53 protein-coding genes (2 of these 53 only partly in view) are annotated in these 57,464 nt (G+C 63.9%); 35 read left to right on the forward strand and 18 right to left on the reverse strand.

Going from position 1 to position 57,464, the window contains the following annotated elements:
• Together der and FJ967_RS20785 are read right to left on the reverse strand one after the other, a co-directional pair.
• Nucleotides 1-1,072, reverse strand: the 5' portion of a protein-coding gene (gene der / locus FJ967_RS20780) for a ribosome biogenesis GTPase Der (RefSeq protein ID WP_140733691.1). It extends 362 nt beyond the left edge of the window; only the first 1,072 of its 1,434 coding nucleotides appear in the window; it begins with the start codon at nt 1,070-1,072; its stop codon lies off the left edge, out of view.
• 60 nt (nt 1,073-1,132) lie between these two features.
• On the reverse strand, nt 1,133-1,798 hold the full coding sequence (locus tag FJ967_RS20785) for a tetratricopeptide repeat protein (RefSeq protein ID WP_140733692.1): 666 nt from the start codon (nt 1,796-1,798) through the stop codon (nt 1,133-1,135).
• Nucleotides 1,799-1,991: 193 nt separating this feature from the next.
• Between FJ967_RS20785 and FJ967_RS20790 the strand changes: the two genes are divergently transcribed.
• A complete protein-coding gene (locus tag FJ967_RS20790) occupies nt 1,992-2,996 on the forward strand; it encodes a polysaccharide deacetylase (protein WP_140733693.1) in 1,005 nt (334 codons plus the stop codon).
• Between the two features lie 30 nt (nt 2,997-3,026).
• On the opposite strand, the gene sbmA is transcribed toward FJ967_RS20790, so the two are convergent.
• From sbmA to FJ967_RS20805, 3 genes are all read right to left on the reverse strand, one after another.
• A complete protein-coding gene (gene sbmA, locus FJ967_RS20795; RefSeq protein WP_140733694.1) occupies nt 3,027-4,286 on the reverse strand; it encodes a peptide antibiotic transporter SbmA in 1,260 nt (419 codons plus the stop codon).
• 114 nt (nt 4,287-4,400) lie between these two features.
• Nucleotides 4,401-5,561 (reverse strand): YbfB/YjiJ family MFS transporter, encoded by a 1,161-nt coding sequence (locus tag FJ967_RS20800; protein WP_140733695.1) that lies wholly within the window; start codon nt 5,559-5,561, stop codon nt 4,401-4,403.
• A gap of 72 nt (nt 5,562-5,633) precedes the next feature.
• On the reverse strand, nt 5,634-5,858 hold the full coding sequence (locus tag FJ967_RS20805; RefSeq protein ID WP_140733696.1) for a hypothetical protein: 225 nt from the start codon (nt 5,856-5,858) through the stop codon (nt 5,634-5,636).
• A gap of 96 nt (nt 5,859-5,954) precedes the next feature.
• Here FJ967_RS20805 and FJ967_RS20810 point away from each other — a divergent pair, with 96 nt between their 5' ends.
• The 3 genes from FJ967_RS20810 to FJ967_RS20820 are packed head-to-tail and all read left to right on the forward strand — an operon-like array spanning nt 5,955 to nt 8,585.
• Entirely contained in the window at nt 5,955-6,947 is a 993-nt protein-coding gene (locus FJ967_RS20810; protein ID WP_140733697.1) for a LysR substrate-binding domain-containing protein, read from the forward strand.
• Nucleotides 6,944-8,200, forward strand: coding sequence for an aminopeptidase (locus FJ967_RS20815; RefSeq protein WP_140733698.1), 1,257 nt, complete (start codon nt 6,944-6,946; stop codon nt 8,198-8,200). Before FJ967_RS20810 ends, FJ967_RS20815 begins: the two co-directional genes overlap by 4 nt.
• Nucleotides 8,201-8,222: 22 nt before the next feature.
• Nucleotides 8,223-8,585: a DUF488 domain-containing protein gene (locus tag FJ967_RS20820; protein ID WP_140733699.1), complete on the forward strand. Its 363-nt coding sequence runs from the start codon at nt 8,223-8,225 to the stop codon at nt 8,583-8,585.
• Between the two features lie 33 nt (nt 8,586-8,618).
• On the opposite strand, the gene FJ967_RS20825 is transcribed toward FJ967_RS20820, so the two are convergent.
• On the reverse strand, nt 8,619-8,966 hold the full coding sequence (locus tag FJ967_RS20825) for an ArsC family reductase (protein WP_140733700.1): 348 nt from the start codon (nt 8,964-8,966) through the stop codon (nt 8,619-8,621).
• 153 nt (nt 8,967-9,119) lie between these two features.
• Here FJ967_RS20825 and FJ967_RS20830 point away from each other — a divergent pair, with 153 nt between their 5' ends.
• From FJ967_RS20830 to FJ967_RS20840, 3 genes are read left to right on the forward strand one after another with little or no spacing between them, the layout of a single operon-like run.
• On the forward strand, nt 9,120-9,692 hold the full coding sequence (locus tag FJ967_RS20830; RefSeq protein ID WP_140733701.1) for a dihydrofolate reductase family protein: 573 nt from the start codon (nt 9,120-9,122) through the stop codon (nt 9,690-9,692).
• Nucleotides 9,689-10,045 carry a metalloregulator ArsR/SmtB family transcription factor gene (locus tag FJ967_RS20835; protein WP_140733702.1) on the forward strand — a complete coding sequence of 119 codons (357 nt, stop codon included), beginning with the start codon at nt 9,689-9,691 and terminating at the stop codon, nt 10,043-10,045. Before FJ967_RS20830 ends, FJ967_RS20835 begins: the two co-directional genes overlap by 4 nt.
• Nucleotides 10,042-10,521 carry an SRPBCC family protein gene (locus FJ967_RS20840; protein ID WP_140733703.1) on the forward strand — a complete coding sequence of 160 codons (480 nt, stop codon included), beginning with the start codon at nt 10,042-10,044 and terminating at the stop codon, nt 10,519-10,521. Before FJ967_RS20835 ends, FJ967_RS20840 begins: the two co-directional genes overlap by 4 nt.
• Nucleotides 10,522-10,617: 96 nt before the next feature.
• Here the strand turns inward: FJ967_RS20840 and FJ967_RS20845 are convergent, their stop codons facing one another.
• Nucleotides 10,618-10,971, reverse strand: coding sequence for a nuclear transport factor 2 family protein (locus tag FJ967_RS20845; protein ID WP_027034151.1), 354 nt, complete (start codon nt 10,969-10,971; stop codon nt 10,618-10,620).
• A 188-nt stretch (nt 10,972-11,159) separates the two neighbouring features.
• Between FJ967_RS20845 and FJ967_RS20850 the strand changes: the two genes are divergently transcribed.
• Entirely contained in the window at nt 11,160-11,864 is a 705-nt protein-coding gene (locus tag FJ967_RS20850) for an SOS response-associated peptidase (protein WP_140733704.1), read from the forward strand.
• A gap of 438 nt (nt 11,865-12,302) precedes the next feature.
• Here the strand turns inward: FJ967_RS20850 and FJ967_RS20860 are convergent, their stop codons facing one another.
• The 6 genes from FJ967_RS20860 to FJ967_RS20890 all read right to left on the reverse strand — a co-directional run bounded on the left by FJ967_RS20860 (nt 12,303) and on the right by FJ967_RS20890 (nt 18,534).
• Entirely contained in the window at nt 12,303-13,730 is a 1,428-nt protein-coding gene (locus FJ967_RS20860) for an aldehyde dehydrogenase family protein (protein ID WP_140733706.1), read from the reverse strand.
• A 39-nt stretch (nt 13,731-13,769) separates the two neighbouring features.
• A complete protein-coding gene (locus FJ967_RS20865) occupies nt 13,770-14,855 on the reverse strand; it encodes an ABC transporter ATP-binding protein (RefSeq protein ID WP_140733707.1) in 1,086 nt (361 codons plus the stop codon).
• On the reverse strand, nt 14,845-15,453 hold the full coding sequence (locus FJ967_RS20870) for a cupin domain-containing protein (RefSeq protein WP_140733708.1): 609 nt from the start codon (nt 15,451-15,453) through the stop codon (nt 14,845-14,847). Before FJ967_RS20870 ends, FJ967_RS20865 begins: the two co-directional genes overlap by 11 nt.
• Nucleotides 15,454-15,732: 279 nt before the next feature.
• Nucleotides 15,733-16,803 (reverse strand): ABC transporter substrate-binding protein, encoded by a 1,071-nt coding sequence (locus FJ967_RS20880; RefSeq protein WP_140733709.1) that lies wholly within the window; start codon nt 16,801-16,803, stop codon nt 15,733-15,735.
• A gap of 28 nt (nt 16,804-16,831) precedes the next feature.
• The gene (locus FJ967_RS20885; RefSeq protein ID WP_140733710.1) at nt 16,832-17,653 is read right to left on the reverse strand and encodes an ABC transporter permease; all 822 of its coding nucleotides are present in this window, start codon (nt 17,651-17,653) and stop codon (nt 16,832-16,834) included.
• The gene (locus tag FJ967_RS20890) at nt 17,650-18,534 is read right to left on the reverse strand and encodes an ABC transporter permease (RefSeq protein ID WP_140733711.1); all 885 of its coding nucleotides are present in this window, start codon (nt 18,532-18,534) and stop codon (nt 17,650-17,652) included. Before FJ967_RS20890 ends, FJ967_RS20885 begins: the two co-directional genes overlap by 4 nt.
• 209 nt (nt 18,535-18,743) lie before the next feature.
• Between FJ967_RS20890 and FJ967_RS20895 the strand changes: the two genes are divergently transcribed.
• The 7 genes from FJ967_RS20895 (at nt 18,744) to FJ967_RS20925 (ending at nt 26,695) form a co-directional block, all read left to right on the forward strand.
• Nucleotides 18,744-19,901 (forward strand): fumarylacetoacetate hydrolase family protein, encoded by a 1,158-nt coding sequence (locus tag FJ967_RS20895; RefSeq protein ID WP_140733712.1) that lies wholly within the window; start codon nt 18,744-18,746, stop codon nt 19,899-19,901.
• A 120-nt stretch (nt 19,902-20,021) separates the two neighbouring features.
• A complete protein-coding gene (locus FJ967_RS20900; protein ID WP_140733713.1) occupies nt 20,022-21,560 on the forward strand; it encodes a sugar ABC transporter ATP-binding protein in 1,539 nt (512 codons plus the stop codon).
• Nucleotides 21,557-22,585: an ABC transporter permease gene (locus tag FJ967_RS20905; protein WP_140733714.1), complete on the forward strand. Its 1,029-nt coding sequence runs from the start codon at nt 21,557-21,559 to the stop codon at nt 22,583-22,585. Before FJ967_RS20900 ends, FJ967_RS20905 begins: the two co-directional genes overlap by 4 nt.
• Before the next feature lie 224 nt (nt 22,586-22,809).
• On the forward strand, nt 22,810-23,745 hold the full coding sequence (locus FJ967_RS20910) for a substrate-binding domain-containing protein (RefSeq protein ID WP_140733715.1): 936 nt from the start codon (nt 22,810-22,812) through the stop codon (nt 23,743-23,745).
• A 116-nt stretch (nt 23,746-23,861) separates the two neighbouring features.
• A complete protein-coding gene (locus FJ967_RS20915) occupies nt 23,862-24,848 on the forward strand; it encodes an ABC transporter permease (protein ID WP_140733716.1) in 987 nt (328 codons plus the stop codon).
• A 3-nt stretch (nt 24,849-24,851) separates the two neighbouring features.
• Nucleotides 24,852-25,643: an ATP-binding cassette domain-containing protein gene (locus FJ967_RS20920; protein WP_140733717.1), complete on the forward strand. Its 792-nt coding sequence runs from the start codon at nt 24,852-24,854 to the stop codon at nt 25,641-25,643.
• A 29-nt stretch (nt 25,644-25,672) separates the two neighbouring features.
• Complete coding sequence (locus tag FJ967_RS20925) at nt 25,673-26,695, forward strand: LacI family DNA-binding transcriptional regulator (protein ID WP_140733718.1); 1,023 nt, start codon at nt 25,673-25,675, stop codon at nt 26,693-26,695.
• Between the two features lie 292 nt (nt 26,696-26,987).
• Here FJ967_RS20925 and FJ967_RS20930 read toward each other — a convergent pair whose 3' ends face one another.
• Nucleotides 26,988-27,578 carry a TetR/AcrR family transcriptional regulator gene (locus FJ967_RS20930; RefSeq protein ID WP_140733719.1) on the reverse strand — a complete coding sequence of 197 codons (591 nt, stop codon included), beginning with the start codon at nt 27,576-27,578 and terminating at the stop codon, nt 26,988-26,990.
• 123 nt (nt 27,579-27,701) lie between these two features.
• On the opposite strand from FJ967_RS20930, the gene FJ967_RS20935 reads away from it, so the two are divergent.
• From FJ967_RS20935 to FJ967_RS20945, 3 genes are read left to right on the forward strand one after another with little or no spacing between them, the layout of a single operon-like run.
• Nucleotides 27,702-28,079 carry a hypothetical protein gene (locus FJ967_RS20935; RefSeq protein WP_246675327.1) on the forward strand — a complete coding sequence of 126 codons (378 nt, stop codon included), beginning with the start codon at nt 27,702-27,704 and terminating at the stop codon, nt 28,077-28,079.
• Nucleotides 28,073-31,249, forward strand: coding sequence for a multidrug efflux RND transporter permease subunit (locus FJ967_RS20940; protein ID WP_140733766.1), 3,177 nt, complete (start codon nt 28,073-28,075; stop codon nt 31,247-31,249). Before FJ967_RS20935 ends, FJ967_RS20940 begins: the two co-directional genes overlap by 7 nt.
• Before the next feature lie 15 nt (nt 31,250-31,264).
• The gene (locus tag FJ967_RS20945) at nt 31,265-32,419 is read left to right on the forward strand and encodes an efflux RND transporter periplasmic adaptor subunit (RefSeq protein WP_140733720.1); all 1,155 of its coding nucleotides are present in this window, start codon (nt 31,265-31,267) and stop codon (nt 32,417-32,419) included.
• Nucleotides 32,420-32,463: 44 nt separating this feature from the next.
• On the opposite strand, the gene FJ967_RS20950 is transcribed toward FJ967_RS20945, so the two are convergent.
• Nucleotides 32,464-33,372 (reverse strand): LysR substrate-binding domain-containing protein, encoded by a 909-nt coding sequence (locus FJ967_RS20950; protein ID WP_140733721.1) that lies wholly within the window; start codon nt 33,370-33,372, stop codon nt 32,464-32,466.
• 100 nt (nt 33,373-33,472) lie between these two features.
• Between FJ967_RS20950 and FJ967_RS20955 the strand changes: the two genes are divergently transcribed.
• The 9 genes from FJ967_RS20955 to FJ967_RS20995 all read left to right on the forward strand — a co-directional run bounded on the left by FJ967_RS20955 (nt 33,473) and on the right by FJ967_RS20995 (nt 45,689).
• Nucleotides 33,473-34,261, forward strand: coding sequence for a 2OG-Fe(II) oxygenase (locus FJ967_RS20955; protein WP_140733722.1), 789 nt, complete (start codon nt 33,473-33,475; stop codon nt 34,259-34,261).
• Nucleotides 34,262-34,378: 117 nt separating this feature from the next.
• Nucleotides 34,379-35,071, forward strand: a complete 693-nt coding sequence (locus tag FJ967_RS20960) for a GntR family transcriptional regulator (protein WP_140733723.1) — start codon at nt 34,379-34,381, stop codon at nt 35,069-35,071.
• Between the two features lie 34 nt (nt 35,072-35,105).
• Entirely contained in the window at nt 35,106-36,215 is a 1,110-nt protein-coding gene (locus tag FJ967_RS20965; RefSeq protein ID WP_140733724.1) for a mandelate racemase/muconate lactonizing enzyme family protein, read from the forward strand.
• On the forward strand, nt 36,212-37,396 hold the full coding sequence (locus tag FJ967_RS20970; RefSeq protein ID WP_140733725.1) for a mandelate racemase/muconate lactonizing enzyme family protein: 1,185 nt from the start codon (nt 36,212-36,214) through the stop codon (nt 37,394-37,396). The genes FJ967_RS20965 and FJ967_RS20970 overlap by 4 nt, the downstream gene beginning before the upstream one ends.
• Before the next feature lie 242 nt (nt 37,397-37,638).
• The gene (locus FJ967_RS20975) at nt 37,639-39,297 is read left to right on the forward strand and encodes an ABC transporter substrate-binding protein (protein ID WP_140733726.1); all 1,659 of its coding nucleotides are present in this window, start codon (nt 37,639-37,641) and stop codon (nt 39,295-39,297) included.
• 135 nt (nt 39,298-39,432) lie between these two features.
• Entirely contained in the window at nt 39,433-41,793 is a 2,361-nt protein-coding gene (locus tag FJ967_RS20980) for a molybdopterin guanine dinucleotide-containing S/N-oxide reductase (RefSeq protein WP_140733727.1), read from the forward strand.
• 2 nt (nt 41,794-41,795) lie between these two features.
• Nucleotides 41,796-42,749 carry an ABC transporter permease gene (locus FJ967_RS20985; RefSeq protein ID WP_140733728.1) on the forward strand — a complete coding sequence of 318 codons (954 nt, stop codon included), beginning with the start codon at nt 41,796-41,798 and terminating at the stop codon, nt 42,747-42,749.
• Entirely contained in the window at nt 42,746-43,624 is an 879-nt protein-coding gene (locus FJ967_RS20990; protein ID WP_140733729.1) for an ABC transporter permease, read from the forward strand. The genes FJ967_RS20985 and FJ967_RS20990 overlap by 4 nt, the downstream gene beginning before the upstream one ends.
• Nucleotides 43,617-45,689 (forward strand): ABC transporter ATP-binding protein, encoded by a 2,073-nt coding sequence (locus FJ967_RS20995; protein WP_140733730.1) that lies wholly within the window; start codon nt 43,617-43,619, stop codon nt 45,687-45,689. Before FJ967_RS20990 ends, FJ967_RS20995 begins: the two co-directional genes overlap by 8 nt.
• A gap of 22 nt (nt 45,690-45,711) precedes the next feature.
• Here the strand turns inward: FJ967_RS20995 and FJ967_RS21000 are convergent, their stop codons facing one another.
• Nucleotides 45,712-46,614, reverse strand: a complete 903-nt coding sequence (locus FJ967_RS21000; protein WP_140733731.1) for a LysR family transcriptional regulator — start codon at nt 46,612-46,614, stop codon at nt 45,712-45,714.
• A 113-nt stretch (nt 46,615-46,727) separates the two neighbouring features.
• Between FJ967_RS21000 and FJ967_RS21005 the strand changes: the two genes are divergently transcribed.
• From FJ967_RS21005 to FJ967_RS21035, 7 genes are all read left to right on the forward strand, one after another.
• Nucleotides 46,728-48,383, forward strand: coding sequence for an ABC transporter substrate-binding protein (locus FJ967_RS21005; RefSeq protein ID WP_140733732.1), 1,656 nt, complete (start codon nt 46,728-46,730; stop codon nt 48,381-48,383).
• A gap of 2 nt (nt 48,384-48,385) precedes the next feature.
• Nucleotides 48,386-49,276: a DUF427 domain-containing protein gene (locus FJ967_RS21010; RefSeq protein ID WP_140733733.1), complete on the forward strand. Its 891-nt coding sequence runs from the start codon at nt 48,386-48,388 to the stop codon at nt 49,274-49,276.
• 83 nt (nt 49,277-49,359) lie between these two features.
• A complete protein-coding gene (locus FJ967_RS21015; RefSeq protein WP_140733734.1) occupies nt 49,360-50,124 on the forward strand; it encodes an SDR family oxidoreductase in 765 nt (254 codons plus the stop codon).
• A gap of 453 nt (nt 50,125-50,577) precedes the next feature.
• A complete protein-coding gene (locus tag FJ967_RS21020; protein WP_140733735.1) occupies nt 50,578-51,552 on the forward strand; it encodes an ABC transporter substrate-binding protein in 975 nt (324 codons plus the stop codon).
• A 78-nt stretch (nt 51,553-51,630) separates the two neighbouring features.
• The gene (locus FJ967_RS21025; RefSeq protein ID WP_140733736.1) at nt 51,631-52,710 is read left to right on the forward strand and encodes a glycine betaine/L-proline ABC transporter ATP-binding protein; all 1,080 of its coding nucleotides are present in this window, start codon (nt 51,631-51,633) and stop codon (nt 52,708-52,710) included.
• Nucleotides 52,707-54,686: an ABC transporter permease subunit gene (locus FJ967_RS21030; RefSeq protein ID WP_140733737.1), complete on the forward strand. Its 1,980-nt coding sequence runs from the start codon at nt 52,707-52,709 to the stop codon at nt 54,684-54,686. Before FJ967_RS21025 ends, FJ967_RS21030 begins: the two co-directional genes overlap by 4 nt.
• 71 nt (nt 54,687-54,757) lie before the next feature.
• Entirely contained in the window at nt 54,758-55,567 is an 810-nt protein-coding gene (locus FJ967_RS21035; protein WP_140733738.1) for a hypothetical protein, read from the forward strand.
• Nucleotides 55,568-55,753: 186 nt separating this feature from the next.
• Here FJ967_RS21035 and FJ967_RS21040 read toward each other — a convergent pair whose 3' ends face one another.
• Both FJ967_RS21040 and FJ967_RS21045 read right to left on the reverse strand, forming a co-directional pair.
• A complete protein-coding gene (locus FJ967_RS21040; RefSeq protein WP_140733739.1) occupies nt 55,754-57,112 on the reverse strand; it encodes an NAD(P)/FAD-dependent oxidoreductase in 1,359 nt (452 codons plus the stop codon).
• Nucleotides 57,109-57,324 carry a hypothetical protein gene (locus tag FJ967_RS21045; RefSeq protein ID WP_140733740.1) on the reverse strand — a complete coding sequence of 72 codons (216 nt, stop codon included), beginning with the start codon at nt 57,322-57,324 and terminating at the stop codon, nt 57,109-57,111. The genes FJ967_RS21040 and FJ967_RS21045 overlap by 4 nt, the downstream gene beginning before the upstream one ends.
• Before the next feature lie 50 nt (nt 57,325-57,374).
• On the opposite strand from FJ967_RS21045, the gene FJ967_RS21050 reads away from it, so the two are divergent.
• Nucleotides 57,375-57,464, forward strand: the 5' end (the start) of a protein-coding gene (locus FJ967_RS21050; protein ID WP_140733741.1) for an XRE family transcriptional regulator. 636 nt of this gene lie beyond the right edge of the window; the window shows 90 of its 726 coding nt (coding positions 1-90); the start codon lies at nt 57,375-57,377; the stop codon falls past the right edge of the window.

Genomic DNA, 57,464 nt, shown 5'->3' on the forward strand with positions numbered 1-57,464 from the left:
GTACGGCCTGGATGCCGCGCACCTGCGGCAGCAACCGTTCGGTCTTCTCGCGCAATTCCGCCAGAAGCTCCTGCGGGTTGTCGATCAGGTCCCATTTGTTGAAAGCGATGACCGGCGCCCGGCCCTCGCGGATGATCAGGTCGGCAATCTGCAGGTCCTGCTTCTCGAACGGAATGGTGGCGTCGAGCACGATGATGACGATCTCGGCGAAGCGGATGGCGCGCAGGCCATCCTGCACCGACATCACTTCGAGCTTTTCATGGATCCTGGCCTTGCGGCGCATGCCGGCCGTGTCGAACAATTTTATGAGGCGGCCGCGCCAGTCCCAGTCGACGGAGATGGAATCGCGCGTGATGCCCGCCTCCGGTCCGGTCAGCAGCCGCTCCTCGCCGATCAGCGCGTTGATCAGCGTCGATTTGCCGGCGTTCGGCCGGCCGACGACGGCGATGCGCATCGGCTTGGTGTCGTCATAGGCAGGCGCATCCTCGGCATCGGGGTCGGCGATGTCCTCGCCGATCAGCACTTCGCCGGCGGCGGCCTCCTCGTCGTCCTCTTCGTCTTCGCCGAAAGCGCGCTCCTCGCCAAGCGCCGCGATCACCGCGTCGCGCAAATCGGGCATGCCCTGGCCGTGTTCGGCCGAAACCGGGATCGGCTCGCCAAGGCCGAGCTCCCAGGCCTCCAGCATGCCGCCTTGCGCGCCGCGCGCCTCGGCCTTGTTGGCGACAAGCACCACAGGCTTGCCGGATTTGCGCACGATCTCGGCAAAGGTCCTGTCGTCCGGAAGCAGGCCGGATTTGGCGTCGATGGTGAAGAAGATCAGATCCGCCTCGCGGATCGCGATCTCGGTCTGCGCGCGCATGCGGCCCGGCAAGGTCGAAGCGCCGGCATCCTCGAAGCCGGCGGTGTCGATGACATCGAAATGCAGATCGTAAAGCTTGGCGGCATGGACGCGGCGGTCACGGGTGACGCCCGGCGTGTCATCGACAAGCGCCAGCTTCTTTCCGACCAGCCGGTTGAAAAGCGTCGATTTGCCGACGTTAGGCCGACCGATGATGGCGACTTTGAAGGTCATTCGGCCCTACATCTTCCATGCCTGTGTGCCCAAAACCGCAGCGCGCTTTTGGGCACCATATCACGACGCGTTGCCCGAGCCGCGGATCAGCTCGGACATCAAGGTCGCCCGCTCGCGCGTGTTGCGCGGGGCGCCGTCATCGGCGGCGATCTGGTCGAACAGTTTCAGCGCGTCCTGGGTCTTGCCTTCCTTCCAGGCGGCGAGGCCGAGCGCCTCGCGCGCCGTGTGGCGCAGCGTGTTGGTGTCCGAGGTCAGCGCCTCGACGCGGCTCGACACGTCGGCGAAGGAGCCGTGATCGACGAGCAGGAGCCCCGCCCGCAGCCGCGCCATGTCGCGCAGGCCCTGGGGGATGGCGGTGTCTGCCGCGACCTCGTCGAAATCCTTGACGGCGGCATCGACATCGCCCTTGTTGGCCTTGACGGTCGCGGCACGCATGCGCGCGAGCAGCGGATAGGCGCCGTAGCCATCCTTTTCCAACTGATCGAGCGCGGCCAGCGCCTCATCGTTCTTGCCGTCATTGGCAAGCTTCAGTGCCTGCGAGAAAGCATCGCCGGAGCGGTTGGCGCGCGTCTCGTCCCAATAGCGATAGCCGACAAAGGCCGCGGTGCCGAGCACCACCAGGGCTGCGATGACAATCAAGGCCGGGCCGAAACGGTCCCACAGCTTCTGCGCCTGTTCGCGGCGGATCTCGTCATTGACTTCGCGGATAAAACTGTCGTCGGACATCAATCAAAACCATTCCTGCCCCGGGCCGGGGCGGTTCATGAGCCCGCGTTTTAGCGAAATTTTGTCGGCATGGAAGGGGTTCAACCGGAAAATCGGCTATTCCCGGGGCAAACACCGGAAAAGCGCAATCGCACAGGCGCCACATTTGCACGATAGCCGGCTTGCTGACCGTCCGGAGCCTGTAATTTTGCCCATGCCTCGTTTGTCCCGCGTCGTTGCGTTCTCGCTTGCCTCGCTCGCCACCGCCGGCGCGGCGCTGGCCGATCCGCCCGCGCCACCGTCGCCGGCGAGGCCAAAGCAGGTGGTCATCATCTCCTTCGACAGCGCGCGCGACATTCCGCAATGGAAGCGCAGCCGGGCGCTGGCGCAGCGCACCGGCGCGCATTTCACCTATTTCCTGTCCTGCGTCTTCCTGCTGTCGCCCGAAACACGCGGCCAATACACGGCGCCTGGCAAGACCGCAGGCAAGTCCAATATCGGCTTTGCCGCCTCCAGACAGGAGGTGGCCGACCGGCTGGAACAGATCGGGCTTGCCGCCCATGAGGGCCATGACATTGCCAGCCATGCCTGTGGCCATTTCGACGGCAAGGACTGGACGAAGGCCGACTGGCTGAAAGAATTCGGCTCCTTCGAGCATATTCTGGAGAACGCCTACGCGATCAATGGCATTGCGCCCGAGCCAAAGGGCTGGCGCGATTTCGCGCGGCATGCCGTAGTTGGCTTTCGCGCCCCTTATCTGTCGACCAGCAAGGGTCTCTACGAAGCCTTGCCGGCTGCCGGCTACGTGTTCGATGCCAGCGGCGTTTCGAAGGGCCCCGTCCAAGCGCCGACCGTCGGCGGCATTACGCGCTTTTCACTGCCGCAGATCCCCGAAGGCCCGAAATCGCGGCCGGTGATCGCCATGGACTACAATCTCTATGTCAGGCATTCCGGCGGCTTCGAACGACCGGGCAAGGCCGGCGAATTCGCTGACCGTACTTATCAGGCGTTCCGCGCCGCCTTCGACGCGCAATATCAGGGCAAGCGCATTCCGCTGGAACTCGGCTTCCACTTCACGCTGATGAATGACGGCGCCTACTGGACCGCGCTGGAGCGCTTTGCCGGCGAGGTCTGTGTCAAAGCTGATGTCGAATGCATCAGCTTTCGCGACTATGTCGAGCGGCGGGATGGCGGGAAGCAGGGCTCCGTCGGCGGCTGAGCCGCCGACCCGGGTTTGCTCAGAGCATTCTCAAGCCGGATCCTCGGCGCCCTGCCTTGCCAGATAACGCTGATCGATATCGGGCAGCGGCTCGCCCAACAGCGTCGCCTCGAAGGCGCGCAGGCGCTTGTGAACCGATTGCAGCTCGACGATGGTCGACCATGAGGTGAGCAGGAACTGCAGCGAGCCCGTCACCTTGCCGAATGCGTTCGATATCTGGTTCAGCGCGCCGAACGTGATCTTGTGCGCGACCAGCGACGGCCCGAGAATCAACAGCGAGAAAATGTTGTCGGCCTGGAGGTAGGTGTACCGGACGACGTTGAAATAGATGTAGTGGAAATAGAGCCTGAAATAATTGTGCCGGACATTGGCGAACAGCTCGGCGGTGGTGGCGGGCTGTGCCCTGTCCTCATGATCCTCGCCATAGACCAGTTCCTTGCGGTAGGCGGCCTCGACGCGCTGATTGCGGAACTGCAGTCCCGGGAGTTTCAGGCCCGCGATCATAACCGAGATCGTGCCGAACAGACACCAGGCCAATGCGGCAACCACCAGCGGCTGCGGGATCGCGCCGATGATCGGCAACTCGCTGATATGGGCCTGCAACTGGATCATGACCGGCAGGAAGGCGATCAGCGTCATGATCGACTGGACGAAACTGGAGCCGAGATCTTCCATGATCTGCGAGAACCGCATCGTGTCTTCCTGGATACGCTGCGAGGCGCCCTCGATATGGCGCAACCTGCCCCAGTTCGCGATGAAGTAATTGTTCATCGCCGTGCGCCAGCGGAAAATCCAATGGCTGACGATGAAGGCATTGACCACCTGCACGTTCATGCCGACCAGCGCCAGCCAGGAGAAGTCGGCCAATCCTGTGTAGAACTCCGCGTTGGTCGACTTTCCGGTCCCCGACATCAGCCCTTGGACATAGTCAAAGAACGGGCCGTACCAGGCGTTGACGGCGACGCTGACCTGCACGTTGAAATAGATGAAGAACAAGATGACCGCCGTCATCAGGATCGACCAGCGCTGCCACGGATGCGGCGAATACCAGCTCCAGAACGCGTAGAAGATGCCGACGCAAAGTGCGAAATAGATGTAGAACCAGAGGAACGGTTTCGACACCAGCACAGCGATGCCGATGATGGGCGGCGCATCGGCGGCCGCCGGCGGCAGGCCTATGAGGCTCCCCAGTTGCTCCCCGCCGAAAAACCAGAACAGGATTGCCGCAAGGCTCCAGATGGCGGCCGAAGAGAAGAAGAGCTTCGGCTGCGGGAAGAAGGATACGAACACTGTGGCGAATTCCTCGATCTATGCGCAAATCAGCTGGGTTCAGCGGGCATAAGGTCACACATTAGGGGGAAAGAAAATGCCTGCCCGATGCCCGATGCCGAGCAAGACTACAAATCATGGCGATTTTGGCGCGGCCGACCATGTGACGACGCCCGAGACGACCAGGACCGCGGCGGCAACGATCGAGGCGAGGAAGAAATCACCCGAGGCCTGGGCCAGAAGCCCGGCCGCGATCGGGCCGATGATCTGACCAACACCGAAAGAGGCTGTCATCAAGGCGAAAACGCGCCGGGGTGATCTCGGCGCCTGCTGCCGTGCGGCCTGCAAGCCCAGTGCGGTGACCGCGATGAAGGTGCCGCCGAGCAGGACGCCGCCGAGCAGAGGGCCCGTGCGTCCGCCGGCGGCGACGCTCGCGGTTACGCCGACAACTTCGACAAAGCATCCCAGAGCATAGGCGGCGTAGAGCCCGATCCGCGCCGCTATCTTCTGCCACAGCCAGACCGAAGGGAAACCGGCAAGACCCGCAACCATCCACACCATGGCCTCGAAGACACGGCTGCCGCCGCCCTGCCGCACGATGGCGACGAGGAAGGTCGCCGTCACGACATAGCCGAAACCGAACAGACCGTAGGCGACGATCACTTTCGTCAGCGATCGGTCCTTCGGCAGCGCCGGCTCACGAACGGATTCGCCGTTGGTAAGCGGGCCCTGGTTCGCCAGCAGCGCCACGGCGACAAAGCCGCAAGCCGAGATTGCGCCCGACCACAGCCAGCCCTGCGCCCAGCCGGCGTGTTCGGTGACCAGCAGCGCCATCATCGCCGCCGATATCGCGATGCCGAGGCCAACGCCGCCAAAATGCCAGGCCTGCAGGTCGCCGCGCCCGGCCGCCGCGATATGACTGAAAACGATGCTGGCCATGAACACCATGACGAAGGCGCTCGCCAGACCGGCCACGAAACGGATGGCGATGAAGGCGGCCATGGCGTCGGCCAGTCCCATCAAGGCGGCCAACACGGCGCTGGCCCCGAGGGCGGCCAGCATCAGCAGACGTTCGCGTCCATGCGCCCAGTTGCCCGCCGCCACCAGCGCGCCGACGAGGTAGCCGAGATAGTTGGCCGAGGCGATCCAGCCGGCATCGGCCGGCGACAGATGCAGCTCTTCCATCATGCCGGGCAGGATCGGCGTGTAGACGAAACGGCCGATGCCCATGGCAACAGCCATGGCGATCATGCCGGCGGAGGCGTAGCGCAGCGCAGTCGATGGGGCCGATGTCATTGCAGTGCACAATAAATGTGCGGGCGGTTGAAACAATCCGCCTTGTGTTAGGCCAGTGCCGGGATCGCTCGCTCAGCAGCGCCCGCTGAAGCCAGCGTTTAGGGAAATCGTCTCATGCACGGTCCGGCGCGCCGTCAAGCGGAACGGCACATCGCCTAGCTCACGCTCCGACATCGCGTTCAGCGCGGGATGCGCAAGCGGGTCGGTCAGCCACCTCAGCGTGTCGATCTCCGAGCGCGTGTCATCCGGCGGAACGGCGGCGAACAGGACCTTCAATGACGACAACATCCTCAGCATCTGCGGCTCCGCTGGCCTGGCTCCCGATAGACAAAGTCGGCCGTTTCAGCACGTCTTTCAATTGAGATTTCGGATGGAAAGGTTTAGAAAATCTCAATGGCTCTGCTCAATCGCGTTCATCTCAACGGCCTGCGCGCCGTGGAAACCGTCGCCCGTCTCGGCTCGCTCGCGACTGCCGCCAGCGAACTCAACGTGTCGGTCAGTGCCGTCAGCCAGCAGATAAGCCGCACCGAAAAACAGCTTGGCCAGGCGCTGTTCGAGCGCACGGCAAGCGGCCTTGTGCTGACCGAGTTCGGCGCCGTCTTCGCGGCCCGCCTTGGCGCTGGATTTCGCGAGCTTTCCCAGGCCGTGGCACTGGCCGACGAGGCGACCCAGTGCACGCTGGTTGTTTCGGCGGCACCTGCCTTCGCCTCGAAATGGCTGCTGCCCCGACTATCGCGGCACTTCGACCGCCATCCCAACGTGCTGCTGCGCATCGATGCCTCGGTGCGGCTGGCCAATCTCGACCACTCCGACATCGACATCGCCATCCGGCTTGGCGACGGCAAATGGCCGGGCGGCAAGGCGGAACTGCTGTTGGCTCAGGAGGTATTCCCTGTCTGCGCGCCCGTCATCGCACGAAAACTGAAGTCGATCGGCGACCTTGCCCAAACCTGCGCCATCACCGACGAGCGGGCAATGATCAACTGGGAAAGCTGGTTCGCGGCCGCCGGCGTTCCACCGGTTACCTTCCAGAAGGGCGCCCGCTTCACCGATCCGATGCTGTGCCTGGAATCGGCGATCGCCGGCCACGGCGTGATGCTGGGCTGGCAATTGCTGGCGGCGGACGCGCTGGCCGACGGGCGGCTGGTGGCGCCGTTCGGAATCCGCGCCCAGAGCGGACTCGGCTACTGGCTGGTGACCTCCGCCAGCAAGGCCGAAAGCCGCAAGGTCCGGGACTTCAAGGCCTGGATCAAGGAAGAGATCGCGGCGACGATGACCCAGTTCGGGTCGGCCGGTGCCGACCCCACCGGCGCGATCGCGGTGGAAAGCCGCGCGGCATCGGCCTATGTTCAACCGGATATCCCACGACGACAGGCAGGATCATGACCACACATTCGCGCGGCGTTTCCGCAACCATCGACCCGGTGAAGCTCGACAGGCTGGCGGAAGTCGCCATCAAGGTCGGGCTGCAATTACAGCCCGGACAGGATCTGGTGCTGACCTCGTCGATCGCGGCGCTGCCGCTGACCAGGCGTATCGTCGAGCATGCCTACAAGGCCGGCGCCGGGCTGGTGACCCCGATCTTCAACGATGACGAAATCACGCTGGCGCGCTTCCGCTATGGCGCCGACGCCGGCTTCGACCGCGCCGCCGGCTGGCTCTATGAAGGCATGGCGAAGGCCTTTTCCAACAACGCCGCCAGGCTTGCCGTGCGCGGCGAGGATCCGTCGCTCTTGTCGGCGCAGGACCCGGCAAAGGTGGCGCGCGCCAACAAGGCGAATTCCATGGCCTACCAGCCGGCGCTGGAAAAAATCACCGGCTTCGACATCAACTGGAACATCGTCGCCTATCCCGATCTAGCCTGGGCCAAACAGGTATTTCCGGGCGAGCCCGACGATGTCGCGGTGGTCAAGCTCGCCGACGCCATCTTCGCCGCGTCGAGGGTGGATGTCGAAGACCCGATCAGCAACTGGACGGCGCACAATGCGGCACTGCGCAGCCGCACCGCATGGCTGAACGGCCACAATTTCCACGCGCTGCATTTCACCGGGCCGGGCACCGACCTGACGGTCGGTCTGGCGGACGGCCATGAGTGGATGGGCGGCGCCTCGACCGCCAAGAACGGCGTCACCTGCAATCCCAACATCCCGACCGAGGAGGTCTTCACCACGCCGCATGCAAGGCGCGTCGAGGGCCACGTGTCGTCGACCAAGCCGCTGTCCTACCAAGGCACACTGATCGACGAGATCTCGGTGCGCTTCGAGGGCGGGCGGATCGTCGAGGCCAAGGCGTCGAAGGGCGAGGACGTGCTGAAGAAGGTGCTCGACACCGACGAAGGGGCACGGCGTCTGGGCGAAGTGGCGCTTGTGCCGCATTCCTCGCCGATCTCGGCCAGCGGTCTGTTGTTCTTCAACACGCTGTTCGACGAGAACGCCGCCTGCCACATCGCGCTCGGCCAGTGCTATTCGAAATGCTTCGTCGACGGCGCCTCGCTCAGCCAGGACGAGATCGCCCAGCGCGGCGGCAACAAGAGCTTCATCCATATCGACTGGATGATCGGTTCTGACAGAATAGACATTGACGGCGTCAACAAGGACGGCAGCCGCGTGCCGGTGATGCGCAAAGGCGAATGGGCCTGAGCAGCCCCACCGCGGAGGAGCGATGGCCTTGGAGGTCGCGGTCAAGCGTATCTACGAAGCACCCGCCAAGGCCGATAGCCAGCGGGTGCTGGTCGATCGCATCTGGCCGCGCGGCGTCAGCAAGGTGGACGCCGCGCTTGATCTCTGGCTGAAGGAGATCGCGCCGAGCGACGAATTGCGCGCATGGTTCGGGCATGAGCCTGCGCGCTGGGCGGAGTTTCAGAAGCGGTATCGGGCAGAGCTGGACGGCAATGACGAGGCCGTGTCCCGACTGCGTGCGCTGCTCGGCGGGGGCAAGGTGACGCTGCTCTACGGCGCGCATGACGAGGCGCGTAACAACGCCGTGGCGCTGGCGCAGTATCTGCAGAGCCGAGGCTTCGTCTGATCTCCCCTGGAGATTGGCGGCTTGGCCTGCCTGCTACTTCACTGTCGTCTCATAAACTTCCGGCTTGAACCCAACGAATATCTGATCGCCGACCTCGAGCACCGGTCGCTTGATCATCGTCGGCTTGGCCAGCATCAGTTTTTTCGCTTTCTTCTCGTCCAGCCCGGCCTTGTCCTTGTCGGACAGTTCGCGGAAGGTCGTGCTGCCCTTGTTGAGCAGCTTTTCCCAGCCGACCTTCCCGACCCAGCCGTCCAGCCGTCCGGCGTCGATCCCTTCGGCCCGGTAGTCGTGGAAGCGGTAGGGCACGTCGTGGCCTTCCAGCCAGGTGCGCGCCTTCCTGATCGTGTCGCAGGTGGTGATGCCGTACATGGTGATCGTCAAAGGCGTGCTTCCCGTGCTGACAGTCGAATCTGCGGACAGCCTAAAACCGCCCTTCCCGCTTTGCCAGCATCCCGACTGCGACCAGCGCATTTTTAGGGCTTGTCAATACTAAGGAATTTTCCTAAGTATTGCAAAAGCGAGAAAGGAAAATGAATGGGCAGGATCGTCGTATCCGAACTGGTCTCCGTCGACGGCGTCATGGAGGCGCCCGGCGGCGAGCCGGGCTTCCGGCACACCAACTGGGTCGGCAAGCGGCACGAGGCCGGCATGATCGACTACAAATTCCAGGAGGTTCTCGACCATGAAGCATTGCTCATCGGCAGGGTGACCTATGACAGCTTCGCCAGCGGCTGGCCGACTTACGAAGGCCCCTTTGCCGACCGGATGAACGGCATGCCCAAATATGTCGTCTCCTCGAAATTGAAAAATCCGGCATGGAACAACACCACCGTGCTGCAAGGCGAGCCGATGGAGGCCATCCGCAAACTCAAATGGGAGATGAAAGGCGACATCGTGGTTGGCGGCAGCCGCAGGCTGGTCAACGCGTTGAAACAGCACGATCTCGTCGACGAATACCGGCTGATGGTATTTCCGGTCATCCTCGGCAGCGGCGCGCAGCTGTTCGACAGGACCGAGGACGCGACCGACCTCAAGCTGGTCGACACGCGCTCCTTCGCTAATGGCGCCGTGGTGCTCACCTACCATGTGGAGAGGACATCGCCATGACCAGTCTGCAGCACGCCACGCCGGCATTGCCGCCGATCGACGGCATCTTTCGCGCGCTGGCCGATCCGACGCGGCGGCGCGTCGTGGAAAGGCTGAACCGCAGTCCCGCTTCCGTCAGCGAACTGGCCCAGCCTTTCGAAATGGCGCTGCCGTCCTTCATCGAACATCTCAAGGTGCTCGAAGGCTGCGGGCTGGTGCGTTCGGAAAAGATCGGCCGCACCAGGACCTATCAGCTCGCGCCCGAGCCGTTGCAGCTTGCCGAAAACTGGCTGGCCGAACAGCGCGCGCTGTGGGAGCGCCGCCTCGACCAGTTCGACGCCTATGTGATGAGCCTCAAGGAGCAGGAAAAGTGAGCTATCCCTTCAAGATCGACCCGAAGCTGGACCTGACGCTGGAGCGCGTGCTCGACGCGCCACGCGAACTCCTGTGGCGGGCGATGACGGTGCCGGAGCACGTCAAGCAATGGTTCACGCCCAAACCCTGGATCGTCAGCGATTGCGAGATCGACCTCAGGCCCGGCGGCCTGTTTCGCACACGCATGCAGTCGCCCGACGGCAAGGAGGTCAATGACCGCCGCTGCTGCTATCTCGAGATCGTGCCGAACGAGCGGCTGGTGTGGACGGATGCACTGCTGCCCGGCTACCGGCCCTCGGGCGAGCCGTTCATCACCGCGGTGATTTCCTTGCAAGCTGACGGCAACGGCACGCGCTACACCGCCACCGCCATCCACCGCGATCAGGCGACCCGCAACAATCATGAAGAGATGGGCTTCTTCGACGGCTGGGGCACCGTGGCCGACCAGCTTGAGCGGTATGTGAAGACAATTTGAGCCGCCGCATGATGGCCGGTATTGTCCCGGCCATCATGCCTGGCTTTCCGACCTGGAGCGCAAAGAGCGGGCACGCGGTCGATGAGCCTCGCCAGGTCAATAGTAAAAACGCTCTTCCGTGATCTTGCCGTTCTTGACCGTGTACAGGCCGACCTCATCCATGGTGACACGCTCGCCGGTGGCCTTGGGCGTTACGTCGAACTTGAAACGCACGGCGAACTGGTCGCCGTTGACGTAAGGGCCCTCGACCGAACCACCGTGGACTTCGTGGTTCTCTTGCCACCATTGGCCCTTCTGCTTGAGAGCCTCCTTGCCACGGGCCACGGCCATCGGCCCTTCCATGGCTTCGTAGCTGACGATATCGTCGGCATTGTACTTCTCGCCCGCACCGGCGTGATCACCCTGCTGGAGCAGTTCGGTGAAATCCTTGGCAATTTCGGCGATGGTCATTTCTGGTCCTCCTGTTAAGACGCCCTGCAGGTAGGGAACAAGCTGCCTGTCCGCCACGCCCGGCCGGTTGGTTGCTGACAAGGCGCTGTCAGGACGATTGATATAGCGCCGCTGTGCGACGGCGGTTTGAGTTAGCGCCCACAGCGACTGCGGTTGCAGACACCGGCCAATTCCGCGATGCTGGGTGCATGTGCAACTTGTACAATATCACGACGACGCAAGAGGCAGTCCGCCAATGGGCGCGCACACTGCGCGACATCAGCGGCAATCTTGAACCGTCGCTTGATGTCTATCCAAATCAGCCGGGCCTTGTCGTTCGCAACACGATGGATGGAGAGCGTGAGCTGGCGAAACTGCTTTGGGGTTTGCCAACGCCGCCTGAGCGCGTGAAAGGCAAGGCGGACTACGGCACGACGAACGTTCGCAATCCGCAGTATTCTCACTGGCAGCAATTTGTCGGCGTCGAGAATAGATGCGTCGTTCCAGTGACCAGCTTTGCCGAACCCAGCCCTACCGTCAGTGACAGAGACCCGGAAACCGGCATCCAGCGAAACTACTGGTTTGCGCGCAACGACAACTTGCCTTTGTTCTTCTTCGCCGGCTTCTGGACCCGTTGGCAGGGCGTGCGCAAGGTTAAGGATGGCCCTGGCGACTTCGAATTGTACGCCTTCATGACGACCAAGCCTAACAACTTAATTACGCCGATCCATGAAAAGGCTATGCCCGTGATCCTAACCACGCCGGAGGAAACCGAGCAGTGGCTGACAGCACCTTGGGCAGAAGCACGGCACTTGCAGCGGACGGCACCTGATGAGGCTCTGGTCATTGTGGATAAACCGGCAACGCAGATCAAGTTTCCAAAACAGACGCCAGCCCAAGGGTCCCTTTTCTAGGCTTCCATCTAATCGTCATCTCGCCAGATCACCCGGCGAACCATGCGGATACCGACAAGGCGTCTGACTCGAATTTTTAGGCGTTCCGCAGCGCTTGGCAGTATGATTCCGGCGTCGAGCTCACGCTCCTTGCAGCGTTCGCATCGCATATGCCTTTCGATGTCCCAAAAGGGAATGTCACCGACAAGCTGAGCGAGGTCGCCGGGTAGGTAGTGCCGGGTTATGTTGCAGGTCCTGCATCGCACACGGATGAGCTGGCCGACTTCGTGCGCCAGGCACAGGGTCTGCACATTTCGGCGCGGTCGGCTGCTGAGTTCCGGCATATGCTGATCTAGGAATATTTACCTATCTTAGTCAATTCGTACTTAATTCCATATCCTGTTGTCCACTGCCGGCGGAAGGACCTTATGAGACAACCGCCGGCAGTTTGATCCTACCCTATGCCCCGTAGCCGATGATGCCTTTGACTTCGAGGAAGTCATGGATCGCCCAATCGGCGTATTCGCGGCCGTTGCCCGACTGCTTGTAGCCGCCGAAGGGGGCGAAGGTGTCCCAGTCGGGATAGTTGATCGAGACTTGCCCGGCGCGCAGCTGGGCTGCCACTTTCCGCGCATGCTCGATATCGCCGGACTGCACATAGGCCGCGAGGCCATAGACGGTATCGTTGGCGATCTTGACCGCGTCAGCGTCGTCCTCATAGGAGATGACCGATAGAACCGGACCGAAGATTTCTTCCTTTTCGATGGTCATGCCTGGCCTGACGTGACCGAACACGGTCGGGCGCACATAATAGCCGCGGTTGAGATGCTCCGGACGGCCTGGACCGCCGGTGACCAGCGTCGCACCTTCCTTGATGCCGGCCTCGATCAGCCGCTGGATCTTGTTGAACTGCAGCTCGCTGACAACAGGGCCAAGCTTGGTCTCTTCATTGCGCGGATCGCCGACATTGTGAGCCTCGGCCGCCGTCTTGGCGATGGCGAGCGCCTCGTCGTGGCGGGCGGCCGGAACCAGCATGCGGGTCGGCGCGTCGCAGGACTGGCCGCTGTTGCCGAAGCAGCCTTCGACGCCCTTGCGCACAGCCGTCTCGAAATCGGCATCGGGCAAGACGATGTTGGCCGACTTGCCGCCAAGCTCCTGCGCGACGCGCTTGACCGTCTGCGCCGCGGTCTGCGCAACGATGATGCCGGCGCGCGTCGACCCGGTGAAGGAGACCATGTCGACATCGGGATGACCGGCCATGATCTGCCCGACATCGGGACCGTTGCCGTTGACCATGTTGTAGACACCCTTCGGCACGCCGGCGGCTTCCATCACCTCGGAGAAGACGATGCCGCTGATCGGCGCGATCTCGGAGGGCTTCAGCACCACGGTGCAACCGGCGGCGATCGCCGGCGCCACCTTGCAGACGATCTGGTTGAGCGGCCAGTTCCAGGGCGTGATCAGCGCGCAGACGCCGATCGCTTCCTTGACCACCATTGTGCCGCCGCGTTTCTCGCTGAATTCATAATCCTCAAGCGCCTTGATGGTGGCTTCCATATGGGCCCTGCCCGCCCAGGCCTGCGCCTCGCGCGCCCAGGTGATGGGCGAACCGTTTTCCTGGCTGACGGCCTGGGCGATGTCCTCAAAGCGCTCATTGTAGACTTCGAGGATACGCTTCAGAAGCTTCAGCCGCTCGGCCTTGCTGGTCTGCGAGAAGGACGGGAATGCCGCCTTGGCGGCGGCGACGGCCTTGTCGACATCGGCCTTCGAACCCACCGATATCTTGGTGTAGGCCTCCTCGGTCGACGGATCGATGACATCGAGCGTCGCCGGCACGACCGGGTCGACCCATTCGCCGTCGATGAAAAACTTCAGATGATTGCTCACGGAATAATGCTCCAGTTTTCGGGGGAATGGACGGTCAATCTATGCAGAGAGCATAGGGCAGTTAGCGCCACGGCGAAGGCTGATATGCGCCACGTCGCCGACGCTGAATTGAAAACCCTCGGCCTGGCGCGGGGCATCGATCACCACAGGCATGCCTGGCCCCAGTTCCGCGTGCAGGCGCAAGGTGCGGCCGTGAAAGACGATGCTGTTGACGCGCGCCGGCGCCGTGCCTGGCGCAGCCTCGGTCGTCGCCAGCAAATCCTCGGGGCGCACGCCGATGGTGCGCACCTCGCCTTCGCCGGGTGGCTGGCCGGCCTCGAACGTGGCTTCCAGCGGCAAGGCGCCGGCGGTGAACCGCAGGCGCTCGCCATCGCGGCCGACAAAGCGCGACTGCAGCAGGTTCATGGTGCCGATGAAGCTTGCCACGAATTTCGTGGCGGGACGGTCGTAAAGCGTCGCCGGCGCGGCGATCTGCTCGATGCGGCCCTTGTTCATGACGACGATGCGGTCGGAGATCGACAGCGCTTCGGTCTGGTCGTGCGTGACCATGACGAAGGTGGTGCCAAGCCCCGCCTGCAGCCGCTTCAGCTCGACCTGCATCTGGTCGCGCAGATGCGCGTCGAGCGCCGACAGCGGCTCGTCGAGCAACAGCACGCGCGGCTCGCACACGATGGCGCGCGCAAGCGCGACGCGCTGGCGCTGACCGCCCGACAATTCGGAGACGCGGGCGCGAAGCTTGTCCGCAAGGCCGACCATGTCGAGAGCCTCGGCGACCCGTCTTGCCTGTTCGCCGCCGGCGAGCTTGCGCAGCGACAGGCCGAAGCCGACATTCTCGGCTACGTTCATATGGGGAAACAGCGCATAGTCCTGGAACACGGTGTTGACCGGCCGGTCGAAGGGCCGAAGTGCCGTGATATCGCGTCCATCGAGCAACACCTTGCCGCTCGACGGGCCTTCGAAACCGGCAATGACACGCAGGCTCGTGGTCTTGCCGCAGCCCGACGGCCCGAGCAGCGTGATGAACTCGCCGGCAACGATGTCGAGATCGACGGCGTCGAGCCCGACGATGCCGCCTGGAAAGATCTTCGAGACAGCCTGCAGCCGTACCAGGGAATCAGGCGCCATCGCGAACCTCGGAAGGCTTCGTGGTGTTGACCCAGAGGATCTGGCATTGCTCGCCGCCGGGATTGCGAAAGGCATGAAGGAGCGTGCTCTTGAAGGCAAAACTGTCGCCGCTCTTCAGCAGATATTTCGTCGCATCCACCACGAGCTCCACCTCTCCCGAAAGCACGAAGCCGAATTCGTGGCCGGCATGCGCATAGGCCTCGGCCGTGCCGCCGGCGGCTTCGACCGTCACCAGCATGCCGGTCAGTGTCGCCCCCGGCGGCGACAGCAGCGCCTTGGCGATGCCTTCCGACTTCACCGGTATCGAACGCCGCTTGTCGGCGCGCACGCAGTAGAGATCATTGACGGCATCGCCACCGTCGGCGATCAACGCCGACGGTTCGATGTCGAGAGCGGCGGCAAGCGGCCAGATCACCTTGACGCGCAACGAGGACATTCCGCGCTCGATCTGGCTGAGCGCGCCGATCGATATGCCTGCCTTTGCCGAGAGATCGGCCAGGGACAGGTTGCGCTCCAGCCGCAGCGCCCGAACGCGCCGGCCAACGCGAATGTCGGCGTCGTCCTTGGGTTTCCCGGCGGCTTCGTTCAGAACATCCATGCGTTTGTCCTTGCTGCAGTCACTTGGGCTGGCGGCTGATCTGCCGCCTCATGATTGGGTCTTATCCTGCCAGGCGCCGGCGCTGTCCTCATCGCCCTGCCGGGCGCCCCTCCCCGTATAGTGACGGGGAAAAGAGGCTGGCCGCCGCCCTTGTGCTCTTCCGGCAACGCTGGTGATTGGCGAAACCGCCGGCGACAGCGCCCCTCTCCCCGGTCACTATACGGGGAGAGGATGCCGGCAGGCAGGTGAGCGGCAGCGCCAACTTCGGCAATTGATCGTTCAACCGCCCGCCTTCACCTTCTCGAACATCTTTGCCACATCGTCATTCTGTTTCATCGGTCCGGTGAAGATCGTGCTCTTCAACATCACATCCGGATCGGCCGGCAATTGCAGCTTGTCCAGTTCTTCCTTCGACACGCCGGCGAAAGCGGTCGAGAGCGAACTGCCATAGCCGTAGGACTGGATCAGGTATTTGCCGGAATCGGCATCGAGCCGGCTGTTGATGAAGTCATAGGCGAGATCGACGTTCTTGGCGTCCTTCAGCATGACGAAGCCGCAGGCCCAGGTCAGCATGCCTTCTTTCGGCTTCATGAACTCGACCGGCACGCCCTGCTTCTTGAGCGAGGTGGCTGACGCGTTCCAGGTCATGGCGGCGACCAGCTGGCCACTGGCCAGCGCCTGTTCGACCGAAGTCATGTCGGTGGTGTAGCTCGACAGCAGCGGCCGCTGCTCGCGCAGCTTTTCGGCCACCTTGTCCATCTGCTCCGCCGTCATGTCGAACGGGTTCACGCCGGCCAGAAGGGCGGCGACGATCGGCGTGTCGTGGACGGCGTCGATGGTCGCCATGCGGCCGGCATATTGCTTGTCCCACAGAAGGTTCCAGCTCGCTTCCGGGTTCTTCACCAGATCGGTGCGGTAGAGGATCGAGGTGTTGCCCCAGTCCCACGGCACCATCCAGACCTTGCCGTCGCCGGCCTGCAGGTCCGGCAGGTTCTTGAAGACCGGGAAGATCGAATCCCAGTTCTTGATGCGCTTGGTGTCGATCGGCTGCAGCAGGCCTTCCTTGTTCCAGCGCGCCACCTTGTCGTAGCAGGGATGCGCAATATCGGGCCGGAAGCCGGCCTTGACCTTGGTGAAGGCATCGTCGTCGTCACCGAAGATCGAAGCCTCTACGCCATCGGGATGGGCGGCCAGGAAGCTCTTGTTGAAATCGGGCAGTTCATAACCCGACCAGGTGAAATACTGCAGCTTTTCGGCGGCGAGCGCCACGGTCGACGACAGCGCGAGCGCCAATGCGGCAAGGCCGGCGCGGGCCTTGCGTCCTGTGAGCGATTTCAGGTGGAATGCCATTTTCGTTCTCCTCTCTGTTTGTTGTGGTTCATGCAGGATTGCGGCGCGCGCCGCCGAGCCCGCGATGGCGCAGGATTTCGGCGGTGCCGGCGATGATGATGGACACGGCCAGGATCACCGTTCCCAGCGCCATGACGGTCGGCAGCGACCGGGGGAAGCGCAGCTGGCTCCAGATGTAGAGCGGCAGCGTCGGCTCGGTGCCGGCGAGGAAGAAGACGACGATGAACTCGTCGAAGGAGATCAGGAAGGCGAGCATGAAGGCCGACAGCACGGCCGGCAGGCTGAGCGGCAGCATGACGCGCCGGAACGTCGTCCAGTCGGAGGCACCGAGGTCGAGGGCCGCCTCGCGGACGGTCCTGGGGATGGCGACGAAACGGCTGCGCATGACGACCACGGTGGTCGGCAGCGCCACCAATATGTGGCCGAGCACGATGGCGACGCGCGATGGGCCGAGGCCGACAAGGTTGACCAGGATCAAAAGCGATATGCCGACGATGACGCCGGGAATGAGGATCGGCAGTCGCGCGATGGTGCTGATCGTCGCGGCAAGCGGCGAGCGCCCGTAGAGGTCCATATAGGAGACGGTGATGCCGCACAGCGTGGCGCCGGAAGCCGCGATGGCGCCGATGACGAGGCTGTTCACGAGCGCGCCCGAAAGCGCCGGATTGCCGTAGAGCGTGGCATACCATTGCAGCGTGAGGCCCTGCAGCGGAAACGCCGCCTGGATGGAATCGTTGAAGGAAAACAGCGGGATCAGGAGGACGGGCAGATAGAGGAAGACGAGATAGGCAAGCACGTAGAGGCCGAGCCAGCGGCCATCGCGTGTCGTGGTGGTGCCTTGGGCTTTCATGTGCGGCTGCCAAAACGTCGGTCGGCGCCGCGCGCGACCAGCACGACGAGGAGAATGACCAGCATGACGCATACCGAGAGTGCTGCGCCGAACGGCCAGTCATTGGCCTTGCCGAACTGCGACTGGATCAGCGTGCCGATCATGGTGCTGGCCGGGCCGCCGACCATGGCCGGCGTGACGTAGTCGCCGACCGTCGGCACGAACACCACCAGTGCGGCCGCCAGGACGCCCGGCATCGAATTGGGCAGGACGACGCGGCGGAACGCGGTGAAGGGGCGCGCGCCAAGATCCGAAGCGGCCTCGAGCAGCGATTTCGGGATCGTGTCCAGCGCCACATAGATCGGCAGGATGGCGAAAGGGGCGTAGGCGTGGGCGAGCGTGACGACGACGGCGGCCGGCGTGTTGAGGAAGGCCAGCGTCGGCTCGGACCAGATGCCGCTTTCGATCAGCGCCGAATTCAGGACGCCATTATAAGCCAGCACGATCTTCCAGGCGAAGACGCGCAGGAGATAGCTGGTCCAGAACGGCAGCGTGACCAGGAAAAGCAACAGGCCGCGCCGATGCCCGGCATGGAAGGCGAGGTAGTAGGCGACGGGATAAGCGGTGACGACAGTCGCCAGCGTCACCAGGCCCGCAATGACCAGCGAGCGCAATGTCACCGTCCAGTAGAGCGGATCGGTGGCCACGGTGGCGAAGTTTTCGACAGTCAGCCCGACGCCGAGCAGCGAGCCGTCATTGCCACGAAAAGCGAGAAACAGCACGAGGCCAAGGGCGAACAGGATGAGCAGGAAGGTGACCAATGCGCCGGGCAGCAACATGGTGGCCCGGAAACCCGACGAAGACCGGGCCTCTGGCGTTCTGGCTGCAATGATGGCCGACATCGACCTGTCCGTGAAATTTGAAATTGACTAAGATTTTTTCATATTTGTGAAACTGTCAAGTGGAATTCCATTGGCGAGAAGATCGCGATCCGCCGGCCGGCATCACGCTCTGGACCAGCATCGGCGGGATAGACGTTTGACCGGAATCCGGTGAAAGTGCCGCGCCGATCCGGTAAGCCGTATTTCGACCCATTCGAGGAGCCCACCGCATGACCAACCCGACGCATCTGCCCACCGAAGGCCTGTTTGTCGGGCGTGCCGGGAGCGGTGATGCCGCCTATCCCCGGGTGGTCACAGTGCGCGACGGCACCGTCATCGACATTACCTCCAGCGCGGCGCCGACCGTGCGGGACATCTGCGAGATGAGGGACCCGGCCGGCCATGTGCGCTCGGCCAAGGGCAGGCCGATCGGCTCGCTCGACGAGATCGCGGCCAACAGTTTCGAGGCAAGCCGCGATCCGGCAAAGCCATACCTGCTCTCCCCGGTCGACCTGCAGGCGGTCAAGGCATCCGGCGTCACCTTTGTCGTCAGCCTGCTCGAGCGCGTCATCGAGGAACAGGCGCGCGGCTCGGCCGAGAAGGCCGACGCCATCCGTGCCGATATTGCCGGTCTGATCGGCCATGACCTGTCGAAGCTCAAGCCCGGCTCGCCCGAGGCCATGGAGATCAAGGCCAAGCTGATTGCGCGCGGCGCCTGGTCGCAATATCTGGAAGTTGGCATCGGCCCCGACGCCGAGATCTTCACCAAGTGCCAGCCCATGGCCTCGGTCGGCTTCGGCGCCGATGTCGGCCTTCACCCGGTGTCGACCTGGAACAATCCGGAGCCGGAGATCGCCATGATCGCGGCCTCGAGCGGCAGGATCGTCGGCGCCACCATCGGCAACGACGTCAATCTGCGCGATGTCGAGGGCCGTTCGGCGCTGCTGCTCGGCAAGGCCAAGGACAACAACGCCTCGGCCTCGCTCGGCCCGTTCATCCGGCTGTTCGACGAGACGTTCGCCATCGACGACGTGAAGCAAGCCATCGTGCGCCTGAAGGTCGAGGGCGAGGACGGATTTTCGCTGGAGGGTGCAAGCTCGATGGCCGAAATCAGCCGCTCGCCGGAGGAACTGGTCGCCGCCGCCATGGGGCCGCATCACCAGTATCCGGACGGCATGGCTCTCTATCTCGGCACCATGTTCGTGCCGTCGAAGGACCGCGGCGAAAAGGGCAAGGGTTTCACGCACAAGGTCGGCGACATCGTCACCATCTCGTCGGAGAAATTCGGCGCGCTGGTCAACCGGGTGCGGCTGTCGCCGGATTGCCCGCACTGGACGTACGGCGCCAGCCATCTGATGCGCGATCTCGCCAGGGCCGGCCTCCTCTAGCCGGCTCTCCAAGCAGCGTTTGCGGTAAAAGGCTGCCATCAACATAAATTTGCGCGTCAACCGGATGACTGCGGCCGCAATCCGCTCCAAGATCGCGGTTCTGGCCGGGGGGCCGTCCGCATGTCCGATTCGCCGATCCTGAGCCTGCGCAACACCGCCAAGCGTTTTGGCGGTACGGTCGCGCTCGAAGACCTCAACCTTGTAATCGAGCGTGGTTCGATCCACGCTGTGGTCGGCGAAAGCGGCGCCGGCAAGTCGACGCTGGCACGGATGCTGGCGGGCATCGTGCGTCCGGATGGCGGTATCATCGAATTCGACGGCAAACCGGTGACGATCGACAGCCCGCAGGCGGCGCGGAAGCTGGGCGTCGGCGTGGTCCTGCAGCACCCCGGATTGTTCATGGAACGCCCGGTGCTCGCCAATCTGTTCATCAATCGCGAACCGCTGCACAACGGGCTGGTCTCCCGGCATGAAATGGAGGCGCGCAGCCGCGACCTGCTTCGCCAGCTTGGCATCGCCATCGACGTCCATGCGCCGCTCCACGATCTCGCCCCGGGCGAGCGCCAGCTTGTCATGATCGCCCGCGCGCTTCTGGGAAACCCCAGGCTGCTCATTCTCGACGACCCTAATTCGGCGCTCGATCAACGCCAGGTCGAGCGCCTGGTCGCGGTCCTGCGCGGGCTGAGGGCCAGGGGCATGAGCATGCTCTACGCGTCGAACCGGCTGGAGGACACGCTTGCCATCGCCGACCAGTTGACGGTCATCCGCAACGGCCGCGACGTGCTGTCGAAGGCGCGCCAGGATTTGACGGCTTCGGAGGAAGCCATGATCGGTCAGTTGCGCCAGTCCCTGTTTCCGCTGCCGCTCAGGGCCCTGCCGACGCTTGGCGGTGCCTTGCGGCCGCAGATTTCGGTCACCGGGCTTGGCGGCGGTACCCTGTCCGGCGTCAGCTTCACGGCGCGCACGGGCGAGATCGTCGGGCTTGCGGGGCGGGCCGGTTCCGGGATTCGTGAGCTGTTTGCCACGCTTTTCGGACAGCGCAGGCCGCGGGAAGGCAAGGTGCGCTTTCCGGACGGGGACGGCGTGCCCAGGAACCGGACAGAGGCGGCGCGGCGCAACATCTGCATGATCTCAGGCGAACGCGGCCACGGCCTGATGCCCGACAAGTCCATCGCCTTCAATCTGGCGAACGTCGTCGTCGGCGCACGCGACTGGGGTTCGCGCTGGTACTCGCCTGGACTGGCGGTCGACCGGGCCGCACGGCAGATCGAGGCACTACGCATCCGGAGCACGCCGCAGATGCCGGCAGGCTCGCTGTCAGCGGGCGGCCAGCAGAAGGTGATAATCGCCAAATGGCTCGAAATCGGCCCGCAAGTGGTGCTGCTCGACGAGCCGGCCCGGGGCATCGACATCGGCAGCAAACAGGAGATCTATGCCTTGATCCGGCAGATGGCGGCCAGCGGCTGCGTCGTGCTGCTGCATTCCAACGAATTGTCGGAACTGACGGGGCTTTGCGATCGCATCCTTGCTTTCCATCAGGGCAGGCTGGCCGGTGAAATCGCCGGCGAAGACATGGATATCGGCATGCTTGCCACGCTGATCGCATCAGGTCAGCCCACGGACGAAGGCCTTCGGGGAAAGCGGGAGAGCGCGGCATGACCGGTATCGATACGGCACCGCCGCTCGCCGGCTCGGCGAACCATCCCCCCAGGCGCCGCCGCCGGCTGCCGGCGGAAACGGGTGCCGTCATCGCGCTCGCCGTGCTGGTCGCGCTGCTCGGCTGGCTTAGCCCTTCCTTCCTCAAGCCCGCCAGCCTGCTCTCGGTGCTGGGCCAGGCCGCGCTGCCCGGCCTGCTGGCGATCGGTATTGTGTTCGTCCTGGCGTCCCGCCAGATCGACATTTCGGCCGGTGCTGTGTTTCATCTCGCGGCGACCATCGCGGCCTTGCTCATGGTTGCCGGAACGAACCCCTGGCTCGCCGCACTGGCAGGCGTCGCGGCCGGCGCCGGGCTCGGCCTGATCAACGGCCTTCTGGTGATCGCGCTGCGTCTGCCGGCCCTGCTCGTGACGCTCGGCACATGGTGGATGATCCAGGGCCTGTCGCTCGTCGTCGGCAACGGACAGACCATCGCGCCGCCAGGCCTGGATGGCTTGGCCGCGCTGTCGGGCAACATGTTCGCCATCGTGCCGGTGACAGGCATCATCCTTGTCGTCCTGGCGATGGCGATGCATGTCGTGCTCCACCGCACCCGTTTCGGCTACCGGGTCCAGGCTGTGGGCAGCAATCCACAGGCTGCCGCCCATGCCGGCATTCCGACAGGCAATATCAGGGCGTTGACGCTGGTGCTGATGGGTGCGATGGCCGGACTTGCCGGCGTGATCCATATCGGCGTCCAGGGCGCCGTTGCTCCCGGTGACAGCGGCACATTCGCACCGCTGGCGATCGCGGCGGCCATCATCGGCGGCACACCGCTTTCGGGCGGCAGCGGCAGCGTGATCGGTGCCGCGATCGGCATGCTGGTCCTGCAGACAATACTGAGCGCCATGACCTTGCTTGGCGTGGACGCAATATGGGCCGCTTTCGCGACCGGTGCGCTGATCGTGCTTGCGCTGGCGGTCGACCGGCTGATCCGGCTGTGGCGCGAACGGCGCACCGGATACCATCGCGACGATCCACTCGCCTGAGCCTGCCGGCAATCATCCGGCTGCCCGGAAAAATCATCCCAACTGATGCGATCTGATGGGCTCGTTGATGGCGTCGCGTCAGGCGCCAACTACATCTGCAGATGGAGGCTTGCCATCCGCCGAAAAAGGGGATGCTCTTGAGGCATCCAGCGGCGCTGGCAAAAGAGGCAATCCGGCTGAAGCCGGAACAAGGGACGGATCATCTTCAACCGGGAGGAAATCAAATGCTGACAAGACTGAGACTTGTGCTTTACGGCCTGCTGGTCGCGCTGACGGTCGTTCCGGCAGCCGCGCAGGCCAAGACGTTCTACTGGGTTTCACATGGCGGACCGGCCGACCCGGTCTGGACCTACTTCCTCGCCGGCGCCAAGCAATGGGCCAAGGACACCGGCAACACGGTCAACACCTCGTTCCACAATGGCGACGTCGCCTCGCAGCAGGAAGCGGTCCGCGCCGCCATTTCGGCCAAGGCCGACGGCATCGTCACCACCAGCCCCGATCCGGGCAGCCTTGTCGAGATCGTCAAGGAAGCACGCGCGGCCAACATCCCGATCATCAACTTCAACACGCCCGATCCCAAGGCCAATTTCAACGCCTATGTCGGCGGCGACAATGTCACCTTCGGCAAGCACTGGGCGCAGTACCTGGTCGACAAGGGCCTGGTGAAGAAGGGCGATTTCGTCTGGATGCCGGTCGAAATCCCCGGCGCCACCTATGGCGTGCAGGAAGAGGAAGGCATCAAGAGCGTTTTCGGCCCGCTCGGCATCACCTATGAAGTGACCGAAGCGACGCTCGACCAGGCCGAGGTGATCAACCGCATGGTCGACTACCTCACCGCCCACAAGGGTAAGGTCAACGCCATCATCGGTCTCGGCGATCTCGTCACCGGTTCGATCAAGCGCGTGTTCGACCAGGTCGGCGTCAAGCCGGGCGAAATCCCGGTTGTCGGCTGGGGCAACTCGCTCGACACCACCCAGGAAGTGCTGAACGGCTACGTCAATGCCGGCCAGTGGCAGGACCCGCAGGCGACCAGCTATGTCGCCCTGTCGCTCGCCAACATGGCTGCGTCAGGCATTCCTCCGGGCTTCAACGTCATCACCGGCGCGCTCTATGAGAAGGACACCGCCGCGGTCTACGACAAGATCCTGTCCGGCAAATAATCCGCGATCCCGGCGCCGCGCATCGTCGCGCGGCGCCGGACATCTTCCAGCGCCGCGACATGCCCGCCCGATGCGGTGGAGAGCGCGGCCCGCTCCAACCGTGTCGCGGGTTCCCAGTGGAAAATCATTCGCTCATTCAACGCCTGATCGCGCGGCCGGAATTCGGTCCTTTCGTTCTGCTCGTCGTCGAAATCGCCGTTTTCTGGAGCATCAACCCCGATTTCCTGTCGCCGCAGAACATCTCCAACACGCTGGCCTTCACCGTCGAGCTCGGCCTGATCGCGCTGGCGATGACGTTGCTGATGACGTCGGGCGAATTCGACCTGTCCGTCGGCTCCCTGTTCGGCTTCTCGCCGGTGCTGATGTGGACGCTGTTCAATGCCGGCGTCACCTCGCTGGAGATGGGCTTCGTCGTCGCGCTGGTGGTCGCCGCCCTGATCGGCCTGGTCAATGGCTGGTTCGTCACGCAGCTCAAGATCCCGTCCTTCCTGGTGACGCTCGGCATGCTGCTGGTGGTGCGCGGCAGCGCGCTTTTCATCACCGACGGGTTCCCGCAGCGCACCTGGAGCGCCGAGGGCAGCTGGCTGGCGGAGGCGCTGGTCGGCGACTTCTTCATCGGGCCGTTTCGCATCTACATGTCGCTGTTCTGGTTCATCGCCGCGGCGATCGCGCTCGGCTACGTCCTGACGCAAAGCCGGACCGGCAACTGGATCCAGGCGGCGGGCGGCAATCCTAACGCGGCGCGCGCCCGCGGCGTCAACGTCAACCGCGTCAAGGTCGGCCTGTTCGTGCTGTCGTCGGTCATGGCCTCGCTTGCCGGCGTCATCTCCTCGCTGCGCACATCCGCCGCCAACCCCAACAGCGGCACCGGCTACGAGCTCGAGGTGATCGCCATGGTGGTGATCGGCGGCACGGCGTTGACCGGCGGGCGCGGCACCATCATCGGCACGGTGCTCGGCATCCTGATCCTGCGCGTGATGCGCAACGGCATCGTGCTGATCGGCGTGCCGGGCCTTGCCTACAACATCTTCATCGGCGCGATCATCCTTGGCATGATGGCGCTGCATTCATGGCTGGAACGCCGGCACCAGGCAGGGACTTGAACCATGGCCGAGCCTTTGATCCGCATGCAGAACATCCGCAAGTCCTATGGGCGCGTGCAGGCGCTGGTGGACGCCAATTTCCATGTCAATGAAAGGGAGATCGTCGGCCTGCTGGGCGACAACGGCGCCGGCAAATCGACGCTGATCAAGGTTCTGTCGGGCGCGGTGCCGCTGACCAGCGGCGATATCTTCATCCGCGGCAAGAAGGTCACGCTGCGCTCGACCAGCGACGCCATCGCCCATGGCATCGAGACGATCTACCAGGACTCGGCCCTGGTCACGCAACTGTCGATCGCCCGCAACCTGTTCCTGGGCCGTGAACCGATCAAGCCGCCGCGCTTCCTCAACCGCATGGACCAGGAGGCAATGAACAATGTCGCCCGCGACCTGCTCAAGCAGGTCGGCATCTCCAAGAACATCCCGCCGACGACGCCGATCGGTTCTCTGTCCGGCGGCGAGCGCCAGGCGGTGGCGATCGCGCGCGCCATGCATTTCGACAGCGACCTGATCATCCTCGACGAACCGACCAACAATCTCGGTGTCGCCGAAACACAGGGCGTGCTGAGCTTCGTGCGCAATGCCCGCGATTCCGGCCATTCCTGCATCTTCATCGCGCACAACATCCACCATGTCTTCCAGGTGGTCGACCGCATCGTGGTCATGCGCAGGGGCAAGGTGGTCGCCGACGACATCGATCCGAAGACGACAACCGTGACGGAAGTCGAGCGCATCATCACCGGCATGTCGGACAAGGACATTCGCGACGCCCTCGCCGACGGCAAGCCGGCGCACTGAGGGGAGGCATCGACGCACAGGGTCGCGGCATGAAGGCCACCGTCTCCGACATCGCCAGGAATTGCGGGCTGTCGACCGCAACGGTCGACAGAGTGCTGAACAATCGGCCCGGAGCGAGTGCGGCCAACCGGCAACGCGTCATGGAGGCCGCCAAGCAGCTCGGCTATTTGCCGGTCGCCGACCAGGTGACGCTTCCCTCGAAGCCGGCAAACCTCGAATTCTTCCTGCCGATCGGCTCCAACGCCTTCATGCAGGATCTGGCAAAGCATATCGAGGACTATGCGTCGCGGCTGCCGCTGGTCGCGTCCTGCCGAATCCACAATCTTGCCGGCATCTCGCCCAATGCCCTGCAGACAGCGGTCGAAAACCTGTCGCTGCGGGCCAACGGCGTCGGTGTCATCGCTGTCGATCATCCCCGCACGCGCAACATACTGCGCGACATGGTCGAGGCCGGTATCCGCCTGGTAACGCTGGTGTCCGACATCCCGACCGCACCGCGCTCGGCCTATGTCGGCATCGACAATCGCGTGGCGGGGCGGACGGCAGCGCTTTTGATGGGACGCTTCCTCGCCGGCCGCGAGGGGCAGCTGGCGATGGTCGTCGGCTCGCGCTCCTATCGCGGCCATGAGGAGCGCGAAATGGGCTTCCGTTCTGTGCTAGGCGAGGAGTTTCCCAACCTTACCGTCAGCAGCGCCGTCGAGATCAATGACGAGCCCGACGCCAGCTATGCCGAGACCATGAAGGCGCTGCACGCCGAACCGGACCTGCTCGGCATCTATTGCGTCGGCGCCGGGCGCTCCGGCATTGCCAGGGCGATCCGGGAAGCCAGACCCAACCGCAAGCCAGTGTTCATCTGCCACGACCTGACGCGGGAGACGCGTGGCTATCTCGTCGACGACCTCGCCGACGTCGTCATCGACCAGAACGCCAGGCTGATCGCCGAGCAGTCGGTCATCCAACTGCTCGGCTCGATCGCGTCGTCGGCGCCCTATCTGACACGCAAATTCATCGAGCCGCGGCTGATTTTCAGGGAGAACGTGCCGGTGCAGTGAGGTCGTATCTCGCGATTTTTCACCGGCGACACGGCAAATCTGCACAGCTGCTATGCACTATTCGTGATTGCCGAATCATTGGGCAGATCGTAGCTTCTGGTGGTCGGCCATCTACTCCTCCCAGATGCGATGCCGGCCCTGAATGGGGTGCACCTCCTCCCGCGCCACATTCGAAATCGAGCCCGCTGCCACCTCCTCCCGGCAGCGGGCTTTTTTCGTTCCGGGCAACGGAAAATCATGGCCGGCCACGGGCATGAAGCCCCAGCGAGATGGCCCGGCGGTCCAACCGGTGTCAGCCCGCCGCCGTGCCCCTGAAGGAAACAATCAGCCCTTCGGCCATACGCACGAACTGGGTGCTCGGCCCCTCGGTGCCCACGGTCTGCACGCTGACGCGCGCGCCTTCGAACAGCAGCGACAGCGTATCGGCCAGAAGCTCGGCCTGGCCGATACCGGCATCCCGGCAGAGACCGACCAGGCGTTCGCGCTGGGCTTCCTTGAGTTCCTTGATCACGCGCCTGGCCGGATGGTCCGGCTCGGTCAGTTCGGCCGCCGCATTGGCCATGTCGCAGCCGCGACCGTCAGCGTTCAGCATGGCTGCCGCCTTGCGGACCCAGGCGTGAAGCTGGGCAAGCTTGTCACCGGGAAATTCGGCCTCGAACGCTTCCCACATTGCCCCGGCCTTGGCCGCATTGGCGCGCAGGCACTCGACGATGAGATCGTCCTTGGATTCGAAGTGACGATAGAGCGTCATCTTGTTCGTGCCGGCAGCCTCGGTAATGGCATCGACGCCGACGCCCTTGATGCCGTGCTTGTGGAACATGTCGCGCGCGGTCTCCAGGATCCGATCCCGGGGACGAGAGCGCTCCACGACGCCGTCTGTCATCATGATCTCCTTTCGTTTCCAAAAATCCCTCGGCCACCTCTTGACTAGGGTGTTACCGGTCTGTAACTTCCAGAATGTTACTTACTGGTAACACCTATAGCGTCCGTCGTCAATAACAAGGTCGTGACCTGGTCCTACCAGATCGAGATGGACGAAAACATTGCCAATCATGCGGCCTCGGCCGGTGAAGAGACGAAAAACGGTTCGCGAGCATGGGCTGCGAATCGACAGACAAGGAGCCGGCCAATGCCACAGCGCCGCGATCTTACCATAGATGAGGCCGTCCGGGATCCGATGATCCGGCTGGTCATGAAAGCAGATGGGGTCGACCCCCGCGCCTTCGAGACGATGCTGCGCACGCTTGCCGACGGGCAGCGTCGCGAGGTGCCGTTGTTGCGTTCACGGGAAGCGACCCGTGAACGCAACAACGGCCAGTTGTCCAGGGTCGCCAACGCCTTCGGGCGGGCAAGAGCAGCCGGAGAGGCGTGCGTGTCGTGGTAAACTTCTTCATCCACCGTCCGATCTTCGCCTCCGCGATCGCCATCATCATGGTGCTCGCCGGGACGATTTGTTACTTCCTGCTCCCGGTTTCGCAGTTCCCCGACATTACGCCGCCGCAGGTGGTTGTCAGCGCCCACTATCCGGGCGCCAGCGCGCAAGTGGTGGCCGATACGGTGACGACGCCGCTCGAGCAGCAGATCAACGGCGTGCAAGGCATGACCTACATGTCGTCGACGAGCTCCAATGACGGCTCGTCGACCATCACCATCACCTTCGATGTCGGCTATTCCCTGAGCACCGCCGCCGTCGACGTCCAGAACCGCGTCAGCCAGGCGGCCTCCTCGTTGCCGGCGATCGTCAACCAGGGCGGCGTGACGATCAAGAAGCAGAACCCGAATTTCGTCCTGATCGTCAACCTGACCTCGCCTGACAGTTCCATCGATCCGGTGGCGCTCTCCAACCTTGCCTATCTGCAGGTGGTGGATCCGCTGAAGCGACTGCCGGGCGTCGGCGACGTGCAGATCTTCGGCGAACGTCGCTATTCGATGCGCGTCTGGCTCGATCCGGACAAGCTCGCCAATCTCGGGATCACCGCGGTCGACGTCCAGAACGCCATCGCCGAGCAGAACGTTCAGGTGGCGGCGGGCAAGATCGGCCAGTCGCCGGCGCCCGCCGGCACGGCCTTCGAAATGCAGGTCAATGCCGTCGGCCGGTTGAGCGATCCGAAGGAGTTCGGCGACATCGTCGTGCGCGCCAACACGGATACGGGTTCGCTGGTGCGGCTGCGCGACGTCGCGCGCATCGAACTCGGCGCGCTGCAATATTCGTCCTCGGCCTTCTTCGGCAAGGACCCGACCGTGGTGCTTGCCGTCTACCAGATGCCCGGCTCCAACGCGCTCGACCTCCAGCAGCGCGTCAAGGACAAGATGCAGGAACTGTCGGCGCGTTTCCCCAAGGGCGTCGACTATGCGATGCATTACGATACGACGCGCTTCGTCTCGGCCTCGATGCATGACGTGCTGGTCACGCTCGGCGAGGCCCTGGTGCTGGTTGTTGCCGTCGTCTTCATCTTCCTGCAGAGCTGGCGGACCACCATCATCCCGACCATAGCCATTCCGGTGTCGCTGGTGGCGACGCTTGTCGTCATGGAGATGATGGGCTTCTCGCTCAACATGCTGTCGCTGCTCGGCATGGTGCTGGCGATCGGCCTCGTCGTCGACGACGCCATCGTGGTGGTCGAGAATGTCGAGCGACAATTGGAGGCCGGACTGAAGCCGCTGGCGGCAACGAAAGCCGCAATGGCCGAGGTAACCGGTCCGATCATCGCCACGACGGCCGTGCTGATGGCGGTGTTCATACCGGTTGCGTTCATTCCCGGTGTCTCCGGGCGGCTATACAACCAGTTCGCACTGACAGTAGCGATTTCGGTCGGCATCTCCGCCTTCAATTCGCTGACGTTGAGCCCCGCGCTCAGTGCTGCCTTCCTGCGTCATCGCCATGGCGAGCCGTTCGTGCTGTTCCGTTGGTTCAATACGGGCTTCGACAAGCTGTCGCATGCCTATGCGCATGGCGTGCGCTTCCTCATCCGCCTGCGCTGGATCATGCTCGGCCTGTTCGCGGCCGGACTGGTCGCCACCTATTTCGTCTGGCAGAAACTGCCTTCGACCTTCCTTCCGGTCGAGGACCAGGGCTACTTCTTCGTCGTCATCCAGTTGCCGGACGGCGCCTCGCTGGAGCGCACCGACGCGGTGGCCAAGCAAGCGCGCGACATATTGCAGGCAACACCGGGCGTCGACATCGTCGGTTCGATCAGCGGCCTGAACTTCCTGACCAGCGCGGCGCAGTCGAATTCGGCGGTCGAGTTCGCCATCCTGAAACCCTGGGAAGAACGCGGTCCCGACCAGAGTGCGTCGAAGCTCGTCGCCGACGTGCGCGGCAAGCTGATGCAGATTCCGGAGGCCTTCGCGCTTTCCTTCGATCCGCCCTCCATCCCCGGCATCGGCACGACGGGCGGCTTCGAATTCGTCGTCGAGGATCTGACCGGGCGCGGCAGCACCGCGCTCAACGACGCCACGCAAGCGGTGATCGCCGAGGCGCGCAAGCAACCGGAAATCAATCCGCAGCAGCTGTTCTCGCCATTCTCGACCTCGACGCCGCAGTTCAACTACGACCTCGACCGCGCCAAGGCGAAGCTGCTCGGCCTCAGCCTGCCCGACGTCTTCAACACGCTGCAGATCTATCTCGGCTCGCTCTATGTGAACGACTTCAACCTGTTCGGCCGTACTTTCCGGGTGACCATCCAGGCCGACAAGGATTCACGTGCGGGTGCCGCCGACATTTCTCGGCTCTATGTGCGCAATGCTTCCGGAGGCATGGTGCCGCTCTCGACGCTGGGCAAGCTCGTGCCGTTCGTCGGCCCGGAAACCGTGCCGCATTACAACAACAACGCCTCGGCCACCATCAATGGCGGCGCCGCTCCCGGCTTCTCGTCGGGCCAGGCGGTCGCCGCCATGGAACGGGCCGCGGCCACCGCGCTGCCCAGGGATTTCGGCTTCGAATGGACCGGCATCACCTTCCAGGAACTGAAAGCGGGGTCGATCGCATCGGTGGTCTTCGCGCTCGCCATCGTCTTCGTCTTCCTGATCCTGGCGGCGCAATACGAGAGCTGGGCGATGCCGTTCATGGTGCTGCTGGCGGTGCCGCTCGCCCTGTTCGGCGCGTTCGCCGCACTTTGGGCGCGCGGCATGCAAATCGACGTCTACTCGCAGATCGGCTTCGTCATGCTGATCGGTCTCGCGGCCAAGAACGCCATCCTGATCGTCGAGTTCGCCAGACGGCGGCGCGAGGAGGGCCTCAGCATCGTCGAGGCGTCGATGGAGGCCGCGCGGCTGAGATTGCGGCCGATCCTGATGACGGCGTTCGCCTTCATCCTCGGCGTGCTGCCGCTGATGTTCGCCACCGGCGCGGGCGCCGCCAGCCGCCAGTCGATCGGTACCACGGTCTTCGGTGGCATGGTGGCGGCCACCATCCTGTCGCTGGTGTTCGTGCCGGTCTTCTACGCCGTCATCGAACAGTTCCGCGAACGGCGCGGCGGCGAAGAGCCTGCTTCCCGACACACTGAACCAACGGCCGAACCCGCCTTCCCTCCCCTGGCGCAAGCGGCTGAATAAGATTGGAGACTGATCATGCGTAAATGGAAAATCGCGTTGGGAACAGCTGTCGCGCTGGGTGCTATCTCGGTCGCCAGCGTCCACCTGCTCGACATGGGCAACCTCAGGCTCAGCGCCAGCAGCGCCGGAGCGGCAACGCCGGCTCCAGCGGCGTTCGTGATGCCGGTGCCGGTGGCGAGCGTGGTGAAGAAGACGATCCCGATCTACCTCGACTACGCCGCCCGGACCGAGCCAATCCGCAGCATCACGCTACAGGCGCGCGTGCCCGGCTACCTGCAGGAACAGACGGCGCAAGACGGCGCCGATGTCCGCCAGGGCGACCTGCTCTACAAGATCTCGCCCGACGACTTCCAGGCCGCGCTTGACCAGGCGAAAGCGCAGGTGCAGCGCGACACGGCAACGCTCGACTATGCGCGGTCCAATCTCGGCCGCGGCACCGAGCTCGCCAAGAGCGGCTACCTGGACAAGGACAGCTTCGACCAGCGCACCTCGACCTTGCGCGAGGCGCAGGCGTCGCTGGCGCTCAACCAGGCGGCCGTGCGCACGGCAGAGCTCAATCTGGGCTACGCCGAAATCCATGCGCCGTTCCCCGGGCGCCTGGGCCGCAACCAGGCGTCCGTGGGAACGCTGGTCAGCGTTGCCGGCACCGTGCTGAACACGCTGGTGCAGCTCGATCCGATCTATGTCACCTTCAATCCGAGCGAGACGGACCTGGCGCAGATCGAGGAAGCCCGCGCCGCCGGCCCGATCGAGGTCGAAGTCCTGCTGCCGGGCGAGACCGAAGCCCACCAGAAGGGCGAGCTCACCTTCATCGACAACACGATCGATCACTCGACGGGCACGATCACCGCGCGCGCCACCATCGGTAACGCCAAATTCAACCTGCTGCCTGGCCAGTATGTGCGCGTGCGGCTGCACGTCAAACAACAGCCCGATGCGCTGATGGTGCCGCAGGTGGCACTGGGGTCGAGCCAGCTCGGCAAATATCTCTATGTCGTCGGCAAGGGCAATACGGTCGACCAGCGACTGGTTTCGCTGGGGCCAACCAGCGGCGACATGATCGCCATCCTCAGCGGCGTCGCCGAGGGTGATCAGGTGATCACAGGCAATCTGCAGAAGATCGGCCCCGGAATGCCGATCTCGCCCCTCCCACAGAAACCGGCTACCTGACTCCCCCGCAGGCCCGGTTTCCGCGCGGCGCCCTCGACCTTTTCTCAGGTCGCGGGCGCCGTTTTCACGAGCAGACCGACCAGGGCGACGACGTCGGCGCGATCGGCCTTTGCCGCCGGCATGAAGGCGCAATAGGGATGCCCCAGGCGCACCGAAACAGCAGACAGCGCAATCAGCCGGCCCGCATCGAGATCGGCCTGGGCCATCACCCGTTGCCCAAGCGCAATGCCGAGGCCCAACCGCGCCGAGGTTATCGCCAGGCTCGACAGGCCGACGCGGCGGCCATGCGACGGGTCGGGCGACCGGCTGGATCCGCATGCCGCGAACCAATCCGTCCAACTCGGATGCGAGGCATAGTTTGGTCCCCAATTGGTATGGATGAACTGGCTCTCATGCAAATCGGCTAGGCTCGCATCACCATTGCCGTGCCGCTGCCAGAAGTCCGGCGCGCAGACCGGCAGCACCTCGTCATGGACCAGGCGGACCATCCGCAGGCCGGGATAGTGATAGTCGCCGTAGCTGATACGTACGTCGACATTCCAGCGCATCGGGTCGATCGGATCGTCTTCGGCGCGCACGTCGATCGCCATATGCGGGAAGGCCTCGAGGAGTAAGGCCAGTCTCGGCGCCAGCCACAGCTCGGCCAGCGAGAACGGCACACTGACGACAAGCCGTGTCCTCAGGCTGCCTTCCAGCATGCGCTGGCCGATCGCGGCAATGTCGCCGAGCGCGCGCGCCGTCTGCGGATAGATGGCATGGCCGGCATCGGTCAGTGTGATGCGGTTGCCCGTGCGTACGAAAAGCTGCTTGCCGAACCAAGTTTCGAGATTGCGGATCTGCTGGCTGACCGCCGCCGAGGACACGCCGAGCTCCGTCGCCGCCAGGGTGAAGCTGCCGGACCGGGCAGCGACCTCGAAGGCTTTGATCGCATTCAGCGGCGGCAGCCGATCCACATCGAACTCCAAAAGTTTTTCTTGGCCAATCCTAATAATTTTCGGCGTTGAGAGAAAGAATTTTTTGCCGTCTTCTGTGCCCAACCCTGGAGCACATCACATGAAAGACATTCTCGATCTCGACCGCTATCCGCTCGACCGCGAAGGCAGCCCCGAATGGCACCGTCTCGTCGAACAGTCCATCGCGGCGCTCGAAGCCGATGGCATGTTCAACCTCGAAGGCTTTCTGCGACCGGGCGTCGCCGACAGGGCCGTGCGCGAAATCAAGCCGGTGATGGACACGCAGTCCCATGTCCACAAGCGCATGCACAACATCTACTTCAAGCCCAGCATTCCCGAACTGGCACCCGACCATCCCGCGCTGCGCACGGTGGAAACCATCAGCCACACCGTCTGCGCCGACCAGATACCTGACAGCACGGTGATGGCGATCTACGAATACGAACCGCTGGTGCGCTTCCTCGCGGCAACGATGGGCAAGGCAAGACTGCATGTCATGCAGGATCCGCTGGCACGCACGAATGTGATGGCCTATCGCGCCGGCGAAGCGTTGAACTGGCACTTCGACCGCTCGGAATTCACCACAACGCTGCTTTTGCAGCAGGCGGAGCGCGGCGGCGACCTGGAATACCGCACCGATCTCAGATCGGACGAGGACCCCAACTATGACGGCGTCGCCAGGCTGCTCGAAGGGCGCGATCCCGACGCCAGGATCCTGCGCATGAAGCCCGGCACGCTGAATGTGTTTCGAGGCAAGAACACGGCGCACCGCGTCACCACGGTCGAAGGCGAGCGCGAGCGGATGATCGCGGTGTTCTCCTACTATGAGAAGCCAGGCGTGATGTTCAGCGAGGAAGAGCGTGTCGGCTTCTACGGCCGTGCGGCCTGATCCCTCCCGGCCAGATCGACCCGGCTGTCGTCGAAGACGAAAAAACCTGCGACAGCCTCTTGTTAGATTGTCGACAATCTGATTGTCTTGCTCTCTCTTCTCGCTGGAGTGGGTCGGATGGTGAAGACGGAGTTCAGCCCGATTGCCGATACGACGCGTCGCGCCGAAATCGTGGCGCTGCTGCGGCGCGCGATCCTGACCGGCCAGCTCGAACCCGGCCAGAAGCTCAACGAACTCAGGATTTCCGAACAGATGCGGGTCAGCCGCGCACCGTTGCGCGAAGCGATGCGCGAGCTGGTGCAGGAAGGCATCCTGACCAGCATCCCCTATGCGGGCACCTTCGTCATCGATGTGACCGCCAAGGACATCGACGATGCCTATTCGCTGAACAAGGTGCTGGACGAGTTCGCCATCGAACAGACATGGCCGCAGCGCGACCGGCGCTTCTTCGACGAACTCGACCGGCGCCATGAAGCGGTCAAACAGGCGACACGCGACCTCGACACCACAAGGCAGATCGAGTCCGCCCTGCAACTGCACGGCCTGATCTACGAATGGGCCGACAATTCGGTGCTTCTGGAAACCTGGCAAAGGCTGATCAGCCGGTTGCAGATGTATTTCGCGCTGCACCAGCAGGCACGCAACGAGCCGGTGCCGGCGGAGGACGTCCACGAAACCTATGTACGGCTGCTCAAGGGCACCGACATGCGCGCGGCCCAGCGTCACGCCCGCGAGCATATCAATCTCGACTTCGAGCAGCTGCTCTCCTACGCGCGCAGCCTCGAACAGCGTCCGTCGAAGGGCGCCTGACCACCCCCTAACATCCTAGCCAACGGACAGACACGTGCAGATCGAAACCATCAAGGCCTATCACGTCGTGCAGCCCTTCGTGGACGGCCCCTACCGCATGTCCAAGGGGCGCGTGGCCGACTGCTTCGACGCGGTGATAGTCGCCATCACCTCCGATAGCGGCGTGACCGGCTGGGGCGAGATGGCGCCGCTCGGCAATTTCTACTCGGCCGCCTTTCCGGCCGGCACAAGGGCCGGCGTGCCGGAGATCGCACCGCACCTCATCGGCCAGGATCCGCGCGGGCTGGCCGGCATCGGCCGGCTGATGGACACCGTGTTCAAGGGCCATCCCTACATCAAGTCAGCGCTCGACATGGCGTGCTGGGACCTGGCGGCGCGCGCCGCCGGCGTGCCGCTGGTGACCATGCTTGGCGGCCGTGAGGGCGACATGGCCGAGACCTACCGTGTCGTCACCCACGGCACGCTCGACCAGATGGCGGCTTTGGCCAAGCGGATCATCGCCGAAGGCTGCCGCCGCCTGCAGGTCAAGGTCGGCGGCAATGTGCATGACGATATCGAGCGCGTGACGACGGTGGCCTCGGCCGTGCCAAAGGGCACGGTCATCTTCTGCGACGCCAATGCCGGTTGGACGCCCTATCAGGCGCGCCAGTTCGCCGACGCGACGCGTGGCATCGACTACACGTTCGAGCAGCCCTGCACGACGCTCGATGAAAACATGTCGGTGCGCCGCATGCTCGACAAGCCGATGGTGCTGGATGAATCCGTCACCTCGCTCGGCGAGATGCTGGAAATCCACCGCCGCGGTGCCGCCGATGGATTGACGCTGAAGATATCGCGGCTGGGCGGCGTGACGCAGGCACGGCTGATCCGCGACGTCGCCGTCGATCTCGGCTTCATGATCACGGTCGAGGATACCGGCGGCGCGGAGATCGATACGGCCGCGATGGCGCATCTGTCGCTGTCGACGCCGGCCGAGCGCCGACTGCACGCCATCGCTTTCCACGAATGGGTGACGGTGCGCACGGCCAGGAATGCACCGCCGGTGACCGGCAGCCACATGGGCATCCCCGACGGCCCCGGCCTCGGCATCGACGTGGATCCGAGCCTGCTTGGCGAACCCTTCTTCGAGATCGGCCGAACATGAAGATCAAACGCATCAAGGCAACGCCGATCAACTACCGGCTGGAAGCGCCCTACGTCTGGGTGTTCGGTGAGCTCGACGGTTTTTCGCCGACCATTGTCGAAGTCGAGACCGAGGACGGGCTCACCGGCATCGGCGAGGCGCCGACGCCTGGAGCCGCCGCCATCATCAACGACATTCTGGCGCCGCGGCTCGCGGGTCGCGACGCCTTCGACATTGCCGGCGCCGAGGCGGTCTGCCTGCCCTTCTGGAGCGGTGTGCAATCGATCAACGACCGCACCCGCATCATGGCTTTCGGCGCTATCGAAATGGCGCTGTGGGACCTGCGCGGCAAGGCGTGGCAGCAGCCGCTCTACCAATTGCTCGGCGGCGCCGTGCGCAAGGACATCCCGTTCACAGACTATTTCTCATTGCGCGGCGATGGGGCCAAGGTGAAGGGCGAGAAGACGCCGGAAGCGGTCGCCGACTACTGTGTCGAACTCCATCAGCGTCACGGCACGACCTTCTTCGAAGGCAAATTCTCGACGCAGGACCCTAAAGTCTCGATGAATATGGTCGAGCTGATCCGCAAAAGGCTCGGCGACGCGGTGATGATCCGCATCGATTCCAACCAGGCCTATTCGCTGGCGACCGCCAGGCAGTTGGCGCGGCCGCTGGAGGAGCTTGGCGTGCGCAACTGGGAGGACCCGGTGGCTACAGCCGAGGAGATGCGGGGGCTGCGGCGCCACACCTCGATCCCGTTCTCGACCCATAATATCGATATCGCCCGCGCCACGGAGCTGAAGGTGCCGGACGCCTTTGTCGGCAACCCGACGGCGCATGGCGGCATCAATCGCATGCTGCGCTTCGTCGGCGCCTGCGAGCATGCCGGCATCGACTATTGGTGCTACAGCGGCGACACCGGCGTCGGCAGCGCCTGCTACCTGCATCTGTGCGCCGCGCTGGGCTGGATTCGGGAGCCCAATCAGTCGCTGTTTCGCATGCAGCCGATAGACATCATCGAGGAAGGCCCGTTCGCGCCCGAGAACAATACCGTGCCGGTTCCCGAAGGCCACGGCCTCGGCGTGACGCTGTCGCAGGAGCGGCTTGCCGCCTGCCATCGCGATTTCGTCGAAAACGGTCCCTGCAACAAATATCACGACCCGGAAAAACCCGGCACGTATCGCAGACTGCCGCTGAATTAGGAGGGATGTCGAAAAGCAAGCAGGATTTATCGGGAAAAAGGCGACTACTGGTCGCCTGGCCGACAGACAATTCATCAAGAAAATCTGACTTTTCCATCCCAACGAGCGGATGGACCGGTCGGAGCCGCATGCTACAGTCCATCGACCGATATTGGTGAGGGCCGGGAACAGGAGAACTCCACGGAACTCGTCAATTTGACTGCACTCGCCAACCACAACAACTGGGGAAAGGGCTTAGACCCATGAAGAATTACCGCATTCTCGATCTGCTGCGGCGTGGCCGCTCGCCGCTCGAAAACCATCTCATCGACGGCCTCGTCGACGGTCGCGTCAGCCGCCGCGACTTCATCCGCCACGGCAGCCTGCTCGGCCTGTCGCTGCCGCTCCTGGGCGGCATCACCACGGCCGCCGGCCTTGGCGGCATGCCGTCGCTCGCTCGCGCCGGGGCGCCCGGCGCCACCATTCGCGTCGGCAGCAGCGTGCCGGCCGCGACGATCGATCCGGTGACCATCGCAGACGCCGGCGGCCTGCTGGTCATGCAGCAGGTTGCCGAATTCCTGTGTGTCGACGGTCCCGACCTCGTGCTCAAGCCGGCGCTGGCCGAAAGCTGGAAGCCGAACGACAACGGTACGGTGTGGACCTTCAAGCTGCGTAAGGGCGTGAAGTTCCATTCGGGCGGCGAGATGAAGGCCGACGACGTGGTGGCCAGCATCGACCGGCTCGCGGATCCTGCGAATTCGTCCAACGCGCTGTCGGTCTTCACCGGCATTCTGCAGAAGGGCGCCTCCAAGAAGGTCGACGACTATACGGTCGAGTTCCACCTCGATGCGCCGAACGGCAACTTCCCCTACATGCTGTCGTCCGACAACTACAACGCCGTCATCATCCCGGCGACCTACAAGGGCGACTACGAAAAGAGCTTCGACGGCACCGGTCCGTTCAAGGTCGAGAAGTACACCGCCAAGGTCGGCGCGTCCTTCGTCCGCAACGAGGACTATTGGGGCGAAAAGGCGTTGCCGGATCGCACGGAATTCACCTTCTTCGCCGACATGCAGCCACAGATCCTGGCGCTGCAGGGCGGTCAGATCGACATCATCAACCAGATGCCGGTCCTGTCGGGCGTGGCGCTGCTCAACGACCCCAATGTCGACATCATCAGCCTGAAGTCGTCGGCGCATCAGCAGTTGCACATGCACTGCGACGAAGGCCCGACCAAGGATGCCCGCGTGCGCCGCGCCATCGCGCTCTGCCTCGACCGCGACAAGCTCGCCGCCGGTCTGATGAAGGGACGCTCGGCGCTCGGCAATGACAGCCCGTTCGCCGCCGTCTACCCCTCGACAGACGCCAGCGTGCCGCAGCGCAAGCAGGACATCGCGCAGGCCAAGCAACTGATGGAAGCCGCCGGCGTCGGCCAAGGCTTCAAGATGACGCTCACCACCGAGCGCTATCTCGAAATCCCCGAATACGCGCAGCTCATCCAGAACTGGGTGAAGGAGATCGGTATCCAGCTCGAGCTCAACATCCTCGACCAGGGCGCCTATTACGGCGATGCGGTGTTCGGCAAATCGAACTGGCTGGATTCGGCGATGGGCATCACCGACTACGGCCATCGCGGCGTGCCGAATGTCTATCTCGCGGCACCCTTGAAGAGCGACGGCACCTGGAACGCCGCGCACTTCAAGAACAAGGACTATGACGCGCTGGCGACCAGCTATATCGCCGCGCTCGACCTCGAAGCGCAGAAGGCGGATGCCGGCAAGATCCAGAAGCTCCTGCTCGAGGAAACGCCTGTCATCTTCGGTTATTTCTACGACTATCTGACGGCGACGGCCAAGGGCGTGACCGGAGTGCAGCCGACAGCCATGTCGCAGCTGTTCCTCGAAAAGGCATCCAAGGCGTAAGCGGGAGGAGACAAGCCCGTCCCGCATTTGCCAGCCCCGCAAGGGGCTGGCGCTTTCGCCGTCAGGCCAAGGCCAGTCGCACTCCGGCCTGACCGGCGATCGTTGGCGCGGGACAATGCATCGCCGAGCTGTCCTATGGAGTCCGAGACGCTGCTCACCACCATGCATTGGGGGACCTACGAAGTCCGTGCCGAGAACGGCCGGCTCGTTGGCGTCGAGCCATGGAGCGGCGACGCCGATCCTTCGCCGATCGGCAAGTCCATGCTCGACACGGTACAAGGACATCTTCGCGTGTCTCGTCCCGCCATCAGGCGCGGTTGGCTGGAGGGCGACAGGTCCAAGCCGGCGGGCAGGCGCGGCGGCGAGGCTTTTGTCGAAGTTCCCTGGGAAACCGCGCTTGATATGGTGGCGGCGGAACTGAAGCGCGTCCGCGTCGAGCACGGAAACGCCGCGATCTATGCCGGTTCTTATGGATGGGCGAGCGCGGGGCGATTCCATCACGCGCAAAGCCAGGTCCATCGCTTCCTCAACACGATCGGCGGCTATACGAGCTCGGTGCTCAGCTATTCCTACGGCGCGGCCGAAGTCATCCTGCCGCATGTGCTTGGCGGCACGGATGGACTGACCGGCAATCATTCCACCTGGGACGGGATCGAAAGCCATAGCGAGCTGATCGTCGCCTTTGGTGGCCTGCCCTGGCGCAATGCACAGATCCAGGGCGGTGGTTCGGCCCGTCACGAGGCAATGGCGGCCTTGCGCAACGCGGTCGGCAACGGGGCCAGGCTGATCAATGTCTCACCGGTACGTGACGACGCACCGCGTGGCGTCGAGAGCGAATGGCTGCGGTTGCGGCCCAACAGCGACACCGCCCTGATGCTCGCCCTGTGCCACGTCCTTATCGACGAGGGTCTCCACGACGGGGCGTTCCTGGCACGCTATTGCACTGGGTTCGAGGCGGTGCGGGCCTATGTCATGGGCGAAGCCGACGGCCAGCCGAAGGACCCCGCCTGGGCCGCCGCGCTGAGCGGCGTCGCCACGGAAACAATGCTCGCTTTGGCCAGGGAAATGGCCGCCAAACGCACTATGCTAATGGTCAGTTGGTCGCTGCAGCGCGCCGACCATGGCGAACAGCCCTACTGGGCGGCGATCACGCTTGCGGCACTGCTCGGACAGGTCGGATTGCCGGGCGGCGGATTCGGCTTCGGCTATTCCTCGACAAACGGCGCCGGTCGCCCGGAAATGGGATTTCGGTGGCCATCCCTGCCGCAAGGCAGGAACCAGGTGCCGGACTTCATCCCGGTCGCGCGCGTGGCCGACATGCTGCTCGATCCAGGCGGCGCCTTCGACTTCAACGGCGCGGCGATGACCTATCCGGATACCAGGCTGGTCTACTGGGCCGGCGGCAATCCATTCCACCACCATCAGGACCTGAACCGCCTCGTCGAGGCATGGCAACGTCCCGAAACGGTGATCGTCCATGAACCCTTCTGGACGGCGACGGCGCGCCATGCAGATATCGTGCTGCCGGTTACAACGCCGCTGGAGCGGAACGATCTCGCCTTCTCGAACCGGGAAAACCTGGTCGTCGCGATGAAACAGGCGATCGATCCCGTCGGGGAAGCGCGCGACGATTTCGCCATCTTCGCCGCTCTTTCGGCGCGGCTCGGCACCAGCGATGCCTTTACCGAGAGGCGCGGAGCCGAAGAGTGGATCCGACTGCTTTACCAGCAGGCCAGCGAAAATGCCGCTGCGGCCGGAGTCGATATGCCGTCCTTCGGCCGCTTCTGGCAGGACGGACACGCCGATCTTGCCAGGCAGGTCACGTCACAGACCTTGCTTGGCGCCTTCCGCACCGATCCGGAGCGGCACCGGCTGGCGACGCCGTCAGGCCGCATTGAACTCTTTTCCGCGACGATCGAGGCCTTCGGCTATGACGACTGCCCTGGCCATGCCGTGTGGCGTGAGCCTCGAGAGTGGCTGGGAAGCGATCTTGCCGGCCGGTTTCCGCTGCATCTCCTGTCCCCGCAGCCGGCCGACAAGCTGCACAGCCAGTACGATCACGGCTCGGTCAGCCGCGCCGGCAAGGTGTCGGGTCGCGCGCCGCTGTGGATCAATCCGGTGGATGCCGCGGCGCGTGGCATCGTGGACGGAGCGGTCGTTCGCGTCTTCAACGAGCGTGGCTCCTGCCTTGCGGGCGCCGTGCTGACGGATGGCGTGATCAGGGGCGTCGTCCAATTGCCCACCGGCGCCTGGTTCGATCCCTCGCAGCCTGGACAGCCGCACAGCCTGGAAAAGCACGGCAATCCGAATGTCCTGACAGCCGATCGCGGTACATCGCGCCTTGCGCAATCGCCGACCTGCAATTCGACGCTGGTGGAGGTGTCGCGATTTGAAGGCGCCGTTCCACCGGTGACAGCATTCGATCCACCTGCCACAGTGTGTCTAGCCGAAGTGTCCGGCATGTCCGGACCTCAGCCCAACCATAAGGAGGCCTAGCCATTCTCTCCTTCTTTGCCCGGCGTGTCTCGCTGTCGCTGGTGACGCTGTTCCTGCTGAGCGTGATGGTGTTCCTGGGTGGCCAGGTTCTGCCCGGCAATGTCGGCCGCGCGATCCTTGGACCGTTCGCCGACCAGCGCGCGGTCGATGCGCTCAATCATTCGCTGGGTGTGGATCGCCCGCTGCTCACCCAGTACTGGAGCTGGATCTCCAACTTCGTCCAGGGCGACATGGGCACCTCCTACATCTTTCGCTCGCCGGTAGCGCCCTTCGTCATCGACGCGCTCGGCAATTCGCTGAAGCTCGCGGCCGTCGCCTTCGTGCTGGTGGTGCCGATCGGCATACTGGGCGGGGTCGTCGCGGCCCTCAACCTCAACCGCCCGCTCGACCGCATCATCAGCCTCGGCGGCCTGTCGGTAACGGTGCTGCCCGAATTCGTCACCGGCATTATCCTGATCCTGATCTTCGGCGTCTGGCTGCGCTGGCTGCCGATCTCGGCGGCGTGGCCGAAGGATGCCGGTTTCTTCACCCAGCTCTATTACCTCATCCTGCCATCGCTGCCGCTGTTCCTGGTGCTGTTCGGCTATATCGCGCGCATGGCGCGTTCGGGCATGATCGAGGCGCTCGATTCCGACTATACGAGAACGGCGGTGCTCAAAGGCCTGCCTTGGCGCACGGTGATCTGGCGCCATGTGCTGCGCAACGCGCTGATGCCCACCATCACCGTCATCGCCACCCAGACCGGCTACCTCATCGGCGGCCTTGTCGTCATCGAGACGCTGTTCCGCTACCAGGGCATCGGCTCGCTGATCTTCACGGCGGCGCGCGGCAAGGATTTTCCCATGCTGGAATCGGGCATCCTCACCATCGGCATCGTCTATGCGGTGGCGACATTGGTCGCCGATTTCCTCTACTCCGTGCTCAATCCGCGCATCCGCCTGGGGTCAGACCAATGAGCGCCGTCCAGACCACCTCCCCCGCACAGGACGACACCCGTCGGCGCGGCCCGTTGGCCGAAGTCCTGTTCTCGCTGCTGCGCTCTCGAACGTTCCTCGTCGGCATTGCAATCGTGCTGTTCTGGGTCGTCTGCGCGCTGTTTGGCGAGCACTTCGCCCCCTACGATCCGCTTGCCGACGACATCATCAACGCACTGGCGCCACCTTCGGGCGAACACTGGTTCGGCACCGACCAGATCGGCCGCGACGTGTTCTCGCGCGTCATAGTCGGCTCGCGCGATATCCTGACGGTAGCGCCGCTGGCGACCTTGCTGGCGACGGTCGCGGGCACCGCGCTCGGCCTCACCACCGGCTATTTTCGCGGGCTGGTCGACGACGTCGTCAGCCGCATCCTTGAAGCCTTCATGGCCATCCCCGTGGTCATCGTGGCGCTGCTCGCCATCGTCGCGCTCGGCACCTCCAAGACCACCGTCATCGTCGTCATCGGCCTCAGCTTCGCGCCGATCATCGCGCGCACCGTGCGCTCGGCGGTGCTGGCCGAGCGTGAACTCGACTATGTCGCGGCCGCACAGCTCAGGCATGAGAGCGCTTTCCACACCATGTTCGTCGAGATCCTGCCCAACATCATCCCGCCGATCCTGGTCGAGACCACGGTGCGGCTGGGCTACGCCATCTTCGCCGTCGCCACGCTGTCCTTCATGGGCTTCGGTATCCAGCCGCCGTCGCCGGACTGGGGGCTCTCCATCTCCTCGAATTACGGCATGATCGGTGGCGGCTTCTGGTGGACGGTGCTGTTCGACGCACTCGCCATCGCCTCGCTGGTGATCGGCGTCAACCTGGCCGCCGACGGCGTTCATGGAGCCTTCAATGACTGAACCCGTAAAGGCCCGCGGTACAAAAGCCGAAAGCGCCGGCACCAGGAACGCGCTCGAACTGCGCGATCTGTCGGTGGCCTACCGCGTCGCCGGCCGCAACCGCGCTGTATTGCGCAATCTCAGCCTCACCATCGGCCAGGGCGAGGCCTATGGGCTGGTCGGCGAATCCGGTTGCGGCAAGTCGACGGCCGCACTCGCCGTCGTGCGCTATCTCCCGCGCAACGGCTCGATAGCGGGCGGCGCCATCGCGCTCGACGGCCAGGATGTCATGAAGCTCGATGCCGAGGCGCTGCGGCGCGCCCGCGCGACAAGCGTCTCGATGGTCTATCAGGACCCGGGCAAGGCGCTGAACCCGTCGATCCGCATCGGCCGGCAGCTGACCGAGATTTTCGAGCTTGCCGGCATTGCCGGACAGGCGGCGACCGAGCGGGCGACCGCCATGCTGAACCGCGTGCGCATCTCGGACCCGCCAAGCGTCATGCAGCGCTATCCCCACCAATTGTCGGGTGGCATGCAGCAGCGCGTGGCGATCGCCATGGCACTGGCCAACGACCCGTCCATGCTGATCCTCGACGAGCCGACCACCGGACTCGACGCCACCGTCGAGGCCGAGGTGCTCGATCTCATCGCGCAGCTGCGGCAGGAACTCTCCGCCTCGATCCTGTTCATCAGCCACAACCTCGCCGTCGTCTCCAACATGTGCGACCGGGTTGGCGTGCTCTATGCCGGCATGCTGGTCGAGGAAGGACCGACCGAGGTCGTGTTCAACGATCCGCGTCATCCCTATACCGTGGCATTGCTGCGCTGCCTGCCGCGCGGCGGCCAGCGCAAGGACCAGGGCCGGCTCGACACGATCCCCGGTTTCCTGCCGGGCATCGGCGCCACCATCAGGGGCTGCGCCTTCGCCGACCGCTGCGCGCTCGCCGACGAGCGCTGCCGCACCGAATTGCCGCCGCTCTATGATCTGAGCGACGAGCGCGGGACGCGGCTGTCGCGCTGCTTCCATCATGACAAGGCGCAGGCCCTGCCTCGCGCCACGCCCGCCGACGTGGCGCTTCCGCCAAAGCCGGTGACAGCACCGGTGCTGCGCGTTGCCGGACTGAACAAGACCTATGCCAGCCACGGCCATCCGCTGCGCGCCGTCAAAGACGTGTCGCTTGATCTAAGGCCCGGCGAAACGCTCGGGCTGGTCGGCGAATCCGGTTCCGGCAAGACCACCTTCGCCAGGCTGCTGCTCGGGCTCGTGCCGCCAGACGAGGGCGGCACCATCGAACTCGAAGGCAAGACATTGGCGCCGAAGCTGGAGAACCGCGGCGACGACCAGGTCAAGGCGATGCAGATCGTCTTCCAGAATCCGGACTCCGCGCTCAACCGCTCGCACTCGATCCGCCACATCCTCGGCCGCGCCTTGAAGCGGCTGGCCGGCCTCTCCGGCAAGGCGCGGGAAGCGCGCCTGGAAGACCTCGTGCGTGCCGTGCGGCTGACCGACCGGCATCTCGCCGTCAAGCCGCGCCAGCTGTCGGGCGGTCTGAAGCAGCGCGTCGCCATCGCGCGCGCCTTCGCCGGCGATCCACGCATCGTGGTCTGCGACGAGCCGACCTCGGCGCTCGATGTGTCGGTCCAGGCGGCGATCCTCAATCTGCTCGCCGATTTGCAGGCCAAGGAGGACGTCAGCTACATCTTCATCTCGCATGACCTCGGCGTGGTGCGCTACCTCTCCGACAAGATCGCCGTGCTCTATCTCGGCCGCATCATGGAGCTTGGGCCATCGGAAGCCGTCTTCTCCGGGCCGCACCATCCCTATACCGAGGCGCTGCTGTCGGCCGTGCCCAAGCTCGACCAGAGCGGGACCGCGCGCATTCGCCTCGACGGCGAAATCCCCAGCGCCGTCAACCCGCCCTCGGGCTGCGTCTTCCATACGCGCTGCCCGCGCAAGATCGGCCCTATCTGCGAGCAGCAGGAGCCGCAACTGGCCGAGGCACAGCCCGGCCATTCGATCCGTTGCCATATTCCATATGCCGAACTGGCAAGGTTGCAGAAAGCCGCCCTGGCCGAGCTGGCCTAGACTTGCGCTCCCGGCACGCGGGTCAAATCCGGCCGTCCATGCCGAGGGAGCGGTCTCCCTCCGAAAAGCCGTGATCATCCGTCCAGTCCGACGCAAGCCTGCGCAACCCGGTCAACGCGACATCGAGCACATCCGACGAGGCGGGGTTCGCGGGATAAGCGAGATAGATCGGCCGTTGAAACACCGGCGCATCCGCGATGCGGCGCATCTCGCCGCGCTCGAGATGACCGCTGACGGCGCTGAGCGGCAGATAGGCGGCGGCGTGCTGCGACAGGACATGCTGCAGGCCGATGAAGACCAGCCCCGCCGAGATGGCCGGTTTGACCATGCCGGCGAAGGCCCGGTCATGCTCGATGCGGAATTCGAGCCCCCAGTCCATCAGCATGTAGTTCTCGGTCCAGGGTTTCGTCTGCGCGGCATGCTGGACGAGGACAACCTGGTCGACGGCCAGCGTCTCGTAGACGATGCCGGGATGCGGCCGCGGCAGATAGAGGATGCAGATGTCGAGCAGGCCTTCCGACAGCTGGTCTATTGCCTGGTCGGGAAAACTTCCTTCCAGCCGCAGCGCCACGTTGGGCCTCCTGGCCCGCATCCACTCGACCCATGGCGAGGTGATGCGTTCCCACAGATAGGCGGGCGCGGTGAAGCGCAGAAGCGTTTCATAGCCATCGGGAACAGCGATGTCCTGCCTCGATTGTTCCCAGGTGCGGGTGATCGACGCGGCATGCGGCAGGAACTGGCGGCCGGCCGGCGTCAGCGTGACACCGTCGCGGTCCCTGACGAAAAGCCGGCGCCCCAACTGTTCCTCCAGGCCGCGAATCCGGGCGCTGACGGTGGACTGCGCGAGATTGAGCCGGCTGGCGGCGACCGTGAAGGAGCCATGCTCGGCGACCTCGAGGAAGCTGCGCAGGTTTTCGGTATCCATACTTCACCTCGTGCATCGAAAATTTCGATGGCAGCCGCCAAAAAATATCGCTTTTCGCCGGCGGTCAACGGTGTCCTAGTGAGCCAGCCCCGCGACAAGCAAGGAATGCCGCCATGCCACAGCGCCTCAGCTTCATCGACAGCGTTCGCAGACAACTCGGCCAAATCGAAAATTCCGCTGTCGATGAATTGCTGGCCGGCCGGATCGGACGGCGCGACTTCCTGCGCCACGGCAGCGTGCTTGGCCTGTCGCTGCCCCTGCTCGGCGGCATCCTTGGCGCCGCGGGTTTCGAACCGCAGCAAGCCCGCGCCGAGGGCAAGCCGGGCGGCACGGTGCGCGCCGGCGTGGCGACGCCCGGCGGCGCCATCGACCCCGTCACCTTCTACGACAGCGGCAGCTACCAGCTGGTTTTCCAGACCGCCGAATTCCTGTGCGTGACCCAGCCCGACCTGACCCTGAAACCGGTTCTGGCGGAAAGCTGGTCGCCGAACGAGGATGGCAGCGTATGGACCTTCAAGCTGCGCAAGGGCGTGAAGTTCCACAATGGCGAGGACTTCAAGGCCGACGACGTCGTCGCGACCTTCGATCGGCTGGCGGATCCGAACGGCGCCTCCAATGCGCTCTCGGTGTTCAAGGGCCTGCTGTCGAAGGGCGGCACGCGCAAGGTCGACGAACACACCGTCGCCTTCCATCTCGACGCACCGAACGGCAGCTTTCCCTATTCGGTGTCGATCGACAATTACAACGCCGTCATCCTGCCGGCGAGCTATAAGGGCGATTACGAAAAGACCTTCGAAGGCACCGGGCCGTTCCGGCTGGAGAGCTACACGCCGAAGGTCGGCGCGAGCTTCGTGCGCAATCCCGATTATTGGGGCGAGAAAGCCCTGCCCGACCGGGTCGAATTCAAGTTCTACGGCGACGTGCAGCCGCGTATCCTGGCGCTTCAGGCCGGCGAAGTGGATATTCTCGATGCCGTCCCGCTCGATGTCAGCCAGGTGGTACTGAACAGCCCCGACATCACGGTGCTGCGCGTCGCCTCGACGGCGCATCGCCAGCTCCATATGCGCTGCGACATGGCGCCCTTCACCGACAAGCGCGTGCGCCAGGCGCTGGCGCTCTCGATCGACCGCTCCAAGCTGGTTGATGGTCTGTGCCGGGGCATGGCGGCGACCGGCAATGACAGCCCGTTTGCGCCTGCTTTCCCGGCCACAGACAAATCGGTACCGCAGCGTGCGCAGGACATCGCCAGGGCCAAGCAATTGATGGAGGCGGCCGGCCTTGCCGGCGGCTTCGACGTTACGCTGACGACGCTGCGTTACTCCGACATTCCGGGCTACGCGCAATTGTTCCAGAACTTCGCCAAGGAGATCGGCGCCCGCATCTCGCTCAACATCGAGGATCAGGACAAATATTACGGCAAGGCGGTGTTCGGTCAGTCGGATTGGCTGGACAGCCCGCTCGGCATCACCGACTACGCGCACCGCAGCGTGCCGAACGTCTTTTTGAAGAGCCCGCTGGTCAGCGACGGTCCTTGGAACGCGGCGCATTTCAAGAGCCCCGCCTATGACGGCATGGTCACCGCCTATCTCAAGGCGCTCGACATAGGCGCGCAGCGTTCTGCCGCGTCCGACATCCAGAAATTGCTGCTCGACGAGACCCCGGTGATCTTCAGCTATTTCCCGGACCTGCTGGTGCCGGTGCGCAAGAATGTCAGCGGCCTGCCGCCGATCGCCGCCGGGCTGCTGCTCGACCGGGTATCGATAGGTTGATCATGGCCGCGCGCAAGAACCTGGCCGCTAACGACGAGAAGAGGACGACCACCATTCGCAAGCGTCATTTGCGCGGTCGCGGACCGCATTTCCCCCTGCTCGACGCCATCGTGCAGTATGAGTCCGAGCCCGGCTATGTCGCCTTCACCATGCCGATGCAGAAGCGGCTTCGCGTGCAGGTGGGATCGATGATCGTCGCCGACACGACCAAGGCACTGGTGCTCTACGAGAGCGACCATCTGCCGGTCTACTATTTCCCGATGAGCGACGTGCGCGAGGAGTTCCTGCTGCCGAGCACGACGACCACTGAAAGCCCGTTCAAGGGCGTTGCCACGCACTATTCCTTGAACACTGGCATCACGCTGGTCGAGGACGCCGCTTGGCGCTACCCCGATCCGGTCAAGGGATCGCCAGACCTCTCCGGCTATATGTCCTTCTACTGGCCCAAGATGACGCACTGGTACGAGGAGGACGAGGAGATCTTCGTCCATGCCCGCGATCCGTTCCGCCGTGTCGATTGCCTGCCCTCTTCGCGGCGGGTGCAGGTCATCCTCGACGGCGAGCAGGTCGCCGATTCACGGCGCGGCGTGTTCCTGTTCGAGACCGGCCATCCGGTGCGGCACTATCTGCCGATCTCGGATACACGGCTCGATATGTTTTCGCCAAGCCGCTACATCTCGCGCTGCCCCTACAAGGGCATTTCCAACTACTACCACGTGACCACCGCCAAGAAGCGCCACGAGAACATGGTCTGGTATTATCCAGAACCGGTCCATGAAGCAGAACGCATCAAGGGGCTGGTCTGCTTTCATCACGAACTGGTCGACAAGATCCTGGTCGACGGCGTCGAAATCCCGAAGGAAGCGACCGCGGCCTCGGATGGGTATTTCTGAGCGACGGCTATCGGTCAGGCGCGCGGCGCTTGATCGAGGTAGCGCGTAATGCATACCTTCCCTCGATCAGGGAGGGGCAATCGATGGATCTTTTCAAACTCAACGGCGATGTCGCGCTGGTCACCGGCGCCGGCAGCGGCATCGGTCAGGCAATCGCGATCGGACTGGCCGAGGCAGGCGCCGATGTCGCCTGTTTTGGCCATGCGTCGAAGGGCGGGCTCGACGAAACGGCGCACCGGATCACCGCCCTTGGCCGCAAGGCCCTGGTGCTGACCGGCACGGTGACGTCGGAGCACGATCTGGCAACGGCGATGGACCGCGTCGAGGCAGAGCTCGGGGCGCTGACCGTCGCCGTCAACAATGCCGGCATTGCCGGGTCGGAGCCGGCCGAAAAGCTGTCGCTGCAGACATGGCAGAAGGTGCACGAGGTCAATGTCGCCGGCGTGTTCCTGTCCTGCCAGGCCGAAGCGCGCAAGATGCTGGCGCGGCGCAAGGGCTCGATCATCAACATCGCCTCCATGTCCGGGACCATCGTCAACCGCGGGCTGACGCAGGCGCACTACAATTCCTCTAAGGCCGCCGTCATCCACATGTCGAAGAGCCTGGCCATGGAATGGGCCGACCGAGGGTTGCGCGTCAACGTCGTCAGTCCCGGCTACACGCTGACGCCGATGAACAAACGGCCGGAGGTGGCGGAAGAGGTAAAGATCTTCAAGCGAGACACGCCATTGGGGCGCATGGCGGCGCCGGAAGAAATGGTCGGGCCGACAGTGTTCCTGGCCAGCCGCGCCTCGAGCTTCGTCACCGGTCTCGACCTGATCGTCGATGGTGGTTTCGTCTGCTGGTAGGCGGCACGGTTGGCGGCGGATGCGAGGCTTCGCCTGCAGTCTGAAATTCGCCGGATGCCTGGCGTTAGCCGTTGCGCGGGATGAACCTTGGTATATATAATTTCATCCTATGAAACGGCGCTGGCGGGATGGGGCTTTGCCAGGTCGACAGCTGAGAGCAATTCCACCGGAAATGCTCTGGATCATGGGACCTTGATGGCTGGCACCTCGCAGGGCGCAACAGGACTGGCGATCGATCCGCGGATGATCGCTTCCGCAGCGATCCGTCGTCCATGACACTGGCCGCTCAAGCAGCGTCCGTAACGACCGAAATCGAGCATCAACACGCCTGCGCCGACCATTGCCCGCCGGCGTCAACGGCCTTGCGCAACAGCCAGCCTTTCCAACACAATCAAGAAAAGACGCAAGAAGGGAACGACCAATAACCGTCACAGCTTGAAGGAGAACCAAGCAATGCCATTTCGCAGTGTGATTTCGAAATTCTCAATGGGAGCCCTGGCTCTTGCCGCCGCAAGCGCCTTCACGCCGATGGCCCAGGCTGCGGCGCCCGAATCCAACGACCCGATCAAGATCGCGCTGTTCGACTGGACCAGCGTCAACCTCAACGCCAAGATCCTCGGCGGCATCCTGGAAAAGCTCGGCTACACCGTCGAATACCCGACCGCGGACTACCTCTCCAGCCTGACCACCGGTCTGACCAATGGCGACCTCGATGTCGGCCTGGAATTCTGGGACACCACCGCCGGCGAAGCGATGAAGGCGTCCGACGCCACCGGCCAGACCGAACGGCTGGGTAAGCTTGGTCCCAAGGCCAAGGAGGAATGGTGGTTTCCCGAATATATGAAGGAAAAGTGCCCCGGCCTGCCCAATTGGGAAGCGCTGAAGGATCCGAAATGCGCCGAGGCCTTTTCGACGGCCGAGACGGCGCCGAAGGGGCGCTATCTCGGCGGTCCGGTGACCTGGGAAGGCTTTGACGACGAACGCGTCGAGGCGCTGAAGCTGCCCTTCACCGTCATCCATGCCGGCACCGATGCAGCGATGTTCGCCGAACTGGACTCGGCCTATCAGCGCAAGGCGCCGATCATGCTGTGGATCTATTCTCCGCACTGGGCGCCCGCCAAGTACAAGGGCGAATGGGTTGAATTCCCCGAATATACGCCCGAATGCTACAACGACCCGAAATGGGGCGTGAACCCGGACGCCAAATATGATTGCGGCAAGCCGCATGGCGAAATCTGGAAGTATGCCTGGAACGGCATGAAGGACAAATGGCCGGTCGCCTACAAGGTGGCCAAAGCCTACACGATCGACACCGACGAGCTCAACAAGATGAGCGGCGAGGTCGACCTCGACGGCAAATCGCCTGAGGATGTCGCCGCCGCCTGGATCGCCGCCCACGAGGCAGACTGGAAAGCCTGGGCGCAGTGAAGGTTCCGACTGGAAAATGCGAGACCCGGCTGTTGGGCAGCCGGGTCTCAAGTCTTGATGCTCCAGAAGGACGACTGAATGACGGAAATGATTGAACAGGCATCAAGCGCGGCGGGAAAAGATGCCCGCCCGGTAAAACTTGCCTGCCGCAATGTGTGGAAGCTGTTCGGCGCGAACGCGGCCAAATTCATCGGCGAGCGCGACGGCAAGGCCAGCATGGCGGACGTGGCCGCGGCCGGGCTGGTCGGCGCGGTGCGCGCCGTCGACCTCGAAATCCGCCAGGGCGAGATCTTCATCATCATGGGCCTGTCCGGCTCCGGCAAGTCGACGCTGGTGCGCTGCATGTCGCGGCTGGTCGAGCCGAGCCACGGCAAGGTCGAGTTCGAAGGCAACGACCTGCTCAAGATCTCGGACGCGGCGCTGATCGAGCTCAGGCGCCACCGCATGGGCATGGTATTCCAGAATTTCGCGCTGCTGCCTCATCTCAACGTGCTCGACAACATCGCCTTTCCGCTCAGCATCCAGGGACAGGACCGCGCGACGCGCGAGGCACGCGCCCGCGAGGTCATCGAACTCGTCGGCCTGCGGGGCCGCGAGCATTTCTATCCGCGCGAGTTATCCGGCGGCCAGCAGCAGCGCGTCGGCATCGCCCGCAGCCTCGCGACCAAACCGGAGATCTGGTTCCTCGACGAGCCGTTCTCGGCGCTCGACCCGCTGATCCGGCGTGAAATGCAGGATGAGTTGATGCGGCTGCAGACCATGCTGCACAAGACCATCGTCTTCATCACCCATGATTTCGACGAGGCGATCAGGCTCGCCGACCGCATCGCCATCATGAAGGACGGCGAGGTCATCCAGATCGGCACGCCGGAACAGCTGGTGGTCGATCCGGCGACCGACTATGTCGCCGAGTTCACCCGCGACGTCGACCGCGCCAAGGTGATTTCGGCGCGCAGCCTAATGCGCGCCTGCGAGGGCGCCGAGCATGGCGGCACGGTGGCGCCCGAGGCCAAGATATCAAGCTTTTCGGCCGAGATCGTCACCGCCGGCAAACCGTTCGCGGTGGTCAACGGAACCGGCAAGCCAATCGGCGAGGTGACGCCGCAAGCGGTGATCGACCTTTTGGCCGGCATCGAGCGGCCGAGGGCCGGCGCGTGACGGTGACGGCCAGCGCCAGCGAGCAAAGGCCTCCGCTTCAGCGATGGCTTGTGATCTGGGCGGTGGCACTCGCCGCCGTGCTCGTCGTGTTCCTGATGCAGGACACTTTCCCCTGGGCGGTGAACTATCCGGCCAGCGCGGTTGTGCCGGTTTCCGATTGGGTCAGCGCGCTGATGGTCTGGATCAAGTCGAACCTGTCGTGGCTGACGCGCTCGATCACCGCGGTGCTCGGTGTGCCGCTCGATTTCGCGCTCAATCTTCTGGCCAAGAATTTCAAGATCGGCCACGGCGCCGAGGCCTTCACGCTGCCGCGCCTGTCCTGGGTCGGCGTCTGCGCCGCCGCCTTCCTTGCCGGATACGCGGCCGGCGGGCGGAAGCTTAGCCTGCTCGTGGGCGGCTGTTTCCTCTACATCGCTTTGTTCGGCCAATGGACCAGCGCCATGCTGACCCTGGCGCTGATCTCCATCGCGGTGCCGTTCTGCATCCTCACCGGTCTGTTCGTCGGCATCTGGGGTTGGCGCAAGCCTTGGGCCGAAAGGCTGGTCGTCTCCCCTGCCCTCGACCTGATGCAGACCATCCCGACCTTTGCCTATCTCATCCCGATGCTGCTCCTGTTCGGCAACAGCCCGGTCTCCGCGATGATCGCCACCGCCATCTTCGCCACGCCGCCAATGGTGCGGGCGACGATGCTCGGCCTCAATCGCGTGCCGCTGGAGATCGGCGAATTCAGCGACATGGCCGGCTGCACGGCGCGGCAGAAACTGTGGCGGGTGCTGTTGCCCTCGGCGCGGCCGACGCTGATGGTCGGCGTCAACCAGGTGATCATGCTGGCGCTCAACATGGTGATCATCGCCTCGATGATCGGCGCCGGCGGCCTGGGCTACGACGTGCTTCTGGCGCTGCGCGCGCTGAAGGTCGGCGAAGCCATGGAGGCCGGCCTCGCCATCGTCGCGCTGGCCATCGCGCTCGACCGGCTGAGTCAGGCCATCGCGCATAAGCAAGCCAAGGGTAGAGTCCATCAGGAGGCCAATGCAGGCCTCTGGCGACGCTATCCCAACCTGACCTTGGCCATTGCCGTCCTTGGCGTCACCACGCTGCTCGGCCTGTTCGTGCCGGCCTTCGCGGCGGTGCCGAAGGCAATCACCTTCACCACGGCACCGCTGTGGAAGGCGGCGGTGAACTGGGTGACGATCAACTTCTTCGACACGATCGAGGCGTTCCGCGTGGCGCTGATCCTCAACGTGCTCAACCCGCTGCGCGCCTTCTGCGAGGGCTTTCCGTGGCTGGGCGCGGTGTTCCTGCTCGGCCTTGCCGGCTATCAGCTCTCAGGCCTGCGGCTGGCAGCGCTGGTGGCGGCACTTACGGCCTTCTGCGCCATCACCGGCCTGTGGGAAAAGACCATGGCGACCGTCTATCTCTGCGGCATCTCGGCCTTCATCGCTTGCCTGATCGGCATTCCGATCGGATTGATGGCGGCACGCAGCGACCGCTTCGAAAAGGTGATCACGCCTATCATCGACACGCTGCAGGTGCTGCCGTCCTTCTGCTTCATCATCCCGGTGGTGATGCTGTTCCGGGTCGGCGACGTCACCGCCATGATCGCCACGGTCGCTTTCGCCGTGGTGCCGGCCATCCGCTACACCAACCATGGCATCCGTCAGGTGCCGCCGGCGCTGATCGAGGCCGCGAAGGTCTCCGGTTGCACGCCGCGACAGACCTTTTTTCGCGTGCAATTGCCGCTGGCGCTTCCCGAAATCATGCTCGGCGTCAACCAGACCATCCTGATGGCGCTGGCGATGGTGATCATCTGCGCCATGGTCGGAACGCGCGACCTCGGCCAGGAAGTGTTCATCGCGCTGTCCAAGGCCGATTCCGGGCGCGGCATCGTCGCCGGCCTGGCCATCGCCTTCATCGGCATCGTCGCCGACCGGCTGTTCAGCGCCTGGACAGCGAAGGCTCGAGCGAAGCTTGGGTAGCTCTTGATTTGGTCCAATTCCAGACGGAATAGCGCTTCACATTTTCCTGCAATTGCCGAGGCTGATGCCAGATGTCCGAGCCGGGCGAGCCGCCCTTCACCGTCCTCGTCTTCGACATGGCCAGAACCGGCGAGCCGGACGGCGAGCACATGGTGTCCGGCTTTGAGACGGTGGACGCCGCGACATCCTACGCGATCGCCAGGGTTCGCGCCTCGGTCGAGGAACTGCGCAAGCCTGGCATAGCAGCCGCCGAGCTAAAGCGGCTTTGGCACATCTATGGCGAGGACTGCTCGGTGCTGAACGCCGGTGTGCGCGGCAGCGATCTTCTCGACGACTTCATCGCGACGCCGGCAACGCCGACCGAATGCGGCTGGCGAGTGCTGGCGCCAAGGCTGCGCCGCTTCCGCGCCTCGCTGCTGATCTCCAACGACAAGGACGAGTCCGTTTGGTGCGGCGGCTTTTTCCGCTCGACCTATCGGCTGTCGCGGGACGGGCTGCTCGCTCGCTTTCGTGACGATGCTGTCGAAGCGTTCAAGGCCAGGAACATCGAACCGGCGGAACCGACGAAGCTCACGGTCGCCAATTACTTCGAGCTTCCCGATCCGCCGTATCCGCCGCCCGGCAGCGCCCTGCGATCCTGGAAGGTGGAAGTCGGCTTCGTCTGTCACGACGTAAAATTCGGCGGCGACGCAAGCGGCGTTTTCGCATGGCCGCAAGAACCAAGCGACTGGGCGCTCAGAACCATGCGGTTCCTGCTGATGGCCGACATGATGGCGATGCGCGGCGACGGCCCGGACTGGGCCAATGACTGCGACGTGCTCAGTTCCAAAGTGACGGAGACGGACACGGCTCCGGACTATCCGCTGGACCTGGTGCCGTAGAATCAAGAAGTCGGATCAGTCCACCATCTGGCACTGGAGCCAACTTTTCCACGCCGTCATCCTCGGGCTCTGTCCCGAGGATCTACCGGCTTCTCAAACCTGATCGCGCCAAACTCCAGCTGGACGGCAGATTCTCGGGACAAAGCCCGAGAATGACGCAGGTTGGCGGTGCCTCATCATCATGGCCTACTCGGCCGCGACGCCCTTCACCTCGAGATAGCTTTCCATGGAGTCGTCCAGCGCCTGCAGCCACGGCGTATGGTGCAGCGGCGCCATGGTGCCGGTCATCAGCGAGCGGTAGGCATGATCGCGGAAGCTCATAATGTCTTCCGCCTTGTGGTGCTCCCATTCCATGAAGGTCTGGTTGACGGCCTCGACATCGAAACCGGGATAGTCGGTCTGGTCCATGAGTTCCTTGGTATAGTCGCCCTGGAACCAGATCATCTGCTCGGCGTCTTCCAGTGTCTCTTCACGCGCCCGCCATTTGGCGCCGTGCTCGGCCATGGCCTGGGCCGACGGCAGTTTGATGCGGCCCATGATGACGTCGCGCGCGAACCAGGCCTGCGCGTCGAACATGTTGAAGGTGTAGAACTGATCCTGCATGCCGATATAGGACAGTTTCGGGTTCTTCTCCCAGACGACGCCCTCATAGAGCTGATCGGGCCACATGCGGTTGGCGGTCTTGAGCTTCAGATCGTCGGTCAGGAACGGGAAGGAGTGGAGGTAGCCGGTGCACAGGATGATGGCGTCGACGTCCTTGGTGGTGCCATCCTTGAAGTGCGCGGTCTTGCCGACGACCTTCTGCAGCAGCGGCACTTCCTTCCAGTTCTCCGGCCATTTGAAGCCCATCGGCTTGGAGCGGTAGCTGGAGGTGATCGACTTGGCGCCGTATTTGTAGCACTGCGAACCGATGTCCTCGGCCGAATAGGAACGGCCGATGATCAGTATGTCCTTGCCCTTGAACTCCATCGCATCGCGAAAATCGTGGCTGTGCAGGATGCGGCCGTTGAAGGTGGAAAAGCCCTCGAAATAGGGAACGTTGGGCACGGAGAAATGTCCGGACGCGACGACGACATTGTCGAATTCTTCCGAATAGGTGACGTCGTTGGTGCGGTCATGCGCGGTGACGGTGAACTTCTTGGTCTCGTCCGAGAACGTCACCATGCGCACCGGGCTGTTGAAGCGCACCCATTTGCGCAGGCCCGACTTTTCGACGCGGCCCTTGATGTAGTCCCACAGCACGGCGCGTGGCGGGTAGGAGCCGATCGGCCGGCCGAAATGCTCCTCGAACGTGTAATCGGCGAACTCCAGACATTCCTTCGGCCCGTTCGACCAGAGGTAGCGGTACATCGAACCGTGCACGGGATCGCCATGCTCGTCGAGGCCGGTGCGCCAGGTGTAGTTCCACAGGCCGCCCCAATCCGACTGCTTCTCGAAGCAGACGATCTCGGGAATCTCGGCGCCCTTGTCGGCTGCCGACTTGAAGGCCCTGAGTTGTGCCAGACCGGACGGTCCGGCTCCGATGACGGCGACGCGAGTTTTCATTTCCGGGCCTCCACTTTTTTGATTTCCCCAGCGAAACAAATTTCACTGACAGGGACAGTAATTGGCCGTTTGGTGCTGTCAACCGACATCTGCGGCAACAGCGTTTGCGCGCAACGGATTCCCGGCGAAAAACCCGCAATGACGGCAGCAACCGGGTCGAGGCATGCGACACAAGACGGCTTGCCGTAGCGGTTGCGCTCCTGTATCGCCACCTGACATGTTCACCTCAGGTGAAATAAATCTTCACGGGTTCGGGGGCGAGATGGCGAAGAAAATTTCCGACTCCAAGGCTGGCTCCGCGCCTGCCGGGGCAAAGGCCAAGCCGCTGCCGAAGGTGTCGGCCGATGGCAAG

This window comes from Mesorhizobium sp. B2-3-4 (assembly GCF_006442315.1).
In the GTDB taxonomy this organism is placed as follows: domain Bacteria; phylum Pseudomonadota; class Alphaproteobacteria; order Rhizobiales; family Rhizobiaceae; genus Mesorhizobium.

Bases quoted from the DNA above. Each gene is read 5' to 3' on its own strand.
- FJ967_RS20785 (WP_140733692.1), bottom strand. From the start codon at position 1,798: ATGTCCGACGACAGTTTTATCCGCGAAGTCAATGACGAGATCCGCCGC.
- FJ967_RS20790 (WP_140733693.1), top strand. From the start codon at position 1,992: ATGCCTCGTTTGTCCCGCGTCGTTGCGTTCTCGCTTGCCTCGCTCGCC.
- FJ967_RS20800 (WP_140733695.1), bottom strand. From the start codon at position 5,561: ATGACATCGGCCCCATCGACTGCGCTGCGCTACGCCTCCGCCGGCATG.
- FJ967_RS20805 (WP_140733696.1), bottom strand. From the start codon at position 5,858: ATGCTGAGGATGTTGTCGTCATTGAAGGTCCTGTTCGCCGCCGTTCCG.
- FJ967_RS20810 (WP_140733697.1), top strand. From the start codon at position 5,955: ATGGCTCTGCTCAATCGCGTTCATCTCAACGGCCTGCGCGCCGTGGAA.
- FJ967_RS20815 (WP_140733698.1), top strand. From the start codon at position 6,944: ATGACCACACATTCGCGCGGCGTTTCCGCAACCATCGACCCGGTGAAG.
- FJ967_RS20820 (WP_140733699.1), top strand. From the start codon at position 8,223: ATGGCCTTGGAGGTCGCGGTCAAGCGTATCTACGAAGCACCCGCCAAG.
- FJ967_RS20830 (WP_140733701.1), top strand. From the start codon at position 9,120: ATGGGCAGGATCGTCGTATCCGAACTGGTCTCCGTCGACGGCGTCATG.
- FJ967_RS20835 (WP_140733702.1), top strand. From the start codon at position 9,689: ATGACCAGTCTGCAGCACGCCACGCCGGCATTGCCGCCGATCGACGGC.
- FJ967_RS20845 (WP_027034151.1), bottom strand. From the start codon at position 10,971: ATGACCATCGCCGAAATTGCCAAGGATTTCACCGAACTGCTCCAGCAG.
- FJ967_RS20850 (WP_140733704.1), top strand. From the start codon at position 11,160: ATGTGCAACTTGTACAATATCACGACGACGCAAGAGGCAGTCCGCCAA.
- FJ967_RS20865 (WP_140733707.1), bottom strand. From the start codon at position 14,855: ATGGCGCCTGATTCCCTGGTACGGCTGCAGGCTGTCTCGAAGATCTTT.
- FJ967_RS20870 (WP_140733708.1), bottom strand. From the start codon at position 15,453: ATGGATGTTCTGAACGAAGCCGCCGGGAAACCCAAGGACGACGCCGAC.
- FJ967_RS20880 (WP_140733709.1), bottom strand. From the start codon at position 16,803: ATGGCATTCCACCTGAAATCGCTCACAGGACGCAAGGCCCGCGCCGGC.
- FJ967_RS20885 (WP_140733710.1), bottom strand. From the start codon at position 17,653: ATGAAAGCCCAAGGCACCACCACGACACGCGATGGCCGCTGGCTCGGC.
- FJ967_RS20890 (WP_140733711.1), bottom strand. From the start codon at position 18,534: ATGTCGGCCATCATTGCAGCCAGAACGCCAGAGGCCCGGTCTTCGTCG.
- FJ967_RS20895 (WP_140733712.1), top strand. From the start codon at position 18,744: ATGACCAACCCGACGCATCTGCCCACCGAAGGCCTGTTTGTCGGGCGT.
- FJ967_RS20900 (WP_140733713.1), top strand. From the start codon at position 20,022: ATGTCCGATTCGCCGATCCTGAGCCTGCGCAACACCGCCAAGCGTTTT.
- FJ967_RS20905 (WP_140733714.1), top strand. From the start codon at position 21,557: ATGACCGGTATCGATACGGCACCGCCGCTCGCCGGCTCGGCGAACCAT.
- FJ967_RS20910 (WP_140733715.1), top strand. From the start codon at position 22,810: ATGCTGACAAGACTGAGACTTGTGCTTTACGGCCTGCTGGTCGCGCTG.
- FJ967_RS20920 (WP_140733717.1), top strand. From the start codon at position 24,852: ATGGCCGAGCCTTTGATCCGCATGCAGAACATCCGCAAGTCCTATGGG.
- FJ967_RS20925 (WP_140733718.1), top strand. From the start codon at position 25,673: ATGAAGGCCACCGTCTCCGACATCGCCAGGAATTGCGGGCTGTCGACC.
- FJ967_RS20930 (WP_140733719.1), bottom strand. From the start codon at position 27,578: ATGACAGACGGCGTCGTGGAGCGCTCTCGTCCCCGGGATCGGATCCTG.
- FJ967_RS20945 (WP_140733720.1), top strand. From the start codon at position 31,265: ATGCGTAAATGGAAAATCGCGTTGGGAACAGCTGTCGCGCTGGGTGCT.
- FJ967_RS20955 (WP_140733722.1), top strand. From the start codon at position 33,473: ATGAAAGACATTCTCGATCTCGACCGCTATCCGCTCGACCGCGAAGGC.
- FJ967_RS20960 (WP_140733723.1), top strand. From the start codon at position 34,379: ATGGTGAAGACGGAGTTCAGCCCGATTGCCGATACGACGCGTCGCGCC.
- FJ967_RS20970 (WP_140733725.1), top strand. From the start codon at position 36,212: ATGAAGATCAAACGCATCAAGGCAACGCCGATCAACTACCGGCTGGAA.
- FJ967_RS20975 (WP_140733726.1), top strand. From the start codon at position 37,639: ATGAAGAATTACCGCATTCTCGATCTGCTGCGGCGTGGCCGCTCGCCG.
- FJ967_RS20980 (WP_140733727.1), top strand. From the start codon at position 39,433: ATGGAGTCCGAGACGCTGCTCACCACCATGCATTGGGGGACCTACGAA.
- FJ967_RS20990 (WP_140733729.1), top strand. From the start codon at position 42,746: ATGAGCGCCGTCCAGACCACCTCCCCCGCACAGGACGACACCCGTCGG.
- FJ967_RS20995 (WP_140733730.1), top strand. From the start codon at position 43,617: ATGACTGAACCCGTAAAGGCCCGCGGTACAAAAGCCGAAAGCGCCGGC.
- FJ967_RS21000 (WP_140733731.1), bottom strand. From the start codon at position 46,614: ATGGATACCGAAAACCTGCGCAGCTTCCTCGAGGTCGCCGAGCATGGC.
- FJ967_RS21005 (WP_140733732.1), top strand. From the start codon at position 46,728: ATGCCACAGCGCCTCAGCTTCATCGACAGCGTTCGCAGACAACTCGGC.
- FJ967_RS21010 (WP_140733733.1), top strand. From the start codon at position 48,386: ATGGCCGCGCGCAAGAACCTGGCCGCTAACGACGAGAAGAGGACGACC.
- FJ967_RS21015 (WP_140733734.1), top strand. From the start codon at position 49,360: ATGGATCTTTTCAAACTCAACGGCGATGTCGCGCTGGTCACCGGCGCC.
- FJ967_RS21020 (WP_140733735.1), top strand. From the start codon at position 50,578: ATGCCATTTCGCAGTGTGATTTCGAAATTCTCAATGGGAGCCCTGGCT.
- FJ967_RS21025 (WP_140733736.1), top strand. From the start codon at position 51,631: ATGACGGAAATGATTGAACAGGCATCAAGCGCGGCGGGAAAAGATGCC.
- FJ967_RS21035 (WP_140733738.1), top strand. From the start codon at position 54,758: ATGTCCGAGCCGGGCGAGCCGCCCTTCACCGTCCTCGTCTTCGACATG.
- FJ967_RS21040 (WP_140733739.1), bottom strand. From the start codon at position 57,112: ATGAAAACTCGCGTCGCCGTCATCGGAGCCGGACCGTCCGGTCTGGCA.